The 49,099-nt window shown below is 74.7% G+C and carries 37 protein-coding genes; 21 read left to right on the top strand and 16 right to left on the bottom strand.

Features of this window, described 5'->3' with window-relative positions:
* Positions 1-133 precede the first annotated feature (133 nt).
* The gene (locus ACFV4G_RS01045) at positions 134-373 is read left to right on the top strand and encodes a hypothetical protein (protein ID WP_380435290.1); all 240 of its coding nucleotides are present in this window, start codon (positions 134-136) and stop codon (positions 371-373) included.
* A 164-nt stretch (positions 374-537) separates the two neighbouring features.
* On the opposite strand, the gene ACFV4G_RS01040 is transcribed toward ACFV4G_RS01045, so the two are convergent.
* The 12 genes from ACFV4G_RS01040 to ACFV4G_RS00985 form a co-directional block, all read right to left on the bottom strand.
* Positions 538-1,149, bottom strand: a complete 612-nt coding sequence (locus ACFV4G_RS01040) for a hypothetical protein (protein ID WP_380435289.1) — start codon at positions 1,147-1,149, stop codon at positions 538-540.
* Between the two features lie 139 nt (positions 1,150-1,288).
* Complete coding sequence (locus ACFV4G_RS01035) at positions 1,289-2,953, bottom strand: ABC transporter ATP-binding protein (protein ID WP_380435288.1); 1,665 nt, start codon at positions 2,951-2,953, stop codon at positions 1,289-1,291.
* Entirely contained in the window at positions 2,950-3,939 is a 990-nt protein-coding gene (locus tag ACFV4G_RS01030; protein ID WP_380435287.1) for an ABC transporter permease, read from the bottom strand. The genes ACFV4G_RS01035 and ACFV4G_RS01030 overlap by 4 nt, the downstream gene beginning before the upstream one ends.
* Positions 3,936-4,898: an ABC transporter permease gene (locus ACFV4G_RS01025; RefSeq protein WP_380435286.1), complete on the bottom strand. Its 963-nt coding sequence runs from the start codon at positions 4,896-4,898 to the stop codon at positions 3,936-3,938. The genes ACFV4G_RS01030 and ACFV4G_RS01025 overlap by 4 nt, the downstream gene beginning before the upstream one ends.
* 44 nt (positions 4,899-4,942) lie before the next feature.
* Positions 4,943-6,661, bottom strand: coding sequence for an ABC transporter substrate-binding protein (locus tag ACFV4G_RS01020; protein WP_380435285.1), 1,719 nt, complete (start codon positions 6,659-6,661; stop codon positions 4,943-4,945).
* A 161-nt stretch (positions 6,662-6,822) separates the two neighbouring features.
* Complete coding sequence (locus ACFV4G_RS01015; RefSeq protein ID WP_380435284.1) at positions 6,823-6,915, bottom strand: Ms4533A family Cys-rich leader peptide; 93 nt, start codon at positions 6,913-6,915, stop codon at positions 6,823-6,825.
* A gap of 94 nt (positions 6,916-7,009) precedes the next feature.
* Positions 7,010-8,269, bottom strand: coding sequence for an MFS transporter (locus ACFV4G_RS01010; RefSeq protein WP_380435283.1), 1,260 nt, complete (start codon positions 8,267-8,269; stop codon positions 7,010-7,012).
* Positions 8,266-9,510, bottom strand: a complete 1,245-nt coding sequence (locus ACFV4G_RS01005; RefSeq protein ID WP_380435282.1) for a cytochrome P450 — start codon at positions 9,508-9,510, stop codon at positions 8,266-8,268. Before ACFV4G_RS01005 ends, ACFV4G_RS01010 begins: the two co-directional genes overlap by 4 nt.
* Positions 9,507-10,277 carry a CatB-related O-acetyltransferase gene (locus ACFV4G_RS01000; protein ID WP_380435281.1) on the bottom strand — a complete coding sequence of 257 codons (771 nt, stop codon included), beginning with the start codon at positions 10,275-10,277 and terminating at the stop codon, positions 9,507-9,509. Before ACFV4G_RS01000 ends, ACFV4G_RS01005 begins: the two co-directional genes overlap by 4 nt.
* Complete coding sequence (locus ACFV4G_RS00995) at positions 10,270-17,346, bottom strand: amino acid adenylation domain-containing protein (RefSeq protein WP_380435280.1); 7,077 nt, start codon at positions 17,344-17,346, stop codon at positions 10,270-10,272. The genes ACFV4G_RS01000 and ACFV4G_RS00995 overlap by 8 nt, the downstream gene beginning before the upstream one ends.
* Positions 17,347-17,351: 5 nt before the next feature.
* Positions 17,352-19,988 (bottom strand): condensation domain-containing protein, encoded by a 2,637-nt coding sequence (locus ACFV4G_RS00990; RefSeq protein WP_380435279.1) that lies wholly within the window; start codon positions 19,986-19,988, stop codon positions 17,352-17,354.
* Positions 19,978-21,759 carry a carbamoyltransferase gene (locus tag ACFV4G_RS00985; protein WP_380435278.1) on the bottom strand — a complete coding sequence of 594 codons (1,782 nt, stop codon included), beginning with the start codon at positions 21,757-21,759 and terminating at the stop codon, positions 19,978-19,980. Before ACFV4G_RS00985 ends, ACFV4G_RS00990 begins: the two co-directional genes overlap by 11 nt.
* A gap of 257 nt (positions 21,760-22,016) precedes the next feature.
* Here ACFV4G_RS00985 and asnB point away from each other — a divergent pair, with 257 nt between their 5' ends.
* Genes asnB through ACFV4G_RS00935 form a run of 10 tightly spaced genes read left to right on the top strand, consistent with a single transcriptional unit; the run spans position 22,017 to position 38,355 of the window.
* Positions 22,017-23,909: an asparagine synthase (glutamine-hydrolyzing) gene (asnB, locus tag ACFV4G_RS00980; protein WP_380435277.1), complete on the top strand. Its 1,893-nt coding sequence runs from the start codon at positions 22,017-22,019 to the stop codon at positions 23,907-23,909.
* Positions 23,906-24,691 (top strand): aspartate/glutamate racemase family protein, encoded by a 786-nt coding sequence (locus tag ACFV4G_RS00975; protein WP_380435276.1) that lies wholly within the window; start codon positions 23,906-23,908, stop codon positions 24,689-24,691. Before asnB ends, ACFV4G_RS00975 begins: the two co-directional genes overlap by 4 nt.
* On the top strand, positions 24,688-26,421 hold the full coding sequence (locus ACFV4G_RS00970) for an AMP-binding protein (RefSeq protein ID WP_380435275.1): 1,734 nt from the start codon (positions 24,688-24,690) through the stop codon (positions 26,419-26,421). The genes ACFV4G_RS00975 and ACFV4G_RS00970 overlap by 4 nt, the downstream gene beginning before the upstream one ends.
* Positions 26,418-28,973, top strand: coding sequence for an amino acid adenylation domain-containing protein (locus ACFV4G_RS00965; RefSeq protein WP_380435274.1), 2,556 nt, complete (start codon positions 26,418-26,420; stop codon positions 28,971-28,973). Before ACFV4G_RS00970 ends, ACFV4G_RS00965 begins: the two co-directional genes overlap by 4 nt.
* Positions 28,970-31,150 carry an amino acid adenylation domain-containing protein gene (locus ACFV4G_RS00960; protein WP_380435273.1) on the top strand — a complete coding sequence of 727 codons (2,181 nt, stop codon included), beginning with the start codon at positions 28,970-28,972 and terminating at the stop codon, positions 31,148-31,150. Before ACFV4G_RS00965 ends, ACFV4G_RS00960 begins: the two co-directional genes overlap by 4 nt.
* Positions 31,147-32,112, top strand: coding sequence for a TauD/TfdA family dioxygenase (locus ACFV4G_RS00955; protein WP_380435272.1), 966 nt, complete (start codon positions 31,147-31,149; stop codon positions 32,110-32,112). The genes ACFV4G_RS00960 and ACFV4G_RS00955 overlap by 4 nt, the downstream gene beginning before the upstream one ends.
* Positions 32,109-33,695, top strand: coding sequence for a condensation domain-containing protein (locus tag ACFV4G_RS00950; protein WP_380435271.1), 1,587 nt, complete (start codon positions 32,109-32,111; stop codon positions 33,693-33,695). The genes ACFV4G_RS00955 and ACFV4G_RS00950 overlap by 4 nt, the downstream gene beginning before the upstream one ends.
* Positions 33,686-35,197 (top strand): argininosuccinate lyase, encoded by a 1,512-nt coding sequence (locus ACFV4G_RS00945; protein WP_380435270.1) that lies wholly within the window; start codon positions 33,686-33,688, stop codon positions 35,195-35,197. The genes ACFV4G_RS00950 and ACFV4G_RS00945 overlap by 10 nt, the downstream gene beginning before the upstream one ends.
* On the top strand, positions 35,194-36,108 hold the full coding sequence (locus ACFV4G_RS00940) for a kinase (protein WP_380435269.1): 915 nt from the start codon (positions 35,194-35,196) through the stop codon (positions 36,106-36,108). Before ACFV4G_RS00945 ends, ACFV4G_RS00940 begins: the two co-directional genes overlap by 4 nt.
* Positions 36,109-36,120: 12 nt before the next feature.
* Positions 36,121-38,355, top strand: coding sequence for a pyridoxal-phosphate dependent enzyme (locus tag ACFV4G_RS00935; protein ID WP_380435268.1), 2,235 nt, complete (start codon positions 36,121-36,123; stop codon positions 38,353-38,355).
* A gap of 7 nt (positions 38,356-38,362) precedes the next feature.
* On the opposite strand, the gene ACFV4G_RS00930 is transcribed toward ACFV4G_RS00935, so the two are convergent.
* The 4 genes from ACFV4G_RS00930 to ACFV4G_RS00915 all read right to left on the bottom strand — a co-directional run bounded on the left by ACFV4G_RS00930 (position 38,363) and on the right by ACFV4G_RS00915 (position 40,276).
* On the bottom strand, positions 38,363-39,145 hold the full coding sequence (locus tag ACFV4G_RS00930) for a thioesterase II family protein (protein ID WP_380435267.1): 783 nt from the start codon (positions 39,143-39,145) through the stop codon (positions 38,363-38,365).
* Entirely contained in the window at positions 39,145-39,789 is a 645-nt protein-coding gene (locus ACFV4G_RS00925; RefSeq protein ID WP_380435266.1) for a LuxR C-terminal-related transcriptional regulator, read from the bottom strand. The genes ACFV4G_RS00930 and ACFV4G_RS00925 overlap by 1 nt, the downstream gene beginning before the upstream one ends.
* Before the next feature lie 83 nt (positions 39,790-39,872).
* Positions 39,873-40,085 carry a response regulator transcription factor gene (locus ACFV4G_RS00920; RefSeq protein WP_380435265.1) on the bottom strand — a complete coding sequence of 71 codons (213 nt, stop codon included), beginning with the start codon at positions 40,083-40,085 and terminating at the stop codon, positions 39,873-39,875.
* A gap of 5 nt (positions 40,086-40,090) precedes the next feature.
* Positions 40,091-40,276 (bottom strand): hypothetical protein, encoded by a 186-nt coding sequence (locus tag ACFV4G_RS00915; RefSeq protein ID WP_380435264.1) that lies wholly within the window; start codon positions 40,274-40,276, stop codon positions 40,091-40,093.
* Positions 40,277-40,437: 161 nt separating this feature from the next.
* On the opposite strand from ACFV4G_RS00915, the gene ACFV4G_RS00910 reads away from it, so the two are divergent.
* The 10 genes from ACFV4G_RS00910 to ACFV4G_RS00865 all read left to right on the top strand — a co-directional run bounded on the left by ACFV4G_RS00910 (position 40,438) and on the right by ACFV4G_RS00865 (position 48,996).
* A complete protein-coding gene (locus ACFV4G_RS00910) occupies positions 40,438-41,481 on the top strand; it encodes a LuxR C-terminal-related transcriptional regulator (RefSeq protein WP_380435263.1) in 1,044 nt (347 codons plus the stop codon).
* 79 nt (positions 41,482-41,560) lie between these two features.
* Positions 41,561-41,998, top strand: coding sequence for a hypothetical protein (locus ACFV4G_RS00905; protein WP_380435262.1), 438 nt, complete (start codon positions 41,561-41,563; stop codon positions 41,996-41,998).
* Between the two features lie 91 nt (positions 41,999-42,089).
* Complete coding sequence (locus ACFV4G_RS00900; RefSeq protein WP_380435261.1) at positions 42,090-42,470, top strand: cupin domain-containing protein; 381 nt, start codon at positions 42,090-42,092, stop codon at positions 42,468-42,470.
* A 111-nt stretch (positions 42,471-42,581) separates the two neighbouring features.
* A complete protein-coding gene (locus ACFV4G_RS00895) occupies positions 42,582-42,947 on the top strand; it encodes a DUF488 domain-containing protein (protein WP_380435260.1) in 366 nt (121 codons plus the stop codon).
* Positions 42,948-43,092: 145 nt separating this feature from the next.
* Positions 43,093-43,917, top strand: coding sequence for a ferritin-like domain-containing protein (locus tag ACFV4G_RS00890; RefSeq protein ID WP_380435259.1), 825 nt, complete (start codon positions 43,093-43,095; stop codon positions 43,915-43,917).
* Positions 43,914-44,729 (top strand): ferritin-like domain-containing protein, encoded by an 816-nt coding sequence (locus ACFV4G_RS00885; protein WP_380435258.1) that lies wholly within the window; start codon positions 43,914-43,916, stop codon positions 44,727-44,729. Before ACFV4G_RS00890 ends, ACFV4G_RS00885 begins: the two co-directional genes overlap by 4 nt.
* Before the next feature lie 87 nt (positions 44,730-44,816).
* The gene (locus ACFV4G_RS00880) at positions 44,817-45,296 is read left to right on the top strand and encodes a cupredoxin family copper-binding protein (RefSeq protein WP_380435257.1); all 480 of its coding nucleotides are present in this window, start codon (positions 44,817-44,819) and stop codon (positions 45,294-45,296) included.
* A gap of 6 nt (positions 45,297-45,302) precedes the next feature.
* Complete coding sequence (locus tag ACFV4G_RS00875) at positions 45,303-45,743, top strand: hypothetical protein (RefSeq protein ID WP_380435256.1); 441 nt, start codon at positions 45,303-45,305, stop codon at positions 45,741-45,743.
* 373 nt (positions 45,744-46,116) lie between these two features.
* Entirely contained in the window at positions 46,117-47,808 is a 1,692-nt protein-coding gene (locus ACFV4G_RS00870; protein ID WP_380435255.1) for a hydrogenase maturation protein, read from the top strand.
* 132 nt (positions 47,809-47,940) lie between these two features.
* Positions 47,941-48,996: a hydrogenase expression protein HypE gene (locus tag ACFV4G_RS00865; protein WP_380435254.1), complete on the top strand. Its 1,056-nt coding sequence runs from the start codon at positions 47,941-47,943 to the stop codon at positions 48,994-48,996.
* Positions 48,997-49,099: the final 103 nt, after the last annotated feature.

The following is a 49,099-nucleotide window of genomic DNA, read 5'->3' as shown; positions in this document are numbered from 1 at the left end:
CATATCTCTCTTACACTCACACCAAACAAAAAAAAAAAAAACCCCCCCCACCGTACAGAGCGCCCCCCCCCCCCGCCCCCCCCAAAAAAATCGGCACGAATCCCCTTTAGAACAATGGCGCAAGGACAGCTCGATGAACACAGTGAAGGCCTTCTGGGGACAGGTCACCTTCGCGCGCCCGGGGAACTCGTGGACCGCCCTGGTGGCCAACCTGGTCTTCTGGCTGCTGCTCTACGCGGCCGATCTGGTCGCGGTGTTCGGCGGGTACACGAGCAACTGGCATGCCGTGACCGGCCTGCTGGTTTTCCTCCTCCCCATCTTGCACGGTTTCGCCGTAGTCGGCCGCAAGCGCAGGATTCGCGCGCGGAATTGAACGGGACGGGCGAATTCAATGCTCGCCACCGGGGCGCGGCTACCTGACGGCCCGCCGCCCGCGTCGTCCGGCACGCCCTGTAGGGGAGGACGAGCGCGGGTCTGGGTGCCCGGCCGACGGCCGTTCCGCGGCACGGCTGTCGAGGGGCAGATGGCCCCACCGGTTCAGGAGACGAAGCCGATGACGCCGAAGCCGGGGTGGGCCTGGGCGTGGCGGAGCCAGGAGATGACGTCGAAGACGGCGTCGACGACCTCGGGATCGAGCGGCGGGGCGTGGTCGTCGCGCTTGGTCTGCTCGAACTGCTCCAGTGCTTCGAGGCAGCGTTCGTGCGTCCATTCGCCGCAGCCGGGCAGGTAGGAGTACGGGATGCCGTCGGGCACGCCGGAGGAGTGGCCGAACTCGGCGACGGAGACCGCGGTGATCCGCAGCGCTTGGAGCCCTTCGTCGACGACCTCCAGCCAGGATCCCCGGAACGGGCAGAAGTTGGAGTTGTCGAGGAAACTCCCGGCCAGGGAGACCAGGCGCTTGTAGGCGTAGCCGTACTGGAAGGCGTGGTCCGGGTTGTCGGAGTAGGGGCCGTCGTGCACCACGGCGTGCAGCGCCTCGTAGGCGGTGGGGGCGCCTTCCTCGATCTGGGAGGAGAACCAGGCGTCGTCCGCGGCCAGGGTCTTGCCGAACTCGTCGCGGATGACCTGGAGCAGCTGTTCGTCTCCGGAGCCGACGAAACCGCGCGCGGCCGGGGGGTCGATCAGGTAGGCGCTGAGGGAGGAACTCATGTGATCACGTTATGGCGCGGGACCGACAGTCCGCCCCGCGCGTTGTACCGACGGCGAGGTTGGTCGGGCTGATGCTCCGGTCGGCGGGAGCGCCCGGCTTCGGGGGCGGGGTGGCCACCACCGAAGCCGGGGGTGGCGGTCAGGCCCGGGTGGCCGCCAGTCTGGCGTGGCGGCGGGCGGTGGCCTCGGTCGGGTCGAGGGCCGGGACGGCGGCCAGCAGGGATTTGGTGTACTCGTGCTGCGGGGAGTCGTACACCGCCGTCGCGTCGCCCTGTTCCACGATCCGGCCGGCCCGCATCACCGCGACCCGGTCGCTCACCTGCCGGACCACGGCGAGGTCATGGGCGATGAAGACCAGGGCGAGGCCGAGGTCCCGCTGCAACTCGCCGAGCAGCCGGACCACTTGGGCCTGTGTGGTGACGTCCAGTGCGGAGACCGGTTCGTCGCAGACGATCAGGCGCGGCCGGGGTGCCAGGGCCCGGGCGATGCCGACGCGCTGGCGCTGGCCGCCGCTGAACTCGTGCGGGTAGCGGTGGTACCAGGCGGCGTCGAGGCCCACGCGTTCGAGGAGGTCGCCGACCCCGGCGCGGATGCGGCGTTCGTCGCGCTCGCCGGCGATGCGCAGCGGGTCGGCGACGGACTCGCCGATGGTGCGGCGCGGGTTGAGGGAGGACACCGGGTCCTGGAAGACCATCTGCAGTTCCTGCCGGAGCGGGCGCAGGTCCTTGTCGCCGAGCGTCCCGATGTCCCGGCCGCGGTAGTGGAGCCGGCCGCCCGTCGGGTCCAGGAGGCGGACGAGCATCCTGCCGAGGGTGGTCTTCCCGGAGCCGGACTCGCCGACGACGCCCAGCGTCTCGCCGGCCCGCACGGTGAGCGAGACGCCGTCCACGGCGACCACGGGGGCGGCGCGCCGTCCGAGGGGGCCGCGGGTGGCGAACTCCTTCCGGAGGTCGGTGGCTTCGAGCAGGACCTCGCCCCCGGATGCGGCCGCCGGGCCGGGCGCCTCGGCGGCGTCGACCCGGGGCACCGCCGACAGCAGCGCGCGGGTGTACGGCTCGCGCGGAGCGCCGAGCACCTCGGTGACCGGGCCGTGTTCCACCGCCCGGCCGTCCTTCATCACGAGCACCCGGTCGACGCTCCCGGCGACGACGCCCAGGTCGTGGGTCACCAGGACCAGCCCGGCCCCGGTCTCGGTGCGCAACTCGTGCAGCAGGTCGAGGACCTGGGCCTGGACGGTGACGTCCAGCGCGGTCGTCGGCTCGTCGGCGACCAGCAGGCGCGGCTCGCAGGCGAGGGCCATCGCGATCAGCACCCGCTGGCGCATGCCGCCGCTGAACTCGTGCGGGCGCGAGCGCGAGCGGCGCACCGCGTCGGCGATGCCGACCCGGTCGAGCACCTCGACGGCCCGGGCCCGGGCGTCCCGGCGCGAGACGTCCCGGTGCACCCGCACGACCTCGGCGATCTGGTCCCCGACGGCGTGGTACGGGTCGAGCGCGGAGAGCGGGTCCTGGAACACCATGGCCGCCAACCCGCCGCGCAGGAGGCGGAGTTCGTCGCGCCCGGCGGTGACGGCGTCGACGCCCGCGACCCGGACCGAGCCGCCGGTGCGGGCGCCCGTCCCGTGGTGCAGGCCGAGCAGGGCGTGGGCGACGGTGCTCTTGCCGGAGCCGGACTCGCCGACGATGCCGAGCGCCTGCCCGGCCGCCAGGGTGAAGCCCACGCCGTCGACGGCGCGGACGCGGCCGTCGCCGACCGGGAAGTCGACGACCAGGTCCCGGACGTTCACCAGCGGTTCGGCACTCACGCCAGGACCACCCTTCGGTCGGCCACCGCGTAGAGCACGTCCGCGACGACGTTGGCGAGGACGACGGCGAACCCGGTGAGGAGGGTGAGGCCGACGACGGTGGGCAGGTCGATCAGGCTCACCGAGCCGACGAGCAGCTTGCCGAGCCCCGGGAGGCCGAACAGCGACTCGGTCAGCACGGCGGACCCGAACATCGTCCCGAGGTCCAGGGCGGTGAGCGCGATCACCGGGGTGAGCGCGCCGCGCAGCGCGTGCCTGGTCACCAGGTGCCGTTCGCTGACGCCGTACGCCCGGAAGGTCCGGATGTGGTCCTCCGCGAGGGTCTCCAGCATGGACGCGCGCGTCAGCCGGGCGTACTTGGCGGACTCGATGAGCGCGAGCGAGATCCAGGGCAGGAGCAGGTCCCAGAACCACTGCTGCGGGTCCTCGGTGAGCGGCACGTAGCTCGGGAACGGCAGCCACTGGAGCTGGGCGCAGAGGACGATGAGCAGCACCAGTCCGATGACGAACACCGGGACGGCGGTGCCGGCCAGGGTCAGTGCGGTGAGCAGGCGCTCGGTCGGCCCGCCCCGGCGCAGCGCGGAGAGCAGCCCGGTGCCGACGCCGAGGACCAGCCAGAGCACCATCGCGCCGAGGGCCAGCGAGGCCGTCACCGGGAGCCGGGCGGCGATCATGTCGGTGACCTGCTCGCCGCTGCGGTAGGAGACGCCCAGGCAGGGCGCCGGGCAGTGCAGCGGGCCCGTGCCGGCGCTGAAGTCGCGCCCGGCGACGACACCCTGGAGGAAGTGGGCGTACTGCAGGTACACGGGAGCGTCGAGGCCCAGCCGTTCGCGCACCTGGTGGACCTGTGCGGGGCTGCACTTCTCGCCGCAGGCCAGCTGGGCGGGGTCGCCGGGGGCGATGTAGAACACCGCGTAGACGATCAGGGAGAGGACGATCAGGACGCCGATCATGCCGACGGCCCTGCGGAGCAGGAAGCGGGTCATGCGGCGGCCTCCTCGGTCTTCGGGGCAGCCGGGGAGCCGGCCCGCAGCCGGGAGGCCGCGCGGGGGTCGAGCGCGGTGCGGACGCCGTCGCCGACCACGGTGAAGGCGAGCACGGTGGTGAACAGCACCGCGGACGGGAGCAGTACGTACATCGGGTCCGCGCGGAACCAGGTGGTCGCGCCGGAGAGCATCTGGCCCCAAGACGAGGTGGGCGGCTTGACGCCCACGCCGAGGAAGGAGAGCCCGGCCTCGGAGACCACGTTGGACGGCAGCAGGACGGCCGCGTAGGTGATGACCGGCGCGGCCAGGGCCGGCAGCAGCTCCCGGCGGGCGATCCGCCACCGGGAGGCGCCGGCCAGCCGCGCCGCGGCGACGTGGTCGAGCTGCCGGAGGCTCAGCGTCTGCGCCCGGACCAGCCGGGCGGTGCCGGCCCAGCCCAGCAGCCCGATGACGAGCGTGAGCAGGACCGGGCGGGGGAAGCCGGAGGGGACGACGGCCATCAGGGAGATGGCGAAGACCAGCGAGGGCAGGGCGAGCATCACCTCGGAGGTGTTCCCGATCAGCTGGTCGAGCAGGCGGTTGCCGATGCCGGCGGCGAGCCCGAGCAGGACGCCGGTCGCGACCTGGACGAGCGTGGCGCCGACGGCGACGAGCAGCGAGATGCGGGCGCCGTACACGAGCCGGGCGAACACGTCCCGCCCGGTGCCCGGTTCGACGCCGAGCCAGTGTTCGGCGGTGATGCCGCCGAACGAGCCGGTGGGCACGCCGCCGGCCGCGGAGTCGAGCAGGCCGTCGTGGTAACTCGTGGGGTCCTGGCCCTCGATCGCGGCGAGCAGCGGTGCCGCCGCCGCGGTCAGGGCGAGCAGGAGGATGACGAGGCCGCCGGCGAGGACGGCGCGCCGCGCGAGCAGCCGCCGCCACACCGGCCGTCCCCCGGCAGCGGGATTCCGTGGAGCCATGGTGGTCCGATTTCCGTCCGATCCGTTCCGTCCGGTCCCGTCCGCTACTTGACCGCGACCTGGGAGATGTCGAGCACGCCGGTCCAGTCGCTGATGACGATGTTGCGCACGTCCTTGCCGGACAGCCGCTTGTAGACGGGGTGGAACAGCGGGACGGTGAGGGCCTGTTCGCCGAGCCGCTTGTCGAGGGCGCCCCACAGCTTGGCGGCCTCGGCGTGGTCGGTGATCTTGTTGATCCGGTCGATCTCCTCGTTCACCGAAGGGTCGTCCAGCTGCGCGGAGTTGAAGTTGTAGCCGTCGGTGACGATCTGCCGGCCGTCGAAGACCGGTGCGAGGAACGGGCCGCCGGAGGGCCAGTCGGCGCCCCAGCCGGAGAGGAACAGGCCGGGCTCGGTGGCGACGGTGTGGATCGTCTTGGAGTACCGGCTGGACTCCAGGGCGTCCAGCCGGACGGTGATCCCGGCCGCCTTCAGGCCGTCCTGGACGGCGGCGGCCAGGTCCGGGCCGTAGCCCCGGCCGGTGGCGGTGGAGTGGGTGAGCGTGATGGTCAGGCCGTCGGGGTAACCGGCCTCCTTCAGCAGCTCCCTGGCCTTCTGCGGGTTGCCGGTGGGGCCGGCCGGGAACGGGTCGTAGGGCGTGTACCCGAAGGTCTCCTGGGCGGGCAGGTAGGTGGTCGCGGCCTCGGCGAGCGAGGAGCCGCCGGCGGCGTTGACGACCGAGGTGCGGTTGAGCGCGTAGGCGACGGCCTGGCGGACCTTCGGGTCGTCGAACGGCTTCACCTTGGGGTTGAAGGCGAGGTAGTCGACGTAGCCGAAGTGGCCGGTGCCGACCCGGGCGGCGAGGGCCTTGTCGTCCTTCACCTGCGCGAGTTCGGAGGGGCCGAGGTTGGTGTCGGTGGTGACGGCGGCCGCGTCGGCGCCGGTGCCCGCGGAGAGCCGCTGGTTGATCACCGCCGGGTCGAGCCCGGACTGCACGTCGATGGTGTCCGGGTACGCCTTGCGCTGGTCGTCCGTCGCCGCGGACCAGTGGGGGTTCCGCGCGAGGACGAGGTGCGTCCCGTCGTTCTCGTTCTTGACGACCTGGTAGGGGCCGGACGAGACGGGGTGGTCCTGGTACTTCGTCCCGGTGTCCTTGGCCTTCGGCACGGGCGCGAACTGGGTCTGGGTGGCCAGGTACGGGAAGTCGCCCTCGGGCTTGTTCAGGCGGAGGACGATGGTCCTGTCGTCGGGGGTCTGGACGGCGTCCAGGCCGCGGCCGTCCTTGTACGGGCCCTGGTAGTCCGCCGCGCCGACCAGCCAGTCCCTCAAGTACGGTGCCCCGCCCGAGAGTTCAGGGGCGAACGACCTCTCGATGCCGTACTTGATGTCGGCGGTGGTGATCGGCGAGCCGTCCTCGTACGTGAGGCCGTCCTTGAGGTGGTACGTCCACACCGCCGCGCCCTCCGACGGGGTGCCGGTGTCGGTGGCGAGGTCCGGGACCACCTTCGTGCCGGCCGCGCCGTCGGCCCGGTTGCGGGTGGTGAGGGTGCGGAAGACCAGCGAGGGCACGTTGCCGCCGCCGGAGGTGTAGAGCCGCGCGGGGTCGAACTGGTCCTCCGGGTTCTGGTTGAGGACGGTGAGGGTGCCGCCCTGCCGCGGCGCGGCGTCCTTGCCGGTGCTCCCACCGCCGTCGGCCTTCGGGCCGCACGCCGCCAGTCCGGCGACCAGGGCGACGGTGACGGCCGCCGCGGCGAGGCGGCGAGGGGTGAAGGTGGTTCGAGACATCGGAAAGGGAGCCTTTCGCTACCGATGGTGCACGGAGGAAGGCGGGCGGCAGTGCGGCCTGGGGAGGAGTGAGGCCTGGGGAAGGGTGAGCGGCACCGCGCCCGCGGGAAGGGGCGACGCCCCGGCGCGGCGGTCACCGCAACGCGTCGGGGCAGGCGGGTTCAGCGACAGAGGTTGTCGGCGACGCAGTGCGCGGCCACGCCGATCAGCGCCAGCTCGATGGCGGCGCACTCGATCGGGTGACGGGCAGACATGTCGAGAAGACTGTATGACGATAGGCGGATTGTCAAAGGTCCCGAGGTGCCGTCCTGGCGGGCGGAGCCGACCGGCCCCGGCCCGCCGACGGCCTCAGTGCTGCGCCGACGGCGCGGAGTCGGTGGCCTCCTGGTTCTCCGGCCCGTCCGGCGCCGAGGTCACGAACGTCCGCTCGGTGAGTGCGGCGGTCGGCCGAAGCACCAGGACCGCCGCGCAGCAGGCGGTGACCGCCGCCATCACGATCAGCAGCGACCGGTAGTCGAACCGGTCGATGAGGACCGTGCCGGCGGCGAGCGAGAGCGACTGCGGTACCAGCACCAGCATCGTGCACATGGCGTTGACGCGGCCCTGGAGCCGTGGCGGCGTGTGGAGTTGGGCCGCCGACGACAGCACCACCATGAGCCAGGTGATGGCGATGCCGTCCGCGACCTCGCCCGCGACGACGAACGCCATGTGCGGCACGCAGTAGGCGAGCGCCGCCAGGGTGAAGGCGCCGATCCCGAGGCCCGCCGTGCGCGCCATGCCGGCCCGTCGGATCAGCGCGGAGACCGTGAGGCCGCCGGCCACGGCGCCGACGCCCTGGACGGCGTTGAGCGTGCCCAGCGCCGAGGGCGGCCGGCCCAGCCCCTCGTCCACGACCGCGAACATGACCGTCTGGCTCAGGCCGATGACGCAGAACGCGCAGGCGGCGGCGTAGCCGATCTGCGCCAGGACCGGAGTGGCGTTGATGTGCCGCAGGCCCGCGAGGGCGCTGCGCGGGAACGGTTCGCCGGAGGCCTCGGGACCGACGGACTCCTCGACCCGCAGGCCGGCGAGCGCCAGGATCGCGGCCAGGAAGGTCAGGGAGTTGAGCACGGCGAGCGTGCCGCCGCCGGCGACCGCGTAGACGGCCACGCCGGCGAGCGGGGCGAGGATGCGCAGCCCCTGCGTGGTCGTCTGGAGGATCGCGTTGGCGCCGGTCAGCTGGTCGTCGGGGAGGAGGTCCCGGCGGATCCCGGCCGATGCGGCGCCGAGGACGCCGAAGGCCACGCCGTAGCAGACCGCCACCAGGTAGATGATCCAGAGCTGGTCGCCGCCGCGCACCGCGAGCAGGGACAGCACGGCCAGCCCCATGAGGGCGTTGGTGACCATGAGCAGCGGGCGCCGTCGCACCCGGTCGGCGAGGTGGCCGAAGAGCGGCGACAGCACCATGGGCGCGCCGAGGGCGGCCTCGACCCCGCCGGCGGCGGCGTTGCTGCCGGTGAGGTCCTTGGCCCAGATGCCCAGGGTCAGGTAGAGGGCGCTGCTGCCGAAGCCCGAGAGCGCCTGGCCGATGAGCAGGCGGCGGAACCGGGGGTCCGCGAGTGGCTTCACCGCCTCTCCCGGCTGTCGCTGGGGTGCAGCAGGACGGGCGCGGACTCGAAGCCCCGGATGAGGTTGGAGTGGAGCCGCCGGGCCGGTCCCGCGGGTTCGGCGCCCGCGGCCTGGGTGAGCAACTCGCCGAACAGGACGCGGAGTTCGGTGCGGGCCAGCGCCCCGCCGAGGCAGAAGTGCGGACCGCTGCCGAAGGCCACGTGCGGATTGGGCGCGCGCCGGACGTCGAAGGCCTCGGGGGCCTCGAAGACCGTCTCGTCCCGGTTCGCGGACGGCATCCAGACCGTCACCGGATCGCCGGCCCGGATCGTCACCCCGGCGACCTCGACGTCCCGGGCGGCTGTGCGCAGCACGTGCATCGCCGGGCTGGTGAAGCGCAGGACCTCGTCGACGGCGGTGTCCATCCCGTCGGGGGAGGCGGCCGCGAGCCGCCACTGGTCGGGGTGGGCGGCGAAGGCGAGGAGGCCGCCGACGGTGGCGTGCCGGGTGGTCTCGTTCCCGCCCGAGATGAGGCCGTCGCAGTTGAGGAAGATCTCCTCGTCGGTGAGCGGGACGCCGTCGACCAGGCCGTTCGCCATGGCGCTGACGACGTCCTCGCCCGGCTCCTCGCGGCGGAAGTCGACGAGGTCGGCGTAGTAGGCGAGCATGCCGGCGTGGGCTTCGAGCCGGGCGATCGGGTCGACGCCGGAAGCGCCGAACGCGGCCCGGGTGGAGTCGAGCATGAACCGCCAGTCGCTCTTCGGCACGCCCAGCAGGTCGCAGATCACCGCGACCGGCAGGACCGCGGCGAAGTCCGTGAACTCGCAGGGCTCGCCGGTCAGGACGGCCGCCAGCTCCTCGCGCACGATCGTCCGCATGTTCTGCTCCAGGCGGGCGACCATGCGTGGGGTGAACGCGGAGCTGATGACCCGCCGGATCTTCGCGTGCCGGGGCGCGTCGGTGACGATCAGCATCTTCCCGGCGGCCTCGGCGGTGGCGGTCGGGTTGTGGCCGATCCGCATGCCCTGGGCGGAGGTGAAGGCCGCGGTGTCCTTGAGCACGCGCTGGACGTCGGCGTGCCGGGTGACGGCCCAGAAGCCGCCGCCGTCCGGGCCCTCGTTCCAGTGGACCGGGTGGTCGCGGCGGAGCCCGGCCCACACCGCCTCGGGGTCGCCGGTGCCGTACAGGGCCGGGTCGGCGAGGTCGACCGCCGTGGGGTCGACGGTCGGCGGGGCGCCGGGGCCGCCTGCTGCTGTCGTCATGATGAGCTCCCCTGGGGGGTGGCCGGCGCCGGGCCGAGCAGGTGCTCGGCCCGGGCGATGGACAGGATCCGTTCGGGCCGGCCGAGGACCAGCTCCGGGAGGTGCCGGGAGACGGCCGCCACCGGCCAGTCCCACCAGCGGGCCGCGAGCAGCCGCTCGACGTCCTCGGGGCCGTAGCGGGCGCGGATCACCCGGGCCGGGTTGCCTCCCACGATCCGGTAGGGCGCCACGTCGGAGGCGACCAGGGCGCCGGCGCCGATGATGGCGCCGTCGCCGACGGTCACCCCGGGCATGACGGTGGCGCCGCGGCCGATCCAGACGTCGTTGCCGATCCGGGTGTCGCCCTTGCGGTCCGGTCCCCGGGCGATCAGCTCGTCGATCAGGCCGTCGCGCCAGTCGCCCTCGAAGCTGAGGAACGGGTAGCCCGTGGGCCCGTCGAAGACGTGGTTGGCGCCGGCCATCACGAAGGTGACGCCCGCGGCGATGGAGCAGTAGCGGCCGATGAACAGCCGCTCCGCGCCGAACGCGTAGCGGACCCGGGCCTCCTCGAACCCGGCGGTGTCCTCGGAGGCGTCGTAGTAGGAGAAATTCCCGGCGACGACCTTCCCGCCCGGCTGGAGCACCGGGCGGATGAATACGCAGCGGTCGTCGCCGAGCGGGCGCGGATCGCGGGGGTCCGGGATGTCCAGGTCGGGGTCGAGGTCAGGGTCGGGGTCGAGGTTAGGGTCGAGGTCGCGGGGGTCGGTGGAGTCGTGGCGCTCAGTCACCGTCAGCCTCCGTGCGCCGCGCGGGCAGGGACGTCAGGGCGGCCGTGACCAGCGGGCCCGACTGCTCCAGGACGGCGGGCGTCATCATCGCGTCGTGGTCGGCGTCCACCACGTGGTGCTCGGCGTCGGTGAGGTACGGCCGCCAGGCCTCCTCGGCGGAGCCGCGCTCGGCGACGGTCTTGGCGGCGGCGATGCTCAGCACGCGCCCGGGGTAGCCGTCCGGGTGCGGCGGCCCGAGGAGGGCGGCGACCCCCTTGGCCGCGCGGACCAGGGCGCGGCTCTGCCGGGCGTCGAGGGTGCCGTCGGCGGACGGGCCGGCGATGACCTCGCCGGTCACCCAGGCGGCGAAATCCCCCTCCAACTCCTCGGGGGGCACCGGCCGTTCGTACGGCCAGGCGTCGAAGAGGACGACCAGGTCGACGGTCCGGCCGGCGGCCTCCAGCAGGCGGGCCACCTCGTAGGACAGGACTCCGCCGAGCGACCAGCCCATGAGGACGTACGGGCCGTCCGGGTGCGTCGCGGTGATCAGGTCCGCGTAGCGCCGGGCCAGCGCGTCGAGCGACTCCACCGCCTTGAAGCGGCCGTGGCTCTCCGTCACCTGGATCCCGTGGACCGGCTGGTCCCGCTCCAGGTACGGCAGCACGGAGCCGTAGCACCAGCCGAGGCCCCCGATGGGGTGGATGCAGAAGACCGGACGGGCACCGGGCCGGCCGCGCCGGAGCTCGATGACGTTGGCGTACGGGTCGGCCGGGGCCCGGTCGAGCCTGGTCGCGAGCTCCGCGGCGGTGGGCGCCTCGAACAGCGTCGCGATGCCGATCTCGGCCCCGAGCAGGGCGCGGATCCGGCCGATCAGCCGGGTCGCCAGCAGCGAGTGGCCCCCGAGCTCGAAGAACGAGTCCTCAGGACCGACCCGGTCCACGCCGAGCTCCTGCGCGAAGAGCCGGACCAGGACCGCCACGCGCGGGTCGTCCGTGGTGGTCGCGCCGCTCACGGCCGGGCCGTTCGCGCTCGGGCCGTTCGCACTCGGGCCGTTTGTGTGCTGGCCGTTCGCGCTCGGGCCGTTCGCCGAGGGCGCGGGGAGGGCCTTGCGGTCGACCTTCCCGCTCGGCGTCAGCGGCAGGTGGTCGAGGACCACCACGTCGCCGGGGACGAGGTACTCCGGCAGGTGCTCGGCCGCGTACCTCCGCAGTGCCGTGGCGGGGTCCTCCAAGGATTGACGGTCCGTCAGAACCGTGTAGGCGACGAGCCGGACGTCCCCCGGGCGGTCCTCGCGGGCGATCACCGCGGCGTGGGCGACCTCCGGGTGGCCGGCGAGCACCGCCTCCACCTCGCCGGGCTCGACGCGGAAGCCCCTGATCTTGATCTGCTCGTCGGTGCGGCCGAGGAAGACCAGCTCGCCGTCCGCCGTCCAGCGCACCAGGTCGCCGGTGCGGTACATCCGCTCCCCGTCGCCGCCGAAGGGGCTGGGCAGGAAGCGCTCGGCCGTCAGGGCGGGCCGGTCCAGGTAGCCGGTGGCCAGCCCGGCGCCCGCGAGGTACAGCTCCCCGGGCACGCCGGGCGGGACGGGGCGCTGCCGCGCGTCCAGAACGAACACCCGGGTGTTCGCGACCGGACGGCCGATCGGGACGGCCTGCGGCACCCCGTCGACGGTGCGCATCGTCGCGCACACCGTGGACTCGGTGGGGCCGTAGGCGTTGACCACCTTCGCGAAGTGGCGGGCCGCGTCGAGGACGGCGGGCGTGCAGGCCTCGCCGGCGGTGACCAGGGTGACCCCGGCGACGTCCTCGTCGAACTCGGTGGCGAGCACCACGGCGGGCGGCAGGGTGGCGTGGGTGATGCCGTGGACGCGCAGGAAGTCCGCCAGGGCCGGGCCGGGGATCCGGTGGGACTCCGGCACGACGACCAGGCACCCGCCGGTGAGCAGCGCCATCCAGGTGTCCCACACGGAGGCGTCGAAGCTCATCGAGGCGAACTGCAGGACCCGGCTGTCGCCGCCGACGCCGAGCGTCGCCGCCTGGGAGCGGACCATGCTGGGGAGGCCGCGGTGGGAGACCACCACGCCCTTGGGGCGGCCCGTCGACCCCGAGGTGTAGATGACGTACGCCGGGTGGGCGGGAAGCAGCGGTGCGGTGCGGTCCGCGTCGGTGGGCGCGGTGGCCGGCCGCTCCGCGACCGAGCGCCGCACGTGCGCGTCGTCCAGGGCGACGACCGGGAGGCCGGGGCTGCCGGGCAGCCCGGCGGCCACCTCGGTGGTGCTGACCACGCAGGCGGGGGCCGCGTCCCGCAGCATGAAGGCGATGCGGTCGGCGGGGTAGGACGGGTCGACGGGGAGGTAGGCCGCGCCGGCCTTCAGGACGGCGAGCAGGGCCACGACGATCTGCTCCGAGCGGGGCAGGGCGAGGGCGACGAGCCGCCCCGGCCCGATGCCGCGGGAGATCAGCTCGTGCGCCAGCCGGTTGGCGCGGGCGTCGAGGTCGGCGTAGGTCAGCTCGGTGTCGAGGTGGCGCACCGCCGGGGCGGCGGGGGTGCGCGCGGCCTGGGCGGCGAACAGCGCGGGCACCGGGAGCTCCGGCACCTCGGCGGCGGTGTCGTTCCACTCCCGCAGGACCTGCCGCCGCTCCTGCGCGGAGAGCAGGTCCACCTCGCCGACCCGGCGGTCCGGGTCGGCGGCCAGCGCCTCCAGCACCCGCACCAGGCGGTCGGCGACGGCCTCGACGGTGGCGTGGTCGAACAGGTCGGCGTCGTACCCGATCGCGGCGACCAGCCCGCCGGCCTGCCCGGCCGCGGCGCCCGGGCGTTCGCCGAACACGAAGGACAGGTCGAAGGCGGAGATCCCCATGCTCAGGTCGTGGGACGCCACCTCCAGGCCGGGGAGGGCGAGTTCCGCGGTGATGCTGTTCAGCATGGAGACGCTCACCTGGAACAGCGGGTTGGCGCCGGGCACGCGGGCCGGGTTGAGCGCCTCGACGAGCGTCTCGAACGGGACGTCCTGGTGGGCGAAGGCGCCGAGGTCGGCCTCCCGGACCCGGCCGAGGAGTTCGGCGAAGGTCGGGTCGCCCGAGAGGTCGGTGCGCAGCACGAGGGTGCCGGCGAAGAAGCCCACGAGGCCGTCCAGCGCGGCGTCGGCGCGCCCGGAGGTGGCCGTGCCGAGCGGGATGTCCGGCCCCGCGCCGGAGCGGGACAGCACGACGGCGACGGCGGCCTGGAGCGCCATGAACACGGTGCAGTCGTGGGCCCGCGCGGCGGCGGCCAGCGCGGCGTGCAGCGCCGGGCCGACCTCGACCGCGACCTCGCCGCCGCGCAGGCCGACCGTGCCCGACCGCGGCCGGTCGAAGGGCAGCGCCAGCTGGTCCGGGAGGCCGGCGAGCGTCCGGCGCCAGTACTCGGTCTGCTGCGAGAGCCGGCTCTCCGGGTCGTCCTCGGTGCCGAGCAGCTCGCGCTGCCACAGCGTGAAGTCGGCGTACTGGACGGGCAGCGGCGGCCAGGCCGGCGCGGTGCCGGTGCGGCGCGCGCCGTACGCCTCGGCGAGGTCGTCGAGCAGCGGCTCCAGCGACCAGCCGTCGCAGGCCACGTGGTGGACGACCAGCAGGAGGACGTGCTCGTCCGGGCCGAGGCGGAAGAGGCGGGCGCGCAGGGCGGGTTCCGTGGTCAGCCGGAAGACGCGTTCGCTCTCCGCGGCGAGGTCGGCGTCCAGCGCGTCCGGGGTGGTGTCGGTGACGGTGAGGTCCGTCCGGGCCTCGGCGCCGGAGAGGATCCGCTGCCACGGCCGGCCGTCCTCGGTGGGCAGGACGGTGCGCAGCGCCTCGTGCCGCTCCACGACGTCGGCGAGCGCGGCGTTCAGCGCGTCGACGTCCAGGGCGCCGGACAGGCGGGCCGCGTACGGGATGTTGTAGGCCGCTCCGCCGTCGAGCTCGTTGAGGAACCAGAGGCGGCGCTGGGCGAAGGACAGCGGCAGGCGCTCCGGGCGCGCCGCGGGGCGCACGGCGGGCCGGGCCCGCTGTCCGAGGGCGACGGCCGCGGCCAGGCCGGCCGGGGTCGGGGTCTCGAACACGGCCCGGATGGACAGTTCGACGCCGAGGGCGGCGCGGATCCGGTCCACCAGCCGGATGACCAGCAGCGAGTGTCCGCCGAGGTCGAAGAAAGCGTCGTCGACGCCGACCCGTTCCAGGCCGAGGACGTCGGCGAACAGCCGGCACAGGGCCGCCTCGGTCGCGTTCGCGGGCTCGCGGCCGGTGGATCCGGAGGCGAACTCGGGTGCGGGGAGGGCGGCGCGGTCGATCTTGCCGTTCCGGGTCAGGGGGAGGGCGTCCAGGGGGACGATCGCTGCGGGGACCATGTAGGCGGGCAGGTGGAGGGCGGCGAAGTCGCGCAGCTCGCGCGGGTCGGCTGTGCCGGTTCCTTCGGATTTGTCGGCGCAGGCGGCGTAAGCGACGAGCCGGGGGTAGCCGGGGGTGTCCTCGCGGACGACGACGGTGACGCCCCGGACGGCCGGGTGGCGGCCGAGGGCCGCCTCGATCTCGCCGAGTTCGATGCGGAAGCCGCGGATCTTGACCTGGTCGTCCGCGCGGCCGAGGTATTCGAGTTCCCCGTCGGCCGTCCAGCGGGCGAGGTCGCCGCTGCGGTAGAGGCGGGCGCCGGGCGCGTCGGTGAAGGGGTCGGGGACGAAGCGCTCGGCGGTGAGGCCGGGGCGGCCGAGGTAGCCCCGGGCGACCCCGGCGCCGCCGACGTACAGCTCGCCCTGCACGCCCACTGGCACCGGCTCGCCGTACTCGTCCAGGACGAGCGCGCGGTAGCCGGGGAGGGCGCGGCCGATGGGGCTGCTGCTGCTCTCGATCCGTTCCTCGTCCAGGACTTGCCAGGTGACGTGGACGGTGGTCTCGGTGATCCCGTACATGTTGACCAGGACCGGGCGGTCGGGGGCGTGGCGGCGCCACCAGGCGCGCACGGGGGCCAGGTCGAGCGCCTCGCCGCCGAACACGACCAGGCGCAGGCTCAGTTCGCCGGCCGGGCGGCGCTCCTCCTGGGCGACGAGCTGGCGGAACGCGGAGGGGGTCTGATTCAGGACGGTGACGCGTTCGCGGACCAGCAGGTCGAGGAAGGCCGCGGGGTCGCGCGTGACCTCGCGGGGGACGACGACGAGCCGTCCGCCGTAGGCGAGGGCGCCCCAGATCTCCCAGACCGAGAAGTCGAAGGCGAAGGAGTGGAACAGCGACCAGACGTCGGTGTCGCGCAGGCCGACGGTCTCCTCACCGGCGTCCAGCAGTGCGGCGAGGTTGCCGTGGGTGACTTCGACGCCCTTCGGCCTGCCGGTGGAGCCGGACGTGTAGATGACGTAGGCGAGTTCGCCGGCCTCCGGGCGGACGGATCCGGTGTGGACGGCGTCCGTCGCCCGGGAGGTGTCGAGGGTGCGCCAGGGCCCGGCGGGGACGCGGTCGGCGGCGTCGGTGAGGACGAGCGGGACGCGGGCGTCGCCGAGGACGTACGCGATGCGGCTCGCCGGGTTGTCCGGGTCGACGGGGACGTACGCGGCGCCGAGGCGCCACACGGCGAGGACGGCGGCGGCCATGTCGACGGTGCGGGTGAGGCACAGGCCGATGCGGTCGCCGCGGTTCACGCCGGCCCCGGCGAGGAGGGCGGCGAAGTTCGAGGCACGTTCGTCGAGTTGGCGATATGTCAATTCCAGGGTGCCGTCGCTCACCGCGACGCTGTCGCCAGCCGCCGTCACCTGCCCGGCGAACCGTTCCGCCGCCGACGGCCGCACCCGCGGCGCCGGAGCCGCGCCGACGAGCCGCGCCCGCTCCTCGGCCGACAGCAGTTCGGCCCGCGCCACGAGCGCCTCCGGCTCGGCCAGGAGCGCCCCGAGCAGCCGGCACCAGTGCCCGGCCAGGCGCGCGGCCTGCGCCGCGTCGATCAGCTCGGTCCGGTGCTCGACCTCGACCTCGATCCGCTCGCCGTCGTCGTTGACGTTCCAGGTGAGGTCGAACTTGGCGGTCGCGGTGTTCACCGGGACGTGGGCGGTCTCCAGCCCCGCCATCCGCGGTGCGGCGTACCCGCGGCTGTAGCCGAACAGGACCCGGAACAGCGGCGAGCCGTCGCGGTCGGTGCCCAGGCGCCGGGCGAGGTCCTCCAGGACGACGTCCTGGTGCTCCAGGGCGTCGATGAACGCGTCCCTGGTGGTGCCGAGGAGCCCGGCGAAGTCGGTGCCCGCGCCGGCCGTGATCCGCAGCGGGACCACCTTGACGAGGCAGTCCACCAGCCGCTCCGTCGCCGGGTCGTCACGGCCGGCCAGCGACGTGCCGATGACGAGGTCCTGCTGCCCGGAGCAGCGGGTGAGCAGCGCGGCGAAGCCGGCGAGGAGCGTCACGGCGGGGCTCACCCGGCGGGTCCGGCCGAACTCGCGGATCGTGGCGCAGAGTTCGTCGGGCAGGGTGAACCGGGACGTCATGCCGCGGTTGGTGCGGCCGGCCGGCCGGCGGCCGGAGCCGAGCGGCTCGGTCGCCGCGGGGGCGTCGCGCAGCGTCCGCTCCCAGAAGGCGAGGTTCTCCTCGGCGGTGGCGGCGTCCAGCGGCGGGAGCTCGGGCTCAGACGGTGCATCCACGGAGACGGGGTCCCCGTCGGCCCGGTAGTGGGCGGCGAGCTCCTCCAGCAGGACGTCCACCGACCAGCCGTCGCTCACGAGGTGGTGGGACACCAGCAGCAGGAAGCACTCGTCCTCGGCGTAGCGGATGACGGACACCCGCAGCAGGGGGTCGGTGGCGACGGCGAAGGGCCGCGCGATCTCCTCGTCCATCGCCTGCCGGGCCGCCGCCTCGTCGGGCAGCCGCAGCACCCGGACCGGGACGTCGGCGTGGTCGAGGACGGTCCGGCGGGGGAGCCCGGCGACGGACACGAACCGCGTCCGCAGCGCGCGGTGGCGCCGGACGAGCGCCTCGACCGCGTGCCGCAGGCCGTCCGGGGACAGCTCGCCCCGCAGGCGCAGCGCGGCCGGCACGTTGTAGACCGGCTGCCCCGGGTTGACCTGCTCGGCGAGCCAGATGCCGTGCTGCGTGGGGGACAGAAAGCGCGTCATGGTGGTCACATCCCTTCCTGGTCGGCGGTCTGCCGCTGCCGGTGGGTGTCCGCCCGCGCGAGCCGGATGACCCGGACGGTCCGCTGCAGGCCGGGGAGGTCGGGCTCGTGCGCCTCGACGTAGGCCGCGAGCGAGGCGACCGTCCCGTCGACGAGCAGGACGCGCAGCGGCACCGTGACGGACAGCTCGCGGCGCAGCCGTGCCACGATCCTCGTGGCGGTCAGCGAGTAGCCGCCGAGCGCGAAGAAGTCCTCGTCGGCGCCGACGGTGGCGACGCCGAGCTCGTCGGCCCAGATGCCGGCCAGGACGGTTTCGAGGGCGTCGCGCTGGCGGGAGGCCGGGGTGGCGCCGCCGTCCTGTTCCGGGTCGGCTGCGACCGCCACCGCCTGGGCGGCCGGGCTCGGATCGGCCGGTTCCCCGGCGGGCAGCCACTGGTCGGCCCGCAGCTCCGGGTCCCGCACCACGGCCGCGAGGAGCGACAGGTAGTGCTCGACGAACCGGGCGATGCGCGCCGCGTCGTAGCGGTCGGCCCGGTACTCGACGTTGCCGATGGTCCCCGACGCGGTGGCCTCCAGCGTCACCATCAGGCCGAACTTCGCCGAGCCGACCCGGACGGGCACCTCCTCGGCCTCGGCGCCCGGGAGCGTCAGCCGCACCGGGTCGACGTTGAGCAGCTCGAAGATGACGGAGGTCGGCGGCGTGCCCGGGGCGCCGTGGGCCCGCCGCTCCCGCAGGGCCGCCTCCAGCGGGTAGTCCTGGTGCGCGTAGGCGTCGATGACGGTGGTCCGGGCGCGGTCCAGGAGCTCGCGGAACGGGACGCCGGGGGCGAGCCGGGTGCGCAGCTGCACGAGGTTGACGAACGAGCCGACCACCGTCTCCAGCTGGGGGTGGCCGCGGCCGGCGACGGAGGTGCCGACGGTCAGGTCGTCCTGGCCGGAGTAGCGGTGGAGCAGCCCGAGGAACGCGGCGTAGAGCACCATGAACGGGGTCGCGCCGCTGCGCCGGCCGAGGGCCTCGACCTCGCCGAGGAGCCCGGCGGGTATCTCGAAGCGGTGGCAGCCGGCCCGCAGGCCGGGGCCGGCGTCGGCGCGGTGCAGGGCCGTCAGGTCCACCTCGGGGGCGGTGACGACGTCCTCGCGCCAGTGCTCCCGCAGCGCGGGCAGCCGCTCGGCCAGCACGTCCCGGTGCCAGGACGCGTAGTCCAGGTAGCCGGTGCGCGGTCCGTCCTGCGGCGCGCCCGCCCGGCCGGCGTACAGGGTGCCGAGCTCGTCGACGAGGTGGGCGAGGGACCACTGGTCGCAGACGATGTGGTGGACGACGAGGACGAGGGCCCAGTCGTCGTCCGCGAGGCGGACGAGCAGCGCGCGCAGCGCGTTCTCGGCCAGGTCGAAGGGCGCGTCGACGGTGCGCCGGACGAGCGCGGCGAGGGCCGCGTCGTCGTGTCCGGGCAGGTCGGCCGTCTCGAAGGGGACCGCCGAGCCGGGGGCGACGCTCTGGACCGGGCCGGCGTCCGACTCCGTGATCCGCAGCCGCAGCGCCTCGTGACGCCGCACCAGCCCGTCCAGGGCCCGCCGCAGCGCCGCCGGGTCGACCGTGCCGCGCAGCCGCCAGTACAGCGGGAAGTTGTACTGCGCCGCGCCCGGGTCGAGCTGTTCGGCGAGCCAGATGCCGGTCTGCGCGGAGCTGAGCGGGTGGGCGCCGCCGGCCGGTGCCGCCGGGATCGGCGCCACCGTGGTCGGCGCGGCCCGGCCGATCAGGGCGGCGAGGCCGGACAGCGTCGGGTGGTGGAAGAGGTCCTCGACGGTGACCTCGGCGCCGAAGACGGTGCCCGCCCGCATGGCGACCCGGGCGGCGAGCAGCGAGTGCCCGCCGAGGGCGAAGAAGTCGGAGCCGGCCTCGATCTCGGCGGGGGAGACGTCCAGGACGTCGGCCCAGATGCCCGCCAGGAGGGCTTCGGTGGAGCTCAGCGCGGGAGCGTCCGGGGCCGTGGCGTCGGCTGCTTCCGGGCCGGGGCTCTCCTCGACGTCGAGGACGGGCAGGTCCGGCGAGTCCAGGAGTGCGGCCAGCACCTGGCGGACGTCCGCGCAGAAGGCCGTCACGCCGGCGGGGTCGTAGAGGTCGCGGTCGAACTCGCAGCCGGCCTCCTTGCGGTCCGGGTCGATGCTGAGGACGAGGTCCCGGTCGGCGAGCCGGGGTCCGAGGCCGCGCCACTGCTCGGCCGGGCGCCCGAACAGCACGGCGACGCCGGAGCGTTCGGCGGACTCCGGACCCGACTCCGCTTCGAGTCCGGCGTCCAGCCCGGCTTCGAGCTCGGCCTCCAGCCGGCCGAGGGCCACCGCCGCTGCGGTTCGCCCGCCCAGCTCGACCCCGACATCGACGAGCCGGGCCGGTCCGAGGTCCGTCCCGACCGCGAGCACCGTGCGCCCGCGCCGGTGGCGGGCGGCCAGCGCGGCGGCGACCGCGGCGACGGCCCCCGTCCGCGGCTCGATCCCGTAGCGGGCCGAGACCTCCGTGAGGCACTCCGCGAAGGCGGCGCCGTCGAGGCCCACCGTCGCGCGCCGGAACTGCGGCACCGGCGGGCGCGGCCGGTCGGGCGGCAGGGTCGCGTGGGCGGCCGGGGACGGGAAGGGGCTAGCCGACATCGGCGATCGACTCCTCGGCGCCCTTGACGACGACGGTCCGGCCGAGGACGAGGGCGTCCAGCTTCGAGCGCAGGAACGTCCGCAGGGCCTCCTGTGGGGTCGCGATGATCGGCTGGCCGCGCAGGTTGAACGAGGTGTTCAGCACCACCGGGGTGCCGGTGCGGCGGCCGAACGCGCCGATCAGCTCGAAGAACCGCGGGTTGCTCTCCGGGTGGAGCACCTGGACGCGCGCGCTGCCGTCGACGTGGGTGACCGCGCCGAGGTCGTCGCGGCGCTCGGCGCGGGTCTGCGTCACGAACAGCATGTGGGCGTACCGGGATTCGGTGCCGGGCTCGATCTCGAAGTACTCGCCGGCGTCCTGGACGCGGACCACCGGCGCGAACGGCCGGAAGCTCTCGCGCTCCTTGACCACCTCGTTGAGGCGGTCGCGCATGGCCTCGGTCCGCGGGTCGGCGAGGATGCTGCGGTTGCCGAGCGCGCGGGGGCCGAACTCCATCCGGCCCTGGACCCACGCGGTGATCCGGCCGTCGGCCAGCAGCTCCGAGACCCGCTCGGCGAGTTCGGCGTCGGTGGCGTACTCCTCGACGGTGCAGCCCGCCGGCTCGCCGACCGCCGCCGCCAGCTCATCGTCGGAGAACCCGGGCCCCCAGTACGGCATGGACATCCGCCCGGCCCCGGCGGACGCGGCGGCGTCCGCCGCGAGCGCCGCGCCGATCGCGGTGCCGTCGTCGCTGGAGGCCGGCTGGACGAAGACGTCGTCGAACAGCCGGCTGCGCGACACGAGGCCGTTGAGCGTGCAGTTGAGCGCGACGCCGCCGGCCAGGCAGAGCCGGCTGAGGCCGGTGCGCTCGCGGGCCGCGCGCAGGACGTGCAGCATCGACTGCTCGGTGATCGCCTGGAGGGCCGCGGCGATGTCGGCGTGCTCCTGGGTCGAGGGCTGCCCCGGGAGCCGCGCGGGGCCGAGCACGGCCGCCAGTTCGCGCAGGACGCCCTCGTGGGTCTCGTGCTCGAAGGCCGTGCGGTCCCGGGCCAGCACGGGGACGGTGTACGTGCCGTCCTCCCGCAGCCGCACCATGTCGGCGAAGCGGTCGTAGTAGCGCTGGGGGTCCCCGTAGGGCGCGAGTCCCATCACCTTGTACTCGTCCATGAAAGGGACGAAGCCGAGGTGGTGGGTCACCAGGCTGTAGAGGATCCCGACCGAGTGCATGGCCGGGACGGTGCGCAGGACCTCGATCTCCTCGCCCCGGCCGACCGCGACGGTGAGGCTCTCGGACTCGCCCATCCCGTCGCTCACCACGATCAGCGACTCCTCGAACCCGCTGGGGTAGAAGGTGCTCGCGGCGTGGGCGAGGTGGTGCGGGACGGGCCGGAAGCGGTCGCCCCAGGGCCGGCCGGGAAGGAACTTCTCGGCCAGGGCGATCTGCGACTCCGTCGAGTACACCTCGCGGAACCGGGTGGCCGCGTAGGTGCTCCCGGCGCCGCCGGCCGGCTCCCCGTAGGCGAAGCCGTGCGCCAGGACGTCGACGTCGTCGGGTTTCAGCCCGCCCTGCTCCAGGCAGAACGCGATCGCGTTGGCCGGGAACGACCCGGTGGTCTTCTCGCCGGTGAACCGCTCCTCCGCGGCGGCGGCCACGACCTCGCCGTCGATCACCAGGGCCGCCGCCGAGTCGTAGCCCTGGGCGAACCTGTGCAGCCGGGGATCGAGCCCGGGGAAAGCCGCCCGCTTGAATTCCAGTCCGCCGTTCAGCCCGCTGTAGCCGAGGACGCGCATAGTCTCCAACCTCACCGTCGTTGCCACGCGAAATCGTTCGGCCCTCACGCTAGGCCGGGAAAGCGCCGCGCGTCGCCGCCCGCAGGTCGAGAACCGACCTGTACTCCGGTAGGGCCGGGATTCTGTCCCAAAGGACGAGCGGTAAATCGTTGACCCGTGTGCGGCGCCGCTCCTAATGTGACCGGCGGACATATCGAAAGAACAGCGGATTCCGTCAGGATTCGCGTGGGCGACCGGGTGATAGGAGCCTGAGCTCGATGTGCGGAATAGCCGGGGTCTACGGATTCGACGACCCGGCCGGCCTGGACCCCGACGTCCTGACGGCCATGACCGACGCGCTGGTGCACCGGGGGCCAGACGCGCACACCACCTGCGAGACCGGCGCGTTCACCGCCGGGTTCCGCCGCCTGTCGCTGGTCGACCTGGCCGGCGGGGGACAGCCCCACGCCACCCCGGACTCCTCGGTGGTCTCGGTGTGCAACGGCGAGATATTCAACCACCGGGAACTGCGCGAGGAACTCCGGAGAAAGGGTCACACATTCCGCTCCGGTTCGGACACGGAAGTCCTGGTCCATCTCTACGAGGAATACGGCACCGAACTCACCGGCCACCTCGACGGCCAGTTCGCCTTCGCCCTCTACGACCGGCGCGAGGACCGCCTCGTGCTCGCCCGCGACCATTGCGGAGTGCTGCCGCTGTTCTACACCGAGGTGGCCGGCCGGATCGTTTTCGCCTCCGAGGTCAAGAGCATTCTGTGCCACCCGCTGGTGGACCGCCGGGTCGACCTGCGCGGACTCGACCAGGTCCTCTCGCTGCCCGGACTGGTCAGCCCCCGGACGATGTTCGAGGGCATCAGGTCGCTGCGCCCCGGCGAGCGGCTCGTCGCGGACCGCTCGGGCCACCGCACCGAGCGCTACTGGGACCTCGACTACCCGCTCTGGGACGACGAGGCCCGCCACCGCGACGCCGCCGCCCTGCGCGACCCGCGCGTCCTCGACACCTGTGCCGACCGCACCCGGGACCTGCTCGACGCCGCCGTCCGCTCCCGCTCGGTCGCGGACGTCCCCGTCGGGACCTACCTCAGCGGCGGCCTGGACTCCAGCCTGATCGGCGCGCTCCTGGCCGCCGGCCGCCCCGGCCACGCGTGGCCCAGCTACGCGGTCACCTTCCCCGGCAGCAGCATCGACGAGGCGCGCTACCAGCGGCTGGTGGCCGGCAAGATCGGCACCCGCCACCACGAGGTGCCGGTCGACGCCGCCGACACCGCCGGCCTGCTCGGCGCCATGGTCCGGCACGCCGAGACCCCGGTGAAGGAGTCCTACAACGTCTGCTCGATGCTGCTGGCCCGCGAGGTCCGCGCCACCGGCACGGTCGCGGTGCTCAGCGGCGAGGGCGCCGACGAGCTGTTCGGCGGCTACCCGGGCTACCTGTTCGACACCGGCGGCCCCGGCCGCGGCCCGGCCGACCTCCTGGAGGAGCAGCTCGAACGCGCGGCCGCCCACCGGATGTGGGGCCTGGACCTGCGCTACGAGACCGACCAGGTGCCCGCCCACGACCTGCGCCGCCAGCTCTACAGCGGCCCGCTGGCCGAGGAGTTCGACGCCTTCTCGGTCACCTCCCAGCGCCTCGTCGACCCGGAGCGCCTGATCGGGCGCCACCCGCTGCACCAGCGCTCCTACCTGGACTTCCACCTGCGGCTCGCCGACCACCTGCTCGGCGACCACGGCGACCGGATGGCCATGGCGAGCTCCGTCGAAATGCGCTTCCCGTTCCTGGCCAGGGACGTCGTCCGGCACGCGACCACGATCCCGCCGTCCCTGATGACGGCCGGCGGCCGGGAGAAGGCCGTGCTGCGCCGCGCGGCCGAGGGCCTCGTCCCGCAGGAGGTGCTCGACCGCCGCAAGTTCGGCTTCCGCAGCCAGACCAGCACCGAACTGCTCCTGGCCGGCGACGAGTGGTTCGACGACCTGCTCTCGCCCGCGACCGTGCGCCGGCAGGGCTACTTCGACCCGGCCGTCGTCGCCGAGCTGATCCGCCGCCAGACCTCGGGGGCCCGCACCGTGCACCCGCACCTCGACACGGACTACCTGCTCGTCATCGCGACCTTCGCGATCTTCCTGGAGGAGTTCGGCCTGCCGTGCCTGGGATGACCCGAGAACGCGTCACCACGCCCCCGGCGGCCGCCGCGCGGCCCCTGCCGGCCGGCGCCCCCGCGCGCACCGGGGAGCCCGGCGCCCGCAACCCGCTGATCGGCGTGATCGGCGGAATGGGCCCGCTGGCCTCCACCGAGCTGCTCAACACCGTGTACGGGCTCGAACCGCCCGAGCACGAGCAGCTCGCCGCCCGGATCCTGCTGTGGTCCGACCCGGCCGTGGCCGACCGGACCACCGCCATCCAGTCCGGGACGGTCGGCCTCGTCCGCGACGCGCTGGAGGACTCGGTCGAGCGCCTGCTCACCGCCGGCGCCGACGTCGTCGTGGTGGCCTGCATCACCGCGCACCCCGCGATCCGGCTGCTGCCGGAGGCGCTGCGCTCGCGCTGCGTCTCCCTGGTGGACCTGGTCTTCGAGCAGCTCGCCGAACGCCCCGGCCGGCACCTGGTGCTGTGCACCCGGGGCAGCGTGCTGGCCGGCGTCTTCACCGGCCACGAGCGGTGGCCGCAGTACGCGCAGCGCCTGGTCCTGCCCGACGAGGCCGACCAGGAACAGCTGCACCACCACATCTACCGGCTCAAGCGCAACGCCGACCGGCTCCCGACGGTCGACTTCGTCCGCGGCCTGCTGCCGAAGTACCGGGCGTCCGCGTTCGTCGCCGGCTGCACCGAACTGCACCTGGTGACCAGGGCGATCGAGGCCCGCGGACTGACCCGCCACCTGCCCAGCATCGACCCGATGACCGTCATCGCACGGCGGATCAGGAACGGAGAGATATGACCACGCCGACGGTTCTGACGCGATGGGCGGACGGCCTGGCCCGCGACGGCGCCCGCTGCGCCGTCAAGTCCGGTGAGCGGAAGGTGAGTTACGAAGAGCTGGCGGGCCGGGTGGCCGGCTACCAGGCCGCCTTCGAGGGGGTGCGGCCCGCCGACCCGGTCCTGATCTCCTGCGCCGACCCGGTGGAGGTGATCGCGGCCGTCCTCGGCTGCGCGGCCGCTGGCCGCACCTTCGCGCCGGTCGACCCCAGGCTGCCCGCCGCCGTCCTGGACGGCGTGCTCGCCGCCCTGCGGCCGGGCGCGGTGGTCGCCGACGCCCCGGGCCGCGCGGCGCTCGCGGAGCGCGAACCGCCCGGCGGCGCACGGCTCGTCCGCCCGGAGGAGCTGGAGCCGCGGGCGTGGTCCGCGGAGGCCTGGCAGCGCTCCGCCCCGGAGGACCGCGGGTACGTCTACTTCACCTCGGGGACGACCGGGCACCCCAAGGGCATCCGCGGCAGCCTCCGGGCGGTCCACCACTTCGTCGACTGGGAGATCGCCGAGTTCGGGATCGGCGCGGGCACCAGGGTCTCCCAGCTGACGTCGCCGGGCTTCGACGCGTTCCTGCGCGACGCCTTCGCCCCGCTGTGCGCGGGCGGCACCGTCTGCGCGCCCCCGGCCGGCGGGACGCCGGTCGGCGAGGGCCTGGCGCGCTGGCTCACCGAGCACGAGGTCGAGGTCCTGCACTGCGTGCCGACCCTCTTCCGCACCCTGCGCTCCGCCGCCCTCACCCCCGGCTCGTTCCCGGCGCTGCGCGCCGTGCTGCTCGCGGGCGAGCCGCTCCAGCCCTCGGACGTCGCGTGGTGGCGCGGCCTGTTCGGCGGCGGCAAGGAACTGGTCAACCTGTACGGGCCGTCCGAGACGACCATGACGAAGCTCTTCCACCGGACGACGGAGGAGGACGCCCACGCCCGGCTGGTGCCGGTCGGCCGGCCGCTGCCGGGCGTGTCGGCCCGGGTCCTGACCGGGCCCGGCGACCCGCCGGACGCGCTCGGCGAGGTGGAGATCGAGGTCCCGTTCCCGCTCCTCGGCTACCTCGGCGACGACGAGTGGCGCGGCACGGCCACCACCCACCGCACCGGCGACCTCGGCAGGTTGCGGCCCGACGGGAGCCTGGAGCTGTACGGCCGCCGCGACCAGCAGGTCAAGGTCCACGGCGTGCGCGTCGACCTTGGCGAGGTCGAGAACGCCCTGCGCGCCCGCCCCGGGGTGCAGGACGTCTGCGCGGCGGTGGTCACGGAGGACGTGACGACCGCCCTGGTCGCCTACGTGGTGGCCCCGGACGTCTCCGACGCCGACCTGCGCGCGCACGCCGCGCAGCGCCTCGCGCCCGGCCTGGTGCCCTCGGTGTTCGTCCGCATGGCGGCGATCCCCCGGACGCTCAACGGCAAGGTGGAGCGCCGCTCCCTGCCGAAGGTCGCGCTGCAGCGGGCGGCGGAGGCCGCGGAACCGCCGAAGGGTCCGACGGAGACCGGGATCGCGGCGATCTGGAGCGAGATCCTCGGCCTGGCGGACATCGGCCGCGACGACGACTTCACCCTCCTCGGCGGCGACTCCCTCGCGATCGCGCGCCTGATGGACCGGGTCCGGCACGAGTACCGGGTGGACCTCCCGCTGCGCGCGTTCCTCCAGGACCCCACCGTCGCCGGGCTCGCCGCCGCGGTGACGGACCGCACGGCGGGGAGCCCGTCGTGACCGCCTCCGTCGCGAACGCGCTGCTCCGCGCCCGTCTGACGGGCGAGCTGGACGTCACCGCGCTGTCCGCGGCCGTCGACGACGTGGTGGCCGCGCACCCGCAGCTCAAGGGCGAGCGGCCCGGCCGGGTCCGGCTGAGGGTCATCGACCTCGCGCGGTCCGGCGGGGAGCAGCAGGGGCGCGTCCTGGCGGACCTGGCGGCGGACGAGGCCGCCCGGCCGGTCGGGGCGGCCGGCCGCCCCCGGCTGCGGGCCTGCCTGGCGGGGCTGGGCGCCGGGGCGTACGAGCTCCTGATCGCGGTGGACGCGGCGCGGGCCGACGAGTGGTCGGTCGCGGCGCTGACCGGGGACCTCGGCGCCGCCTACCGTGCGCGGACCGGGGCCGCACCGGCGCCCGGGCCCGGCCCCAGGCCGGGCGCCCGGTTCCCGGGGGAGCGGGCGGTCCGCGAGCTGCCCGACGGCGCCGGCACCGAGCGGGTGCTCGCCGCCTTCGCGGCCGTGCTCGGCAGGTACGCCGGGACGGCCGAGGCGGTGGTGGCGGTGGCGGACGGTCCGGAGCACCGGGCGATCCGGCTGGACCTCGCCGGCGCCCTGACGTCCGCCCAGTTGGTCGCCCGGGTGCGCACCGCACCGGAGGCCGACGACGTACCGGACTTCCCCATCCGCGCCGTGTTCGCGGGGCGGGACCTCCCGGCGGCGGTCCTGGACCTGCCGGGCGTCGCGGCCGAGGTGACCGTCGACGCCCCGCCCGACCCGCGGGGCCGGCTGACCCTGGCCGTGACCGGGCCGCACGGGTTCACCGTCGCCCTCACCGGCACCCTGCCCGGCGAGACGACGGCGGAGGGCTTCGCCGACCACCTCGTCCGGGCGCTGCGCTTCGGGCAGGACGGCCCGGACCGGCCCCTGGCCGAACTCGACCTCTCCGGCCGCCCCGCGCCCCACCGGGCGCCCGCCCCCGCCACCGCGCGGCCGTACCGCGACTACCTGGCCTTCCTGGACGGGGAGTTCGCGGCGCGCGTGCAGGAGGCCCCCGAGGCGGTCGCGGTGCGCTCCCCGGAGGGCACGCTCGACTACCGCGGGCTCGACCGGTGGAGCTGCCGGATCGCCCACGCCCTGGCCGGCCGCGGTGCGGGCCCCGGGCGGGTGGTGGCGGTCCTGCCGGGCGGCGGCGCCGGCGCGATCGCGGCCGTGCTCGGCGCCATGCGCACCGGCGCGACGTTCACCTGCCTGAACCCCGCCGACCCGGACGCCCGCCTGCGCGACATCCTGGCGGGAACGGGCGCCGTCTGCGTGCTGGCCGACGGGGCCGCCGCCGCGGCGCACCCCGAACTGCTCGGCCCGGACGGCCGGTTCGCGGGCCTGCCGGTGCTCCCACTGGAGCCCGCCCCGCGCGACGAACCGCCGGGGGAGCGCGACCGCTTCCCGGCCCCGCCGGCCGCCGACCACCCGCTGTGCATCGTGCACACCTCGGGAAGCACCGGGACGCCCAAGGGGATCGCACTGTCGCGGGCCGCGTTCGCGCAGTTCGCCGAGTGGCAGCGGGAGCGGTTCGGGATCGGGCCGGGGAGCCGGATCGCCCAGTGGGCGCCGCTCACCTACGACGCCGCGTACACCGAGGTGTTCGCCGCGCTCACCGCCGGTGCCGCGCTGTGCCTGCCGCCCGGCGAGGCCCGGCGCGACCCGGTCGCGGTGGTGCGCTGGCTGCGGCGGGAGCGGATCGGCCAGATCCAGACCGTGCCGTCGTTCCTCCGGCTGCTCACCGAGGCGCTGGACGCGCAGGGCGGCGAACTGCCGGACCTGCGGCACGTCCTGGTCGCCGGCGAGGTGTTCCCGGTGGACCTGGCCGAGGCCTGGGCGCACCGGCCGGTGCGCCCGGCGCTGCACAACCTGTACGGGCCCACCGAGTGCATCCTCGCCACCCACCACGAACTGCCCCCGGGCGCGGCGTTCCCGGCCACCGTGCCGATCGGCGGGGCGATCCCGGGCCGGGAGGCGCTCGTCCTCGACGCCCTCGGCCGGCCGTGCCCGGCCGGGGTGCCCGGCGAGATCCACCTGCGCAGCCCGTTCCTGGCCGGCTCGTACCACCGCCGTCCCGCCGAGACGGCCTCGGCGTACCTGCCCGACCCGTGGCGGCCCGGCCGGACGCTCTACCGCACCGGCGACCGCGGGTACTGGCGGGCGGACGGCACGCTGGCGTTCACCGGCCGGACCGGCAACCAGGTGAAGATCCGCGGGAACCGGGTCGAACTGGACGAGGTCGAGGCGGTCCTGGAGCGGCAGGCCGGGGTGCGGGAGGCCGCCGCGGCCGTGCGCACCACCGCGACCGGCGACCCCTGCCTGGTGGGCTACGTGGTGGCCGACGCCGGGGTCTCCCCGGAGGAGCTGCGCCGGCTCGTGGCCCGGCGGCTGCCGGCGCCCGCCGTGCCCGACCTCATCGCGGTGCTGGCCGATCTGCCGCGCACCGCCACCAACAAACGTGATCGTGCGCGGCTGCCCTGGCCCCTGCCGGCACGTCGGAACGAGCTGAACGAGCTGAAGGGTGACGAATCATGAGGAACGCCGAAGCGGCGGTCGCGGCCCTGGCGGCCGAGGCCGGGGTCGATCCGGACACCGTGCGGCTGGCCGCGTCGTTCAAGGTCGCGGCGGTGCTGACCGGCTCCGACGCGCTCGGCGACGGCGGCCGGAGCTGGCGGGAGCTGATCGCCCGGGTGGCCGCCCCGGAGGGGCGGGCCGATGCGGAGAGGGTCCTCCAGGAGGCGGCGGAGCAGGGACACGTGGGCCCCGACCGCACCGAGGGCTACGTCCGTGCGGTCCTGGAGCGGATGACCGGCTCCCCGGACGAGGCGCACGACGCACACGGCCTGGTCGCCGGCGAGGAGTTGGCCGCCGTGCTCTCGGCCTCCGCCGGCCCCGTCCGGGCGCTGCCGGACCGCCGGTTCCACGAGCTGTTCGAGGAGCGCGTGCGCCGGCACCCCGACGCGGTCGCCGCGGCGCAGGACGGCCGGAGCTGGACGTACGCGGAGCTGAACGGCCGCGCCAACCGGATCGCGTGGTCGCTGCGGGAGCAGGGGCTGGCCGACGAGGACGTGGTGGCCGTGGTGGCCGAGCGCTCGCTGGAGTGGCTGGCCGCCGTCCTCGCGGTCTTCAAGGCGGGCGGCTGCTACCTGCCCCTGGACCCGGCGTTCCCGGCCGAGCGGATCGCCGTCGTGCTGGAGCGCAGCGGCTGCCGCCGGGTGCTCGCGGACCCCGGGCTGGCGCAGCTCGACGAGGCCGTGCGCGGCCGCGAGGCGGTGACCGTCTCGGTGCTGACCGAGGTGCTGGCCGCGCCCGGCCGCGAGGACGACCTCGGACTCGCGGTCGCAGCCGACCAGTTGGCGTACATCTACTTCACCTCGGGCTCGACCGGCGAGCCCAAGGGCGCGATGTGCGAGCACGCGGGCTTCCTCAACCACCTCTACGCCAAGATCGAGGACCTGGGCGTCCGGGAGGGGGACGTCATCGCCCAGACCGCGCCGCAGTGCTTCGACATCTCGCTGTGGCAGCTGGTCTGCGCGCTGCTGGTCGGCGGCCGGACGGAGATCGTCGGGCAGGAGACCGTCACCGACGTCCGCCGGTTCGTGGAGACCGTCACCGGGGCCGGCGTCCAGGTGGCCCAGCTGGTGCCCTCCTACCTGGACCTGGTGCTGGAGACGCTCCGGGGCGACAGCCCGGGCCTGCCGTCGCTGCGCTGCCTCGCGGTGACCGGCGAGGCGCTCAAGACCGAGCTGGTGCACCGCTGGTTCGCCGCCTTCCCCGGCATTCCGCTGGTCAACTGCTACGGCACCACCGAGGTTTCGGACGACACCAACCACGGCGTGCTGCACGGCCCGCCGGCCGGCCGCTCCGTCCCGCTCGGCCCGCCGACCCGCAACGTCCGGGTGTACGTGGTGGACGAGCGGCTGCGCATGGTCCCCGACGGGGCGCCGGGGGAGATCGTCTTCGCGGGGGTGTGCGTCGGCCGCGGCTACGTCAACGACGCCGCCCGCACCGACGCGGCGTACCGCGCGGACCCGTACCGGCCGGGCGAACGGCTCTACCGCTCGGGCGACTTCGGCCGCCGGCTGCCCTCCGGCGAGTTCGAGTACCTCGGCCGCCGGGACTCGCAGGTGAAGGTGAGCGGCTTCCGGATCGAGATCGGCGAGATCGAGAACCGGCTGCTGCAGGTCCCCGGCGTGCGGGACGGTGCCGTGGTGATCGCGGGGACGGCGGAGGACCCGCAGCTGGTGGGCTTCTACAGCGGCGCCGGCGCGCCGGAGCCCGGGGCCGTGGAGCGGGCCCTGGCCGCCGTCCTGCCCCACTACATGGTGCCGGGCCGGCTGCACCGCCTCGACCGGCTGCCGCTGTCGGCGAACGGCAAGATCGACCGGAAGGCGCTCACCGCCACCGCCCGGACGAACGCCCGGACCAACGGCCCGGCGGCGGCCGACGGCGACGCGGCACGCCCGGAGACCGACACCGAGCGCCGGGTCGCCGGGCTCTGGGCCGAGCTGCTCAACGTGCCGCTCGACCGGGTCGGCCGCGGCTCCCGGTTCGTCGAGCTCGGCGGCACCTCGCTGGCCGCGATCCGGCTGGCGATCGCCCTGGACCGCGCGGTGACGGTGGGCGAGCTGAAGGCCACCCCGACCGTCGCCGAGGTGGCCGCGCTCCTCGACCGCAAGGCGGCCGGCCGCACCGCGGAGGCGCGCCGATGACCCCCGCCGCCGACGCCGTGCCGGTCCTGCGCGTGCTCGCCGCCGCCCCCGGCCCGGAGTGGGCCGCCGAACACCGCGCCGAGGTCCTCGCCGAGGTCGAGGCCTCCGGGGCCGTCCTCCTGCGCGGCCTGGGCGTCGCCTCGGCCGCCGGGCTCGCGGCCGTCACCGCCGCGCTCGGGATCGAGCCGATGGCCGAACGGGAGGGCTTCGCGCCCCGCGACCGCCTCGGCGAGGGCGTCCACTCCGCCTCGCACTGGCCCGCCGACACCCCGATGTGCATGCACCACGAGCAGAGCTACGCCGCCGAGGTCCCGGGCCTGCTGGTGTTCGGGTGCCTGACCGCCCCGCGGCGCGGCGGCCGCACGATGCTCGCCGACTCCCAGCAGGTGCTGCGCGCCCTGCCCCCGGAGCTGGTCGAGCCGTTCCGCCGGGACGGCTGGCGGCTGCTGCGGGCCTACCAGGACGTCGGCGTGCCGTGGACCGACGCCTTCGGCACCGACGACCGGGCCGCGGTCGACGCCTACTGCGCGGCCGAGGGCATCGCGCACGCGTGGTCCGGCGACGGCGCGCTGCGCACCGTCCAGCGCCGGGCCGCCGTGGTCGCCCACCCCCGCACCGGCGTGCCCGGCTGGTTCAACCAGATCGCCTTCCTCAACGAGCTGACCATGGACCCGGCGGTCCGCGAGTACCTCCTCCACCAGTACGGGCCGACCGGCCTGCCCTTCACCACGGCCCACGGCGACGGCGCCCCGGTCGGGGCCGGCACCGTCGCGGCCGTCAACGCGGTCTACGACGCGGCCGCCTTCGGCGAGACCTGGCGGGACGGCGACGTCCTGGTCGTCGACAACATCCGGATGGCCCACAGCCGCGAGCCGTACGAGGGCCCCCGCGAGGTCGCCGTGGTCCTCGGCGACCCGGTGCGGCTGCCCGGGCACGTCCTGCCCGGCGGTGCGGCCGGATGACCGCCGCGTCCTTCGCGCAGGAACGCGCCTGGCTGGCCAGCCGGTTCGCGGCCGGCACCGCCCTGTACCACGTCGCGGACCAGTGGCCGCTGCACGGGGACGTCTCCGAGCGGCAGATCCGGGCGGCGCTGGCCGCCGTGGTGGCGCGGCACGAGCCGCTGCGCACCGGGTTCCGGGTCGTGGACGGCGTGCTGACCGCGGTCGTCCACGACCGCGTCGACCCCGACGTCGAGGTCGTCGACCTGTCCGGCCGCCCCGAGGAGCGGCAATGCGAGGACCGCGAGGCTCTCGCCGACCGGCTGAAGCACACCGCCTTCGACCTCTCCCGCGCGCCGCTGTGGCGCGCGGGGCTGGTCCGGCTCGGAGCGGGCCGCTGGCGGCTGCTGTTCGTCGCCCACCACGCCGTCTGCGACGCACCGTCACTCTTCAACCTCCACGCCGAGATCGCCGAATTCTGCGCGGCCTTCGAGCAGGACCGTGCGCCGCACGTTCCCCAACTCCCCGTCTCCTACGGCGATTACGCGCGGCAGCAGCGCGATCGGCTCGGCGGCGACGGGATCGCCCCGCTGGCCGGCTACTGGCGGGAGCAGCTGGCCGGCCTGCCGCCCGCGCACGGCCTTCCGCTGGACCTGCCGCGCCCGGCCCGGCGGTCCTTCGCCGGCGCGGAGCTCCGGGCCGCGCTCCCGGCCGCCACCGCGCGGGCGCTCGCGGCGGCCGGCCGGTCCGGGGCCACGCCGTTCGAGCTCCTGCTCGCCGGGTACGCCGCCCTCGTCCACCGGCGCTCCGGCCGGGACGACCTCGTCCTCGGGGTGCCGCTCTCCGGCCGGGACCGGCCCGAACTGCTGCCCCTCGTCGGCACGTTCGTGAACACGGTGGCGCTCCGGATCGACGCCTCGGGCGACCCCTCGTACGCCGCGCTCGTGGACCGCGTCCGGACGGTGTGGCGGGCGGCCCGCGACCACCAGGAGATGCCGTTCCAGACCGTGGTCGAGCAGCTCGCGCCGCAGCGCGGGCCCGGCCTGCCCCCGCTCTACCAGCTGGCGTTCAACGTCACGGCGGCCGAGGGCTTCGGGCCCCCGTCCACGGCGGCCGAGGACGACCTGCTGCTGGAGGTCTCGGGCATGGCGGTCCGCCTGGAGTACAACACCGCGCTGTTCGGACGGGAGACCGCCGCAGGGCTGCTCGCCGACTACGCGGCGGTGCTCACGGCGGCCCTGGCCGACCCGGCGACCCCGCTGTCCCGGCTCCCGGCCGGCCCGGGCCCGGAGCCGGGAGCGGCACCGGCCCCACCGCCCGGCCGCGTACCGCCGCGCACCGCCGCCGAGGCCCTGGTGGCCCGCGTCTGGGCGGAGGTCCTCGGCGTCGACCGGGTGGGCGTCGACGACGACTTCTTCGCGGCCGGCGGCCACTCGCTGCAGGCACTGCGCCTGCTCGCCCGGCTGTCGTCCGACCACGGCGTCGAGACCACCGTCGACGCCTTCTTCGCAAACCCGACCGTCGCGGGGCTGGCCGCCGAGCTGGACCGGTGCACCACGTCCCACCGGCACGAGCAGAACGACCCCGAGGGAGAGACATGGCAGTGACCGGCCGGATCGACGGCGTGCCCAGCGAGGTCTGGGACGAGGAGGTGCTGGCCCCGCAGTTCGCCTACGAGGCCGAGGCCCTGCTGCCGCACTACGTCTCCATCGAGAAGGTGCTGCTGCTGGAGTACCGCAGGATGGGCCTGGTCGACCCGAAGGGGGCGGCCGCGATCGCCGGACGGCTCGACGAGCTGACCCCCGAGCTGATCCGGGCGGACCCGCGGGACAACATGTCGGACATCTTCTTCGCCATGGAACGCCACGTGGCCCGCGGTGCCACCGCCCCCTTCGCGGCCTGGCACGTGGACCGCAGCCGCAACGACTTCCAGGCCTGCGGCCAGCTGCTGTCCTGCCGGGAGAACGTCCGGGCCGTCGCCGGGGACCTCATCGCCCTGGGACGCACGGCGGCGGCGCGCGCCGCCGAACTGCCGGACAGCCCCATGCCCGGCTACACCCACGCGCAGGCCGCGCAGACCATCACGCCCGCCTTCTACCTCTCGGCGCTCTCCGAGGAGATCCTCGGCGCGGCCCGGCGCCTGCTGACCGCCTACGACGAGATCGACCGCTCGCCGCTCGGCGCGGGCAGCATGGCCGGCCAGGAACTGCCCTGGGACCGCGAGCGGATGGCCGGCCTGCTGGGCTTCCGGCAGCCGCAGCCGCACGCCCTGGTCTCGGTGGCCTCCCGGTCCTGGGCCCTCGCGGTCGCCTCCGCGCTGGCGGACCCCGCCGTGCTGCTCAGCCGTTTCACCACCGACCTGATGACGTGGAGCGGCGCCGGATTCGGTTTCGTGGACTTCCCCGACGCGCTCGCCGGGATCTCGGCCGCGATGCCGCAGAAGCGCAACTTCCCGGTCCTGGAACGGATCCGCGGCCGCTGCTCGCACGTGGTCGGCTGCGCGACCCAGCTCGCGTTCGCCCAGTGCGGCACCCCGTACGCCAACAGCGTCGAGGTCTCCAAGGAGGCCGGACGCCACCTCCAGGCCCAGGTCGCCGCGCTGCGCTCGGCCCTGCGGCTGGCCCGCACCGCCCTCGCCGGCGCGGTGTTCCGCACGGACCGCATGCGTGAGGCCTGCGAGGCGGACTTCCTCGGCGGTTTCACCCTCGCGAACCTGCTGACCCTGGAGGCCGGCGTCCCCTGGCGGACGGCACAGGTGATCGCCGGAGCCTACGTCAGGGCCGCCGTCGCGAAGGGCCTGACCGCCGCCGACCCCGACGGCCCGCTGCTCGCGGCGCTCGCCGGGGAGCACGGCCACCGGGTGCCCGAACCCGCCGCACTGCTGTCCGGCGCCTTCGACACCGACCGGGCCGTCCGGGTCAAGCACTCCGCCGGGTCGACGCACCCCGATGCCGTCCGCGCCATGCTCGCCGCGCAGGAACGCGGCTACCGCGAGGTCGCCGGCCAGTGGCGGCTGCGCGAGGAGGCGGCGAGCGTCGCCGCGGCGCGCGTGGACGCCCTGCTGGCCGTCGAGGACACCGCCGAGCGCACCCCGGCGGGCACCTCGTGAGGGGCTCCGGCCTCATCACCCGCCGCCCGGGCGCGGACCTGCGCAGCGGCCGGGCCGACGCCTCGGGCACCTTCGGCGAGCTCCTGCAGGGACGGCTGCCCGACGGCACGGACTTCCTCGTCACCCTGCCGATCACGCTCCGCTCCCGGGCCTGGTTCCGCTTCGACCCGGCCGGCCCGCTACGCGTCTTCCCCGCCCACAAGACGAAGTCCCTGCGGCTGGCCGAGGCCATGCTGACGGCCCACCAGCCCGGTGGCGGCGGGACCCTGATCCTGGACAGCGACCTGCTCATCGGCAAGGGCCTCGCCAGCTCCTCCGCCGATCTGGTCGCCACCGCGCGCGCCGTCGGCGGCGCGCTGGGCCTGGACACCGGCCCGGCCGAGGTGGAGCGCTGGCTGCGCCCGATCGAGCCGACCGACGGGGTGATGCACCCGGGCGTCGTCGTGTTCGAGCACCGCGCGGTGCGCCTGCGCGAGGCCCTCGGCGGGCTGCCGCCGGCCACCGTGGTGGCGGTCGACGAGGGCGGCCGGCTGGACACCGTCGCCTTCAACAAGCGGCCCAAGCGCTACTCGCCGGCCGACACCGCCGAGTTCACCGGACTGCTGGACGCCCTGACCGCCGCCGTGCGCGCCGGGGACCTCGCCGCCGTGGGCCGGGTGACCACCCGCAGCGCCGTCCTCAACCAGCGCTTCGCGCCCAAGCGGCACCTCGACGCGATGCTGGCCGTCGCCCGGCGGACCGGCGCGCTCGGCGTGGTGTGCGCCCACAGCGGCACCATGCTCGGCCTGCTGTTCGACGACGCGGACCCGGACCGCGCCGCCAAGGTGGCCGAGGCGCACGCGGCCTGCGAAGCCCTGGGCGACGACGTCCTGCTGTTCCGCACCCTCACCCGCCCTTCCCACGAACCCTAAGGACGTACCGACATGCGGCAGGAATCGGTCATCGACGGCATCGGCCACACCCCGGCGGTGCGGCTGCGGGTGGACGCCCCGGACGGCGTCGAGGTCTTCGCCAAACTGGAGATGCAGAACCTCTTCGCGATGAAGGACCGGGTGGCCCGGCAGGTGATCCTCGAAGCCCGGCGCACCGGCGCGCTGGCCGAGGGCGGGCCGATCGTGGAGAGCTCCTCGGGCACGATGGCGCTCGGGGTGGCCCTGGTCGGCACCTACCTCGGCCATCCCGTGCACATCGTCACCGATCCGCGCATCGACCCCGTCACGCTGGCCAAGCTGCGCACCCTGGGCTGCGAGGTCCACGTCGTGGAGACGATGACCGGCCAGGGCTGGCAGAGCGCCCGGCTGGAGCGCCTGGCCGAGCTGATGGCCGGCCTGCCCGGCGCGTTCTGGCCGCGCCAGTACAGCAATCCGCAGAACCCCGCCGCCTACCGCGGCCTGGCCGGCGAACTGCTCGCCGACCTGGGGACGGTGGACGTCCTGGTGGGGGCGGTGGGCAGCGGCGGCTCGCTCTGCGGGACGTCGAGGGCGCTGCTGGAACGCCTGCCCGGCGTCGCGGTGGTGGGCGTGGACTGCGTGGGCAGCGTGCTCTTCGGCCAGCCGGACCGCCCGACCCGCCGGCAGGGCGGGCTCGGCAACAGCCTCTTCCCGGACAACATCGACTACCGCGTCTTCGACGAGGTGCACTGGCTCTCCGACGACGAGGCCTTCGACGCCACCCGCCGGCTCGCCCGGGAGCAGAAGATCTTCGGCGGGAACACCTCGGGCTCGGTCTACCGGGTCCTCACCCACCTCGCGGCCCGCGCCGAGCCGGGCACCCGGCTGGTCGGGATCATGCCGGACCGCGGCGACCGCTACGTGGACAGCGTCTACGCCGACAGCGCCCCCGGGGGTGCCGTCGCCGAGGCCCCCGAGGAGGTGGAGTACGGCGCCACGGTAGCGAGTTGGTCGTTCGCCCGGATCCCCCGCCGGGACCGGCGGCTGCTGCTCTTCGTCGAGTCCAACACCACCGGCACCGGGATGATCGCACTGCGGACCGCCGTCCGGCTGGCCCTGGAACCGGTGCTGTTCACCAAGGACGCGGCGCGCTACCCGGACCTGCCCGCCACCGGCTGCCGGGTCGAGGTCTGCGACACCGACGACGAGGCCGCGCTGGACGAGGCCGTCGCCCGGGTGAGCGCCGGACGCCGGGTGGCGGGCGTCACGACGACCAGCGAGTTCTACCTGGAGCACACCGCCCGGGCCGCCGTCGCCCTGGGCACGCCCGGCAACCCGCCGGAGGCGATGGCCCGCTGCCGCGACAAGGCCCTGACCCGCGCCGCGCTGCACGAGGCCGGGGTGCACCAGCCCGGGTTCGCGGTCGTCACCGACCCGGACGGCGCCGCGGCCGCCGTCGCGGCCGTGGGGCTGCCCTGCGTCGTCAAACCGGTCGGGGAGTCCGGCTCGCAGTCCGTGCTGTGGTGCGAGGACGCCGCCACGGCCGTCGCGCACGCCACCGGGCTGCTCGCCGTCACCCACAACGTCCGCGGCCAGCGGACGGCGGGCGCGGTGCTGGTCGAACAGTACCTGGACGGGCCCGAGTTCAGCGCGGAGATGTTCGGCGTGGACGGCGAGGCGCGCTGCGTCGGCGTCACCCAGCGCACCGTCAGCCCGCTGCCGCACTTCGTCGAGACCGGTCACCTCTTCCCGGCCGACGTCGACGACGCGCTGGCGGGACGGATCGCCGACACCGCCCGGCAGGCCCTGAAGGCCCTCGGCTTCGAGCGCGGCCCGGCCCACGTCGAGCTCCGGCTGACCGCCGACGGCCCGGCCGTCATCGAGGTCAACGGGCGGCTGGCCGGCGGCATGATCCCGGAGCTGATCCGCCCGGCCACCGGGATCGACCTGCTGGAGCAGCAGATCCGCGCCGCCGCCGGCCTGCCGCTGAACCTGTCGGCCGGCCACGCGCGCCGGGCCGGCCTGCGGTTCCTGACCGCGCCGAGGCCGGGCCGGCTGACCGGCGTGGACGGGGTCGCGCGGGCCGGGCGGGTGCCGGGCGTGGAGCGGGTCGTGGTGAGCGGGACGCCGGGGCGCGAGGTCCGGCCGCCGCAGAGCGCCTACGACCGGCTGGGCCACGTCATCGCGGTCGGTTCCTCACCGGAGGAGGTCGGACGCGCGCTGACCGAGGCGACCGGACTGATCGAGGTGGCCGTCGAGGAGAGGTGACGGTCCGTCACATCGCCTCCGGCGCGGGCCGTCCGTGGAGCTCGGCCGCCATCCGGCCGAGCATCCGGTCCATCTCCTCCCGGAGGAAGAAGTGTCCGCCGGGATGGACGTGGAGGGCGAACGATGCCGACGTGTGATCGGCCCAGCCCGCGGTCGGCTCCACCGGGACGACCCGGTCGTCCCGGCCGGCGAACGCCGTGATGGGGCAGGAGACCCGGCTCCCGGCCGGCGCCCGCCACCGTTCGAACAGGGTCAGGTCGGCCCGGATCACCGGTAGCATGAGTTCCATCAGCTCGGCGTTGGCGAGGATCCCGGGAGGCGTGCCGCCCATCGCGGACAGCTCCGCCAGGAGCTCGGCGTCCGGCAGTGCGTGCAGCGGCCTCGGCTCGGCGGCCGAGGCCGGCAGGGCCCCGGAGACGAAGAGCCGGGCGGGCGGGGTGGCCCCCGGCCGCCGCTCCAGCTCCTCGGCCACGGCGTACGCGATCTTCGCGCCCATGCTGTGCCCGAGGATCGCGTAGGGCCCGCTCTCCCGCCGGAGGACCTCCTCGCACAGCGCGTCCACCACGGCGGCCATGTCGGTCAGCGGGGGATCGAGCAACCGGGTGCCGTGGCCCGGCAGTTCGACCGGGACGACCTCGACGGAGAGCGGCCGGGCGGCCGCCGTCCACGGGCGGAAGAACTGTGCCGCCCCGCCGGCGAAGGGGAGGCAGTAGAGGCGGGGCGAACCCGTTGTCGTCGTCCTGGTCCAGGGCAGCCAGCGGGCGCCGTGGTCGCGGTTCTGTCGCAGCATCAGATGACACCGTTCTGGTGGGCGAACACGGCGGCCTGGAGGCGGTCCCGGAGGCCGAGTTTCCTGAGCAGCTGGGAGACGTGGAACTTGACCGTCGACTGCACGATGCAGAGCCGCTTGGAGATCTCGGCGTTGGACATCCCGTTCGCCAGCAGCGCCAGGATCTCGCGTTCGCGGAAGGTGAGGAGGTTGAGCCCGAGCGCCGGGAACAGCGCGGGCCGTCTGTCGCGCACCCAGCTCAGGAGCAGGGCCGCGATGTCGGGGGAGAGGAAGGAGTGGCCGGCGGCCATGGCCCTGATCGCCTGGGGGAAGTCCTCCGCCAGGGTGTTCCGGGTGACGATCCCGGTCGCGCCGGCCAGGACGGACTCCAGGACGGCGTCGTCCTCGGCCGGTGTCATGAGCAGCGTGCGGGGGGCCGGCCGGCGCGGCCCCTGGAGGTCGCGGACGAGCTCGATGCCCGTCATGTCCGCGAGTTCGTAGTCGGCCACGACGACGGCGGGGTTCAGCTCCCGGGCCAGCGCGCTGGCGGTGCTCCCGTCCGCGGTCTCGCCGACCACCCGGAAGTCCGGCTCGGCCACGAGGGCCGAGGAGAGTCCGCTGCGCATCAGCGGCTGGCCCGCACAAATCAGGATCGGTATCTCCATCGGTCCGTGACATCCCCTTTCTCCGGAGTGGTCCTCCCGGCCCGCCGGCGTCCCGCCGGTCGGTGCTTCGGATGCGGACCGGATCAGCCCGTACCGGGCCCGGCGGGCCCGGCGGTGTCGAGCCCGAGGGCGATGGCCAGCAGCTGCGTGCGGCTGCTCGCTCCGCTCTTGGCCCGCATGTTGCGGATGTGGGTCTCGACGGTGTGGTGGCTCAGGTGCAGCAGGCGGCCGATCGCCCGCGACGTGTGGCCGTGCGCGAGGTGGTCGAGGATCTCCCTCTCCCGCGTCGTGAACAAGGGGTTCAGCCTCCCCAGGAGGTGTCGTTGCAGCGGGTGCGCGGCGGGCAGGTGAACGGGGCGGACGGCGTGGGGCCGCCGCGCTGGGCGGTCGTGGTGTGGCTGTCGTGGGCGCGTGCCGAGGCCGTCGGCGGGAGCCAGGCGGCGACGGCGGCGAGGAGCGCCACGGTGGTGAGGACGATGCGCTTCATGGGGTGTCTCCCGTGGTTCGTTGGTATTCGCCCCATCCGCTGAAGGGGCGGTGGCCTCACTCTGGCGGGCATCGAAGATCGCCGACATGCTTGGAGCCGTTCATCAACGTGCCTGGCAACAAAGGGGTGTGGGTGTAAACATGGACAAAAGTGATCACGATGTGACAGGGCGTCGGGCCGAACCAGGTCAGGGGCAGGAATCCGACCTGTCCGTCTACGCATGGTTCGCGGAGAACCGGTTCGCCGGGGCCCACGATCCGGTGGTCGTCGCGCAGGCGACGGGACTGGCCCCGTCCGGAGTGACGGCCGCGGTCGAGAGACTCCTCGACACGGGACTGCTGGCGCCGGCCGGCGCCCGGCAGGACGCGCTGCGGGTGGTGTCCCCCGACGCGGCCTTCTTCCGGCGCGCCGCGCCCGTCGAGGCGGAGATCCGGCAGCGCCAGGACGACATCGCCCGAATGCGCAGCCGGTACGACGAGTTCTCCACGCTCTTCCCGGAGAGCCGGGAGACCGGCGCGGGCATCGAGGTGATCCCCACGCTCGCGGAGGTGCGCTTCCTGCTCAACCGGCTGGGCGAGCAGTGCACCACCGAAGTGGTCTCCTGCCAGCCCGGCGGCGGCGCCCGGCTCCCCGAGGCGATGTCCGAGGCCCTCGTGCGCGACCGGGCGATGCTGGAGCGCGGCGTGCGCATCCGCACCCTCTACCACCACACCGCCCGCTTCAACGGCCCCAGCCAGGCCTACGTCGCCGCCGCCTCCGCCCTGGGCGCCGAGTACCGCACCACGCACGAACTGGCCGGGCGGGTCATCATCATGGACCGCGAGACCGCCTTCCTCCCCTCCACCGGCCCGGGCCTCGGGGCCACGGTCATCCGCGAACCGTCGACCGTCGCCTACCTGTACGAGATGTTCGAACTCACCTGGGGCCAGGCCACCCCGTTCCAGGAGTCGACCGGACGCGAGATGGAGGCCGTCGCCCGGGAGATGCACGGCACGATCCTGCGCCTGCTCGCCGACGGGATGAAGGACGAGGCGATCGCGCGCCGGCTGGGCATGTCGCTGCGCACCGCGCGCCGGCACATCGCCGAGATCCTGGAGCGGCTCGGCGCCGACAGCCGCTTCCAGGCGGGCGTCGCCGCCAGCCGGGCGGGCCTGCTGGACACCCGGGAGCCGGATACCCGAGGGCCGGATACCCGAAAACCGTGATGCCGTCCGACACGCCGATGCACCATGCTTGACATCCCGACATCAGCGGGGTGAGCGGTACCGCCGAAGGAGACGACACGTGGACTGGGAACGCCTGAGCGAGCGCCCGGGGCAGGATCCCTACCTCCAGGAGCTGGCGCTCTTCCTGGACGCCCACTTCGCCCGCACCTTCGGGCTGGTCTGGCCCGAGAACGAGCCCGTCGTTCCACGGGGGACGGGCGGACCGCCGGACACCGTGCTGGCCAGGTACGTCGCCGACGGCCTGACGGCCCTGCTGGGCTGGCGGGTCGAGCACGCCGCCGGCCCCCGGCCGCCCTCCGGCCACCTCCTGGTGATCCAGTCCGCCGGATCGAGCCGCTGGACGCTCCGCTCGCCGGGGGACCCCGCCGCCGAGGTCTCCACCCTGAGCGGCGAGGCCCTGTACGTCCCGCCCGGCTACCGGTCCAGCGCCGTCCACAGCGACGACGCGCGGCACGTCGTCCTCGTCGTCACCGAAGCCGAGGGGGCACAGGCCTAGGGCGACGACGCCCACCTGCCCCCACCGGCGGGCTTCCGTAGAATCCACGGGCGCCCATCCGGCCGCGCCCGCCCGTCCGCAGGAGGAAGCCTTGACGTCCGACCCGCGGCCCGGTGTGCTCACCTGCCTGGACGGCCTGCTCGACCGGGCCCCCGCCGACCGCGGCGGCGCCCTGTGGCGGCTCGCGGAGGAGGGCCGCCAGCTGGACGCGAACGTCATCCGCCTGCTCCCGCACGCCGAGGTCGCCGCCCACGTGGAGCCGGACCTCGACGTCCTCGTCCAGGTCCTGGAGGGCAGTGGCCACCTGGAGACGGCCGGCGGCCGGCAGGTCCTGGCGCCCGGCTGCACGGCCTGGCTGCCGCACGGCGCCCGCCGCGCCGTCTCGGCGGGCCCGGACGGCCTCGTCTACCTCACCGTCCACCGCCGCCGCCCCGGCCTGTCCGTCCGCCCGGCGCCGAAGGACGTCCGGTGAGGGGCTGACGGGCGCGCCGTACGCCCGCGCGGGTGTGCCCCGCTTGTGGACGGGCGTGGTCGCGGGTTCTCGTGGAAACCGGTGTCCGGACAGAACCGGGAGGGTCCCGTCATGGCCGCACGAGTCGCCTACCGGCGGATCTACGAGGAGTCCTCGCCCCAGGACGGCCGGCGGGTGCTCGTCGACCGGGTCTGGCCGCGCGGGATGACGAAGGAGGACGCGCACCTCGACGAGTGGCTGCGGGACGTCGCCCCGTCGACCGGCCTGCGCCGCTGGTACGGGCACGAGCCGAGCCGGTTCGCCGAGTTCCGCCGCCGCTACCGCGCCGAGCTGCGCGACACGGAGCACCGGGAGGCGGCCGGGCACCTGCGCGACCTCGCCGCCGGGGGCGGTCTCACGCTCCTGACCGCGACCCGGGACGTCGACCACAGCCAGGCCGCCGTCCTCGCCGAGTGGCTCGGCGGCACGCGGCGATGACCGTCAACCGCGCTCCTTCGCCCCCACCCGCACGAAGGAAAAGACGGGCCAAACGGGGCGTTGAACCGAGCCGCGGCCGCGCTCGTACCGAAGGGCAGGGGAAAGCGGTCCGGCATCCGGCCGGGTCGCCGGACCGAGACGGGACATGATGGCCGACGAGCGCATCGACACCCGACTGCTGGACGAACTCACCGAGCAGTCACAGGACTTGAACAGCGACGCGATGCGGATCACCCGCGGCGCGCTGAGCGGCTTCGCGGAGGCCGCCGGGCCGTCGCGGCCGTGGTGGCGGGGCGGCGCGCTCGCCGCCCTGGTGGGCGGGGCGGGCCTGCTCGGCACGGCCCGGGCGGCGGCGGACTCGCCGTCGCCGTCGCCGTCGGGATCCGCCTCCGGCACCGTGACGGCGGACGACATCCGCGCGCTCCAGACCGCCGCGGCGCTGGAGAACCTGGCGGTGAGCGTCTACCAGACGGCCGCCGGCCTGCCGTTCATCAAGGACGGCAACAAGACGGTGGCCGCGTTCATCGCCAAGACCACCGAGCAGCACCAGGCGCACGCCCAGGCGTTCAACGCCGCCGCGACCGCCGGCGGCGGCAAGGCGCAGACCGGCCCGGACCCGAAGTACAAGGCGGTGGTCGACCAGACGCTGCCCACCATCAAGACGCCGGCCGACGTGGTGAAGCTCGCGATCACGCTGGAGGACGTCGCCGCCCAGACGTACACCAAGAACGTCGGCCAGGTGTCCAGCGCCGACCTGCGCAAGCTCTTCGCCTCCGTCGCCCCGGTGGAGGCGCAGCACCGGGCCGTGCTGCTCGCCGTGCAGGCGCTGCTGGCGGGCAACGCCGCCGATCTGATCACGATCCCGGTGGACCCGGCGAAGCTGCCCGCCGCGGCCGGCAGCGTGGGCTTCCCGGACGCCTTCTACAAGACCGACAACGCCTCCCCGATCACCGAAGGGGCCGTCCAGTGACCGCCGACCGCACCTGGGAGCCCGCCCTCGGCGAGGCCGAACTCGCCCGCCTGACCCGGGAGATGGACGAGGCCCACCGGGCCACGCTGCCGCTGATGCGGGCCTCCGCGCGCGACCTCGGGGAAGAGCTCCGCGCCTCGGTCCCGGCCGATCCTGGCCGGCGCCGGTTCCTGCTCGGCGCGGGCGGCGTGGCCGCGGCCCTCACGCTGGCGGCGTGCTCCGGCAGCAAGAGCGTCAAGGACCCGGCGCCGACCAGTCCGGCCGGCTCGGCCAGTGCGGTGTCCGGCTCGCCGTCGGCGTCCGGCGGCTACACCGGGGACCTGCGGGTCGTCGCGCTGGCCGTCGCGCTGGAGAACCAGGCGGTCGGCGCCTACAAGGCCGCGCTGGACGCCGCGGGCGCGGGCAAGCTCGGCACGGTGCCGCCGGCGGTCGCGACGTTCGTGACCACCGCGATGAACCAGCACGCCGACCACGCCAAGGCCTGGAACGCCGTCCTCACGGGCGCCGGACTGGCCGCGATCAACGACGTGCCGCTGTCCAACCAGGCGGACACGATGGCGGCCCTCGGCAAGGCGGCCTCGGTCGGGGACGTGGCCAAACTCGCGCTCGAACTGGAGGACCAGGCCGCCCAGACCTACCTCTTCGCGACGTACAACGTGACCGGTGCGGCCGGGATCGCGACGGCCGCGAGCATCGCCCCCCTCGAGGCCATGCACGCGGCGATCCAGAACTACGTGCTCGGCCAGTACCCCGTGCCCGACGACTTCCTGCCCACCGACAAGGCCGCCAACCCGGACCTGCTGACCGTCTGACGACACCACGAGCCGGCGCGCGCTCACCCGACACCCCGGGCGCGCGCCCCACCCCTCCACCCGACCCACCCGAAACGGAGCCCGTACGTGACCAGAACCCGGCCCCTCCTGGCTGCTGCCGCCGCCCTGCTGCTCTCCGTGGGTCTCGCGGCCTGCTCCAGCTCCAGCAAGCCCGCGAACACCACCACCAGCGCGGCGAGTTCCCCGGCCGCCAGTGCCAGTGCCAGTGCCACCGTGACCGCGAGCGCCACCGCGACCGCGACCGCCAGTGCCACCGCGTCTGCCTCCGCCGCCACGCCCGCACCCAGCAGCACCGGCGCGCTCCAGGTCACGATCAAGAACTTCGCGTTCGCGCCGGCCTCCCTCACCGTGAAGCCCGGTCAGACCGTCACGGTCGTCAACCAGGACTCCACCACCCACACGCTGACCGCCTCCGACAAGTCCTTCGACACCGGGAACATCGCCCCGGGGGCGTCCGCGACCTTCACCGCGCCGCAGCAGACGGGCGACCACCCGTACATCTGCACCATCCACCCGTTCATGCACGGCACCCTCACCGTTGGCTGATGCACCATGGACACCCCCGCACCCGGCCGCCGCCGCGGCCGGAGCCTCACCCACCTCGTCCTGCGCCTCGCGGCGGCGGCCGGACTCGCGATCGACGCGGCCGTCCACGCCCGGCTGGCCGACCAGTACGACGCCATCGGCGACTCGCTCAGCCAGGGCACCCTGTTCCGCCTGGAGTCCGCGGCCGCGAGCCTCGCCGCACTGCTCCTGCTCCTGTGGCGGCACCGCACCGGCGACCTCTTCGCGTGGGCCGTCGCCGCCTCCGGGCTCGGTGCGCTGCTGCTCTACCGCTACGTGGACGTCGGCGCCATCGGCCCGCTGCCGAACATGTACGAGCCCGTGTGGTTCACCGACAAGACGCTCGCCGCCTGGGCCGAGGGGGTCGCCACGGCGGCCCTCACCGTGCTGCTGCTGGACCGCCGACGACGCCGCCCCCGCCCCCGGTAGTGAGGGCCGGGCCCCCCGCCGGCGCGCGCTTCGGAGGCGCCCCGCCGCGCCCCAGTGCGCCCTGCCCGCCTCCGCACGCCGTTGTGGGCCGGGCCGACCGCGATGAGGCTTCTTGTCCGTACACGTTGTCTGTACATGTTCATGAGGCCCGTCCACGGAGGTGCGCACCCGTCACTAGCCCCGCAATCAGCCGACCAGTGGCCCGCCCCACCTCCCCGGGGGTGGGCCACCTCCACGTCGGCCGGGCGGCCGCGGCGGCGACGGCGGCGGTGCGGGTGAACGGGCGGCGCGGCGGCGGGCGCGCGGCCGGGGGCGGACGGGGCCGGGGCGATGATCGCCGGGTTCCCGGACGCTCACCCCACCGGAGGCGGATATGCGGATCCTGCTCCTCGCCAGCGCGTTCAACAGCCTCAGCCAGCGGCTCCACGCCGAACTGCGCGACCGCCGCCACACCGTGGACGTCCACCTCGCCGGGGACGACGACGACCTGCGCGCCGCCGTTCGGCGCCTGCGGCCCGATCTGGTCCTCGCGCCCATGCTGCGCACCGCCGTCCCGCCGGACGTCTGGTCGGAGACCACCTGCCTGATCGTCCATCCGGGCCCGCCGGGCGACCGCGGCCCGTCCTCGCTCGACCGGGCGGTCCAGGAGGGCGTCACCGAGTGGGGCGTCACGGTGCTCCAGGCCGAGGCCGAGATGGACGCCGGGCCGGTCTGGGCCTGGGCGCCGTGCCGCCTGCCCGCGCGCGGCAAGAGCGACCTGTACCGCAACGAGGTCTCCGACGCGGCCGTGGCCGCCGCGCTGCTCGCCGTCGAACGCGTCGCCTCCGGCACGTACGCGCCGCAGCCGCAGCACGGGCCCGGCTGGCGGGCGCCGGTGCGCACCCGGCCCGTCCTGCGCCAGGAGGAGCGCCGGATCGACTGGGCGGGCGACTCCACCGAGGAGGTGCTGCGCCGGCTCCGCGCCGCGGACTCGCAGCCCGGCGTGCTCGACGAGCTGTGCGGCGGCGAGTGGTACCTGCACGGCGGACACCCCGAGCCGGAGCTGCGCGGCCGTCCCGGCGACCTCCTCGCGACCCGGGCCGGGGCGGTGTGCCGGGCTACTCCGGACGGCGCAGTGTGGATCCCCGAACTCCGCCGGCGGCGCACACCCGGCGGGCCCGCGACCTTCAAGCTCCCGGCCGTGACGGCGCTCGGCGCCCTGCTGCCCGCGCTGCCCGAGGTGCCGGCGCCGCTGATGCCGGGCGGGGACGACGAGCCCGCCTGGTCGGACATCGGCTACCGCGAGGAAGGCCCGGTGGGCTTCCTGCGCTTCTCCTTCCCCGGCGGCGCGATGTCCGCCGAGCACTGCCGCCGCCTGCGGGAGGCGTACCGCTTCGCGCTCGGGCGGCCGACCTCGGTGCTGGTGCTGGGCGGCGGCCGGGACTTCTTCTCCAACGGCATCCACCTCAACGTCATCGAGGCCGCCCCGGACCCGGCCGCCGAGTCCTGGGCGAACATCACCGCGATGGACGACCTCGTGGCCGAGGTGCTCACCACCACCGACCGCCTGGTGGTCGCCGCCGTCGCGGGCAACGCGGCGGCCGGCGGCCTGATGCTCGCCCTGGCGGCGGACGAGGTGTGGTGCCGCGGCGGATCCGTCCTCAACCCGCACTACCGGCTGATGGGCCTGCACGGGTCGGAGTACTGGACGTACACCCTCCCCCGCCGGGTGGGCGCCCCCGAGGCCGAGCGGCTGACCCGCCAGGCGCTCCCGCTGTCCGCGGCGATGGCCGAGCGGGCCGGCCTGGTCGACCGCGTACTCGCCTGCGGCCCGCAGGAGTTCGGGCCGACCGCGGCCCACCTGGCCGGGCTGCTCGCCGCCTCGCCGGGCACGCAGCGCCGGATCGCCGAGAAGAAGGCCGTCCGCGAGGCCGACGAGCGGAAGAAGCCGCTGGCCGCCTACCGGGCCGAGGAGCTCGCGGTGATGCACCGGCAGTTCTTCACACCCGAATCGCCGTACCACGCGCTGCGCTCCGTGTTCGTCCGCAAGCGCCCCGCGCCCGAGGGCCCCCTCGCCCGGACGTGACCCGAACGGCCCAGCCGGCTTGCGTCCACCGGGCGACCCGCACGGCTCTCCGGACCGGCGTTCGATCCGAACGGTTGCTATGACTGTCTTTGAGCCATTTCGTCCGGCTCCCATCCCCGAGGAGGCATCCTCATGGGTGCTGCAACAGCTGCATCAACCGACACCGACGTGGTGCACATTCTCTGGATCAACGCGGGCCTCAGCTGCGACGGCGACTCCGTCTCGCTGACCGCCGCGATGCAGCCGAGCATCGAGGAGATCGTCACCGGCGCGCTGCCCGGCCTGCCCAGGGTCGCGGTGCACTGGCCGCTGATCGACTTCGAGTGCGGCCCGGTCCAGGGCGCGGACAACTTCGTCGAGTGGTTCTTCAAGGCCGAGCGCGGCGAGATCGAGCCGTTCGTGCTGGTCGTCGAGGGGTCCATCCCCAACGAGAAGATCAAGAAGGAGGGCTACTGGTGCGGCTTCGGCGACGACCCCGCGACCGGCCAGCCCATCACCACCAGTGAGTGGCTGGACCGGCTCGCCCCCAAGGCGACCGCGGTGGTGGCCATCGGCACGTGCGCCACGTACGGCGGCATCCACGCGATGGCCGGCAACCCGACCGGCGCCATGGGCGTGCCGGACTACCTCGGCTGGGACTGGAAGTCCAAGGCCGGGCTGCCGATCGTCTGCGTGCCGGGCTGCCCGATCCAGCCCGACAACTTCGCGGAGACCCTCACCTACCTGCTCTACCAGCTGGCCGGCTCCGCGCCGATGATCCCGCTCGACGACAAGCTGCGGCCCGCCTGGCTGTTCGGCGCCACCGTGCACGAGGGCTGCGACCGCGGCGGCTACTACGAACAGGGCCAGTTCGCCACCGACTACGGCACGCCCGAGTGCCTGGTGCGGCTCGGCTGCTGGGGACCGGTCGTCAAGTGCAACGTCGCCAAGCGCGGCTGGATCAACGGCGTCGGCGGCTGTCCGAACGTCGGCGGGATCTGCATCGCCTGCACGATGCCGGGCTTCCCGGACAAGTTCATGCCCTTCATGGACCCGCCGCCCGGCTCGCGCGTCTCCACCGGCGCCAGCGGCGTGTACGGGACGGTGATCCGCCGGCTGCGCGCGATCACGCAGAGCACCGTCGACAAGGAACCGAAGTGGCGCCACACAGGCCGCCACCTGACCACCGGTTACCGCCCGCCCTGGTGACGCCGGAGGGGGGCGGCCGCCCCCCCCCCGGCGCCGGGCGGCCCGCGGCCCCCCCCCCCCCCCCCCCCCCCCCCCCCCCCCCCCACCCCCGACCCCCCCCAAC

The sequence above is a fragment of the Kitasatospora sp. NPDC059747 genome (assembly GCF_042732955.1).
Taxonomy (GTDB): domain Bacteria; phylum Actinomycetota; class Actinomycetes; order Streptomycetales; family Streptomycetaceae; genus Kitasatospora.
Note: the sequence above shows the minus strand (reverse complement) of the source record. Positions and strands in the feature narration are given on the sequence as shown.

What these genes read in the sequence shown, in the direction of transcription:
- ACFV4G_RS01015 (WP_380435284.1), bottom strand. Translation starts at nt 6,915, where the DNA reads ATGTCTGCCCGTCACCCGATCGAGTGCGCCGCCATCGAGCTGGCGCTG.
- ACFV4G_RS00995 (WP_380435280.1), bottom strand. Translation starts at nt 17,346, where the DNA reads ATGACGCGCTTTCTGTCCCCCACGCAGCACGGCATCTGGCTCGCCGAG.
- ACFV4G_RS00970 (WP_380435275.1), top strand. Translation starts at nt 24,688, where the DNA reads ATGACCACGCCGACGGTTCTGACGCGATGGGCGGACGGCCTGGCCCGC.
- ACFV4G_RS01005 (WP_380435282.1), bottom strand. Translation starts at nt 9,510, where the DNA reads ATGACGACAGCAGCAGGCGGCCCCGGCGCCCCGCCGACCGTCGACCCC.
- ACFV4G_RS00990 (WP_380435279.1), bottom strand. Translation starts at nt 19,988, where the DNA reads ATGTCGGCTAGCCCCTTCCCGTCCCCGGCCGCCCACGCGACCCTGCCG.
- ACFV4G_RS00955 (WP_380435272.1), top strand. Translation starts at nt 31,147, where the DNA reads ATGACCCCCGCCGCCGACGCCGTGCCGGTCCTGCGCGTGCTCGCCGCC.
- ACFV4G_RS00895 (WP_380435260.1), top strand. Translation starts at nt 42,582, where the DNA reads ATGGCCGCACGAGTCGCCTACCGGCGGATCTACGAGGAGTCCTCGCCC.
- ACFV4G_RS00890 (WP_380435259.1), top strand. Translation starts at nt 43,093, where the DNA reads ATGATGGCCGACGAGCGCATCGACACCCGACTGCTGGACGAACTCACC.
- ACFV4G_RS01020 (WP_380435285.1), bottom strand. Translation starts at nt 6,661, where the DNA reads ATGTCTCGAACCACCTTCACCCCTCGCCGCCTCGCCGCGGCGGCCGTC.
- ACFV4G_RS00945 (WP_380435270.1), top strand. Translation starts at nt 33,686, where the DNA reads ATGGCAGTGACCGGCCGGATCGACGGCGTGCCCAGCGAGGTCTGGGAC.
- ACFV4G_RS00870 (WP_380435255.1), top strand. Translation starts at nt 46,117, where the DNA reads ATGCGGATCCTGCTCCTCGCCAGCGCGTTCAACAGCCTCAGCCAGCGG.
- ACFV4G_RS00975 (WP_380435276.1), top strand. Translation starts at nt 23,906, where the DNA reads ATGACCCGAGAACGCGTCACCACGCCCCCGGCGGCCGCCGCGCGGCCC.
- ACFV4G_RS00925 (WP_380435266.1), bottom strand. Translation starts at nt 39,789, where the DNA reads ATGGAGATACCGATCCTGATTTGTGCGGGCCAGCCGCTGATGCGCAGC.
- ACFV4G_RS01040 (WP_380435289.1), bottom strand. Translation starts at nt 1,149, where the DNA reads ATGAGTTCCTCCCTCAGCGCCTACCTGATCGACCCCCCGGCCGCGCGC.
- ACFV4G_RS00930 (WP_380435267.1), bottom strand. Translation starts at nt 39,145, where the DNA reads ATGCTGCGACAGAACCGCGACCACGGCGCCCGCTGGCTGCCCTGGACC.
- asnB (WP_380435277.1), top strand. Translation starts at nt 22,017, where the DNA reads ATGTGCGGAATAGCCGGGGTCTACGGATTCGACGACCCGGCCGGCCTG.
- ACFV4G_RS00875 (WP_380435256.1), top strand. Translation starts at nt 45,303, where the DNA reads ATGGACACCCCCGCACCCGGCCGCCGCCGCGGCCGGAGCCTCACCCAC.
- ACFV4G_RS00950 (WP_380435271.1), top strand. Translation starts at nt 32,109, where the DNA reads ATGACCGCCGCGTCCTTCGCGCAGGAACGCGCCTGGCTGGCCAGCCGG.
- ACFV4G_RS00960 (WP_380435273.1), top strand. Translation starts at nt 28,970, where the DNA reads ATGAGGAACGCCGAAGCGGCGGTCGCGGCCCTGGCGGCCGAGGCCGGG.
- ACFV4G_RS00865 (WP_380435254.1), top strand. Translation starts at nt 47,941, where the DNA reads ATGGGTGCTGCAACAGCTGCATCAACCGACACCGACGTGGTGCACATT.
- ACFV4G_RS01025 (WP_380435286.1), bottom strand. Translation starts at nt 4,898, where the DNA reads ATGGCTCCACGGAATCCCGCTGCCGGGGGACGGCCGGTGTGGCGGCGG.
- ACFV4G_RS00935 (WP_380435268.1), top strand. Translation starts at nt 36,121, where the DNA reads ATGCGGCAGGAATCGGTCATCGACGGCATCGGCCACACCCCGGCGGTG.
- ACFV4G_RS01030 (WP_380435287.1), bottom strand. Translation starts at nt 3,939, where the DNA reads ATGACCCGCTTCCTGCTCCGCAGGGCCGTCGGCATGATCGGCGTCCTG.
- ACFV4G_RS00985 (WP_380435278.1), bottom strand. Translation starts at nt 21,759, where the DNA reads ATGCGCGTCCTCGGCTACAGCGGGCTGAACGGCGGACTGGAATTCAAG.
- ACFV4G_RS01045 (WP_380435290.1), top strand. Translation starts at nt 134, where the DNA reads ATGAACACAGTGAAGGCCTTCTGGGGACAGGTCACCTTCGCGCGCCCG.
- ACFV4G_RS00915 (WP_380435264.1), bottom strand. Translation starts at nt 40,276, where the DNA reads ATGAAGCGCATCGTCCTCACCACCGTGGCGCTCCTCGCCGCCGTCGCC.